The organism is Bacillus sp. ISO11, from assembly GCF_003458115.1.
GTDB classification, from domain to species: Bacteria; Bacillota; Bacilli; order Bacillales; family Bacillaceae_G; genus Bacillus_A; species Bacillus_A cereus.
On record NZ_QXCO01000011.1, the window covers coordinates 57672 to 115342 of the forward strand.

Consider the following 57671-nt stretch of genomic DNA (forward strand, 5'->3'; position numbering starts at 1 on the left):
AATAGTATAGATTTAAAGGTAGAAAGATTGATTCAGCCCTCATTATAGATAAGTAGGGCCGATGAACGAGGTGTTCATCATGAGATTTTTTAAAGGCTGTTTTTGGGGGTTGTTATTTGTAATCCCATTTTGGATCTTGATCATTTGGATCATAATAAAGGTTTGGAATGTGTAATCTTGGAATACATATCCATTTCTCGTTGACAAACGATTATTTTTCTGAAATAGTAGCCTAGAGGAATCCTTGTGAGAAAACAAGGATTTTTCTATTGAAAATGGTATATAAAAGAGATAAGATAACTTGCCAAAACTATAGTCGAGGCGTTATTCTATAATAGAAACATATGTTCTGATTTTGGATTAGGAAAGGGGCAAGGAGTTTGGCGAAGCATCAGTTCCAATATAATGAAGATGCGATTCAAGTGTTAGAAGGACTTGAAGCCGTTCGAAAACGCCCGGGTATGTATATCGGGAGCACGGACAGCCGTGGATTGCATCATTTAGTATATGAAATAGTAGATAACTCCGTTGACGAAGCGTTAGCGGGATTTGGCGACGAAATTTCAGTCGTAATACATAAAGATAATAGTATTAGCGTTATAGATAAAGGGCGAGGAATGCCTACGGGAATGCATAAACTTGGGAAACCTACACCTGAAGTTATTTTAACTGTACTTCATGCCGGTGGTAAGTTTGGTCAAGGTGGTTACAAAACGAGTGGTGGTTTGCACGGTGTTGGGGCATCGGTTGTAAATGCCTTATCAGAATGGTTAGTCGTAACGATTAAGCGTGACGGAAATATTTACGAACAACGCTTTGAAAATGGCGGTGTTCCTGTAACGACGCTTGAGAAAATCGGGAAGACGAAAGAGTCTGGTACTACGATGCATTTCAAACCAGATACAACGATTTTCAGCACAACAAATTATAATTATGAAACATTATGTGAGAGATTACGTGAATCTGCATTCTTATTAAAAGGAATGAAAATCTCGATAAAAGATGAGCGAAATGATTTAGAGGATGTATTTCATTATGAAACGGGAATTGAAGCTTTCGTTTCATATTTAAACGAAGAAAAAGATTCCATTCATCCAGTTGTATATTTCACTGGTGAACAAAATGGAATTGAAGCAGAACTAGCATTTCAATTTAACGATGGCTACTCAGAAAACATTTTATCGTTTGTAAATAACGTACGTACAAAAGATGGTGGAACACACGAAGCTGGATTTAAAACAGCGATGACGCGTGTGTTTAACGAGTATGCTCGTAAAGTAGCACTATTAAAAGAAAAAGATAAAAACTTAGAAGGCACAGATATTCGTGAAGGTGTAGCGGCTATCGTTTCGGTACGTGTACCAGAAGAAGTGCTTCAGTTTGAAGGGCAAACGAAAGGAAAACTAGGTACAAGTGAAGCGCGTTCTTCAATTGATGCCATTGTATCTGAGCATTTAGCATACTTTTTAGAAGAAAATCCTGATGTAGCTACACTTCTTGTGAGAAAAGCAATTAAAGCAGCACAAGCCCGTGAAGCAGCCCGTAAAGCAAGAGAAGAAGCGCGTAGTGGTAAGAAAAAGAAAAAATCAGAAGGTACGTTAAGCGGGAAATTAACACCTGCACAATCACGTAACCCGCAAAAAAATGAACTTTACCTAGTAGAGGGTGACTCTGCCGGCGGTTCTGCGAAACAAGGACGAGACCGACGTTTCCAGGCCGTATTACCGTTACGTGGTAAAGTAATTAATACAGAAAAAGCAAAGCTTGCTGATATCTTTAAAAATGAAGAGATTAATACAATCATTTATGCGATTGGCGGCGGTGTAGGAAATGAATTTGATGTTGAAGATATTAACTACGATAAAGTTGTAATTATGACCGATGCCGATACGGATGGGGCTCATATTCAAGTATTGTTATTAACGTTCTTCTACAGATATATGAAGCCACTTATCGAAGCTGGTAAAGTGTTTATCGCACTTCCTCCTTTATACAAAGTAAGTAAAGGAAAAGGTAAGAGTGAGGTAATTGAATACGCTTGGTCAGATGAGGAATTAGACGGTGTAACGAAAAAAGTTGGAAAAGGCTATATGTTACAACGTTATAAAGGACTTGGTGAAATGAATGCGGATCAATTATGGGAAACAACAATGAATCCTGAAACGCGTACATTAATTCGCGTGAAAATTGATGATGCAGCAAGAGCAGAGCGTCGCGTTACAACATTAATGGGCGATAAAGTAGAACCGCGCCGTAAATGGATTGAACGTAATGTACAGTTTGGTATGCAAGAAGAAGGAAATATTTTAGAAAATGAAATGATTATGGAGACGGAGGTGGAATAACATGCAAGCAGAGAAGTTTCATGACCTCCCGCTTGAAGACGTGTTAGGTGATCGCTTTGCACGTTATAGTAAATATATTATTCAAGATCGTGCACTTCCAGATGCACGTGATGGCTTAAAGCCAGTACAAAGACGTATTTTATATTCTATGTATGTAGAAGGTAATGTACATGATAAAGCGTTTCGTAAATCAGCTAAAACAGTAGGTAATGTTATCGGTAATTATCATCCACATGGAGATTCCTCTGTATATGAAGCAATGGTACGCTTAAGCCAAACTTGGAAAGTACGTAATGTTTTAGTTGAAATGCATGGTAATAACGGTAGTGTTGATGGGGACCCAGCGGCAGCGATGCGTTATACGGAAGCTCGTTTATCACCAATCGCATCTGAATTATTACGTGATCTTGATAAAGAAACAGTTGAATTCGTGTCAAACTTTGATGATACGAGTGAAGAACCGGTTGTATTACCAGCAGCGTTCCCGAATTTATTAGTGAACGGATCTACAGGGATTTCCGCTGGTTATGCAACAGAAATTCCTCCGCATCATCTTGGAGAAGTTATTGATGCTACAATGATGCGTATTGATAAGCCAAATAGTACTGTTGATGATTTATTAACAGTTATGAAAGGACCAGATTTCCCAACAGGCGGTATTATTCAGGGGATTGATGGTATTAAAAAGGCGTATGAAACAGGTAAAGGTAAAATTATTATTCGCGGAAAAGCAGAAGTTGAAACAGTGCGCGGTGGGAAACAACAAATTGTAATCACTGAAATTCCTTACGAAGTGAATAAGGCAAATCTTGTAAAGAAAATGGATGAATTACGTCTAGATAAAAAGTTAGATGGTATTGCTGAAGTGCGTGATGAGACAGATCGTACTGGTTTACGGATTGTTGTTGAATTAAAAAAAGAAGCAAATGCCGAAGGTATTTTAAATTATTTATATAAAAATACAGATTTGCAAATTCCATATAACTTTAATATGGTAGCGATCAATAATCGTCGTCCAACACTTATGACATTACCGAAAATTTTAGATGCTTATATTGGACATCAAAAAGAGGTTATTACGAGACGTTCGCAATATGAATTAAGAAAAGCAGAAAATCGTCAACATATTGTAGAAGGTTTAAAGAAAGCATTATCGATTTTAGACCAAGTAATTGAAACAATTCGAGCTTCAAAAGATAAACGTAACGCGAAAGATAATTTAAGTGCAAAATTTGGCTTTACAGAAGCACAGGCAGAAGCAATTGTTTCCTTGCAATTATATCGCTTAACGAATACAGACATTACGGCGTTACAAGAAGAAGCAGATGAGCTTAATAAGAAAATTATTGAGCTACAGGCAATTTTACAAAGTGAAAAAAGATTACTTCAAGTAATTAAAACAGATTTAAAGAGAGTTAAGAAAACATATAGTGATGATCGACGCGCGATTATTGAAGATCAAATCGAGGAAATTAAAATCGATGTAGAAGTTATGATCCCACAAGAAGATGTCATCGTTACTGTAACGAAAGAAGGATATGTGAAACGTACTGGATGGCGCTCACACAATGCCTCAAACGGCAAAGACTTCGGTATGAAAGAGGGTGACATCTTACTTGAACGATTCGATACGAATACGACAGAGACAGTCCTCTTATTTACGAATAAAGGAAACTATATATATCTGCCAGTATACGAAATGCCAGATATTCGTTGGAAAGATTTAGGTCAGCACGTTGCTAATATCGTTTCACTCGACCGGGATGAAACAATCATTTGGGCAACGGTTGTACAGAACTTTGAGGAAGAAAAACGATTTATCGTATTTGTAACAAGAAATGGTATGATAAAGAAAACAGAATTAAATCAATATAAAGTTCAGCGTTATTCAAGGGCATTCGTTGCTGTAAACTTGAAAAAAGATGATGAAGTTGTCGATATATTTGCGACAGATGGAACGAGTGATATCGTTCTTGCTACACACGGTGCATATGCACTTATTTTCCATGAAGATGAAGTAAGTCCAGTCGGTGTAAGAGCTGCTGGCGTGAAAGCAATTAATTTAAAAGAAGATGACTATGTCGCTTCTGGTAAACCGTTAAATGGTGACAAAGATCAACTTATTCTCGTAACACAGCGCGGTGCTGTAAAACGTCTAAAAGCATCAGAAATTGAAAAATCAACGAGGGCGAAACGAGGTCTTGTTATTTTCAAAGAATTAAAACGTAATCCGTACCGCATTGTCGGTATTGAAATTGTTCGGGACGATGAATTAGTTTACATGAAGACAGAGAAAAACATTGTAGAAGAGATTGATCCGAAAGCGTATCGAAATAAAGACCGGTATAGTAATGGTAGCCTAGTGCTAGATGTTAATGATACTGGTGAAGTAGTAGAAACGTGGACGAAGAAAAGACCAGAATAAAGAGGGCATCTTGCTATGAATAATAGCAAGATGCTTTTTTCTAGGCAATTTATTATGTAAATAATAATAATCTTGTTATAATAACTGAATGAAATCGTTCTCATAAAGTGAAACTTTAATCAATGGGGATTTTCTTTATCCACACTGATTATTAGTTGAACCAATCGGGCTTTAACAAGCAGTTGATTTCTCACCTAATTCCTTAGCTTTCGCTGAATTTTTGGTTAGGAATCTTACTGCCTGTTAAAGCGGGACAAATGGAGGGGCAACATGAAAAAAATAGGTGTAGGGATTGTAGGATTTGGTTTTTCTAGTACGACATTTCATATCCCACTATTGCAAACGATAGAAGAATATGATATTCGTGCTGTATTATCCTCAAAAGAAGAGGTAGTAAAAGAAACATTACCAAATGCTAATGTTGTTAGTACAATTGATGAATTGGTGAAGCGAGCTGATGTTGACTTAGTTGTTATTACATCACCTAATACAACTCATTTTCCATATGTAAAAGAAGCAATTTTAAACGGTAAGCATGTTGTTGTAGAAAAACCATTTGTTGTCTCAATTGAAGAAGGGGAAAAGCTTATTTCATTAGCAGAGCAGCATAATGTAATGTTAAGCGTATATCATAATCGTCGTTTTGATAATGATTTCTTAACAATTAAGAAATTGTTAGGAGAAAACAGAGTAGGGAATGTATACGCATATGAATCGAATTTTGATCGTTTCCGTCCACATGTACGTGATCGATGGAGAGAAAAAAATCTACCAGGCTCCGGTATATTATACGATTTAGGGTCGCATTTAATTGACCAAGCGTTATCAATATTCGGGAAACCAGATGCGATAAGTGCAGATGTAATAAAACAACGACCAGGTGCAGAGGTGGATGATTATTTCCACATAGTACTTCATTACGGAGTTAAACGTGTCATTTTACGTAGTAGCAGTTATGTGAAAAAAGCTGGACCGCATTTTATAGTGCATGGAGAGAAAGGTTCTATCGTGAAGTACGGTATGGATTCGCAGGAAGAGCAATTAAAAAATGGAATGAAGCCAGGTGATAACGGTTATGGAGTAGACGATGAAGAGAATTTTGCTACTTTAGAAACAGAAGAAAACTTAGAGCGTATTCCAACAGAAGTCGGTTGTTATGACAATTATTATAAAGGTGTGCGAGATAGTATATTAAATGGTGAGAAACTACCTGTAACAGCAAAAGAAGGTTTAGATGTTATTAAACTGATTCAATTAGCGATTGAAAGCAGTGAAAAAGGTAGAGTCATTTCTATAAAATAAAAAGACACGAAATTCGTGTCTTTTTTATTTTTGTGGAACAGAAAGACCATAGAAGAACATAGTGACTATATCTTGTATATGTTTTTCGCGATTTCCTTCAAGAAGTTGTGCCCCAAAATCATCACCTAATTTAGTAAACATTTGAATGTAAAGTAACATCATTTCTTTAGTAAGGTGTGGATTAATTTCGTTTTTGCGCTGAGCTCGTTCTAATATTTCTAAATACCAGGGCAAGATTTTTTCATTTTGATAACTATAAATAAACTTTCGGAGTTCTTCGTCCCTTTGCATCATTTGCAGTAACATATCAGGTTGAAATAACCCGCCAGTATTCATTTTTCTTACAATCATTTTTTGCATCATATCATGAAAAGGTAATTTTTCTTCTGCAAGATCTTTATAATATTGAAATTCAGATATGATAAATTCTTGTATAAGCTCCCTAAATAACGCATCTTTACTTCCGAAATGATTATAAATTGTAACTTGAGAAACGTTGGCTTCTTTTGCGATATGTTCTATTTTCACTTCATTAAATCCACGTTCTGAAAATAATACGAATGCTGCTTCTTTAATGGCACGTTTTTTCTTTTCTTTTACTCTTTCAAAGCCGTTCAATGCAATCACCTCACTTAAAATATACAAGAAAAAATAATGGAAAACAATAATTTTGAAATATGAACTAATAAATATTTCAAAAAGTTGTTGCGAATATGGAAGATGAGGAGTACAATAATTTTGAAATATCACGTATTAAATATTTCAAAAAATGAGGTGGAATTATGATTTCAGTTCAAGATGTCACAAAACAGTTTTCGAATGGAAAAGGTTTGTTTCATATTACATTTGATGTAAAAAAGGGAGAAGTATTTGGTTATTTAGGCCCAAATGGTGCTGGAAAATCAACGACGATTCGTAATTTAATGGGATTTATAAAACCGACAGCTGGTAAAGCGACAATTTTTGGATTAGATTGTTGGAATGAAGCAGCGAAAATTCAAAGGGAAGTTGGTTATCTACCGGGTGAAATTTCTTTTATTGAAGGAATGAACGGATTAGAGTTTTTAAAATTAATGCAAGGAATGCGTGGATTAAAGGATACAAAAAGACGAGATGAACTAATAGAGCGTCTGCAATTTGATGTGAAAACACAGATTCGCAAAATGTCTAAAGGAATGAAGCAAAAAGTAGGGATAGTCGCTGCATTTATGCACGATCCAGAGGTGTTAATTTTAGATGAGCCAACATCTGGGCTTGATCCACTTATGCAGCAAGTGTTTATAGATTTAATATTAGAGGAAAAGCAAAGAGGAAAAACAATTCTTATGTCTTCGCATATTTTCACTGAAATTGAGAGAACTTGTGACAGAGTAGCTATTATTAAAGATGGTCGACTCGTAACGGTTGAAAATATTCACGATTTACAAAGTATGAGAAGACAGGTGATAGATGTAACAGTATCATCACAAGAAGAGATTGAGTCTCTTACAAAGTGTAATTTGCAATTTGAAGCGGTAAAAGGCAGAGAGGCATCTATCATTGTACAAGGAAACTATCAAACTGTTTTACAAACACTTTCAAACTACAATGTAACGGCACTTCAAACGAGAGCGATGGATTTAGAACATTTATTTATGCATTATTACGATAAGAAAGAAGGGATAACGCATGAATAAGCAATTATTTTTAGCTAGTTTGAAAGAAACACAAAAAAGTATTTTGAGTTATGCGTCTGGTGCAGCTTTATATCTGTGGTTATTAATTTGGATATTCCCGTCAATGGTATCAGCAAAAGGGCTAAATGAATTAATAGGTGCCATGCCTGATAGTGTGAAAAAAATCGTTGGTATGGAAAGTCCGATTCAAAACGTAATGGATTTTCTAGCGGGCGAATACTATAGTCTATTGTTTATTATCATTTTAACAATTTTTTGCGTAACAGTTGCGACACATTTAATTGCTCGTCATGTAGATAAAGGAGCAATGGCTTACTTGCTAGCAACGCCTGTATCTAGAGTACGAATCGCAATTACGCAAGCGGCTATTCTTATATTAGGACTACTGATTATTGTAGCGGTTACGTATGTAGCGGGTATAGTAGGTGCTGAATGGTTTTTAGAGGATAATAACTTAAATAAAGAATTATTTTTGAAGATAAATGTAGTCGGAGGGCTCATATTTTTAGTCGTTAGTGCCTATTCATTTTTCTTTTCTTGTATATGTAATGACGAAAGAAAAGCACTAAGTTATTCAGCGAGTTTAACTATCTTATTTTTCGTATTGGATATGGTAGGGAAGTTAAGTGATAAGTTAGAATGGATGAAAAACCTATCATTATTCACGCTGTTTCGTCCGAAAGAAATTGCTGAAGGATCATATAATATATGGCCGGTAAGTATAAGTTTAACTGCTGTAGCGCTTTGTATTTTTATCGTAGCGATTGTAGTATTTAGGAAGAGGGATTTACCGTTATAGAGTAGAAAGTCCACTGAGAAAGTGGGCTTTTTTTATTTGTAAATTTAAACTAGTATGTTTATTGCATCCTTATAAAGGATATTTATCTTTTTAATTAAAAAAATATTCAAAAAAGTGAACCTTTTTCTAGGTTCATACGTCTAATATATGTAAAGTTAAATTGGAAGTGATGAAGTGAGGATGAAACAGGAGGAGCGATTGTGAAAGTAATCCCTTTATATAAAATGATTATAAAAGAAGAAACGGATGTTTCTTTAGCGAAAAAAGGTGATCATGAAGCCTTTATAGCGCTTATACATACAGAAAAAGTGAAGATGTATCGAATAGCAAAGGCGATGTTACGTGATGAGACAAATATAGAGGATGCGATACAGACAACAATTTTAAAAGCCTATGAAAATATAAAAAAATTAAAAAAAGAAGAATTTTTTCAAACTTGGTTAATTCGAATACTAATAAATGAGTGTAACAATATTATTAGAGCGTATAAAAATGTAATTGTGACAGAAGAGAATGATTACAATATGAGTGCGTGTGATCAGTATGAAGATATAGATTTGTGTAATGCGATTCAATCGTTACATGAAGAATTAAGAGCTGTTACGGTGCTTTATTACTATGAAGATATGAATCAAGAGAGTATAGCAAAGCTGTTAGAAATACCGAAAGGAACAGTGAAATCAAGATTATCACGCGCGAGGGAACAACTACAAAAACGATTAAAGATGGAATAGGGGGTGTAAAGGATGGATAATGAAAAATTATTTGATGAGAAATTAAAAAAGAGAATAAAAGATGAAAATGTTATAGTACCTCCAGAGTTAAATGAAAAAATTAATGGCACGCTACATAATCTTCAGGTAAAAAAGAAGAGTTACAAAATTCATATGATGATAATTAGTGCAGCGGTTTGTATACTTTCAGTGGTATCTATGTCTGAGTTTTCTATACAAAGTTTTGCGCAAAATGGTGGAGTATTTGAATATGTAAAGAAAAAAGCGTTTTCTGATTATGAAAATGAAGAAGAAATAAAATCGAATGTACATTATCCAGATAAAGAAAAGATTCATCAAAAAATGCTAGATTCTATTGATTATTTTAAAAATATTTCAGGACAATTTGAGGAATATTCTAGCTCATCAAGAATTGCTACAACATATAAGTATGCGATTGATACGGAGAAACAAAGAGGTATCTCTTCGAAAGAAGATAAACTAGCCAAAAAACGAACAATTATATATAACGAGGGCAAGAAAAAAGAGTTTGATGATGAGAAGTATACCTATAAAGAGACAAAATGGAACCCGAAAGAAAGAAACAATGAACTATTAAAATTAAATCCTACGGAAAGGTTAGTGAGAAAATCAGATGAGAAAAAGAGATATGATGATGAATATGTAGGGCTAGCTAAATATAGTATTCAATCAGAATTCGCAGATTTATTAATTCGATATAAAGATTGGAATTATAAAGAAACGAAATATCTTGGATTAGATTGTTACAAAATTGAAGGAGTTATAAACATAGAGATGCCTGTTAGCACCTCTGAAGATTTAAGAGGGAAATTCGAAATGGTTGTGGAGAAAAATACAGGGATTATGTTGAAATTTCTTAGTTTTCAAGAAGGCTTGATTCAATATTCAGTTACGACTGAATGGATACAAATAGATAAGGGATTGAAAGAAAGTATGTTTCAAAAGGATAGCGCTAAATATGAAAAAATGAAAAACATATTGGATCAATAGAAACAGGAGGAGAGTAAATGGGGAATCATTCATCTTTAAGAGAAGAGAAAAATAAGCAAAAATATAAAAAGAAAAAGATAATAAGTTTACTACTGGCGGTATTACTATTTGGTGGAATTGGCTATGGAGCCTATGTATATATGAAAACTTCTAGTCTTGTACAAAAATCTAATTTGAATTTAGCACGAGGTGAAAAATCCAATTTACGTGAGAAATCTGTAAAGCCAATTGCAAATCATGTTTCACTTTTAATTATGGGAATTGATGAAAATCAAGAACGACAAAAGGAATATAATGGTGCATTTCATACAGATGCATTATTGTTAGCGACTTTTAATAAAGACGATAAAACAGTGAAATTAACGAGCATACCGCGTGATACATATACATATGTTCCAGTTGAAAAGAAAAAAGATAAAATAACCCATGCATATGGAAGTGGTTTCGTTAAAAATGGTAAAGATGGAGGACCGCAAGCTTCTGTGGAAGCGGTAGAAAAATTGTTACAGGTGCCTGTTGATTATTTTGTGAAATTTAATTTTGGTTCCTTTACTAAAATTGTTGATGGGTTAGATGGTATTGAAGTGGATGTCCCAGTTGAATTTACGGAGCAAAATAGTAAAGATGAACCTGATGCGATTCATTTGAAAAAAGGATTACAAAAATTAAATGGGGAAGAAGCACTTGCACTAGCAAGAACGCGCCATATTGATAGTGATGCAATGAGAGGACAACGCCAACAACTTATTATTGAAGCGATTTTAAGTAAATTAAAAAGTGTAGGATCGATTACGAAGTTAGAAAAAATAGTTGAGGCGGTTGATGGTGATTTTAAAACAAATTTAGTAATGGATGATATTTTATCTTTTTATAAATACGGTTTAAACGGTTCAGTTGAAAAAATACAATTAGCTGGTGATGATTTATACTTACCTAATGGCCCAAACGGGCAACGTGTATATTATTATAATCCTAATAAAAAAGATCTACAGAGTTTGAGTAATACTCTTAGAACACATCTAGGATTAAGTGAAAAGCAAATTGAGGAGAATTAAAGCAGACGAAATGTCTGCTTTTTTATTTTTGTAGAAAAGATGTTTTTAGATATATGCATTATTTATTAGCAATAATTAACAAGTATTCAAGCGGTAAATGAGATCGAAGTGATTAAAACAACGAATGTGTATGAATGCAAAATAAGGTTTGAACAACATATGGAATTTTTATGAATATTACTGTAAAAAAATAATTTTTTAAAAATTTTCAATAATAATACTTTACAAAAATTAAAAAATTAGTAGAATAAGAATTAGTAAGAATCGTCTGATAAATATATAGAGAAAAACAGAATTATCAGAAAATTCTTTAATAGCTATCGTTAAGAATTAGGGAGGGTACAAAATGAAAAAGAAACAAATGAAAAAACTAACAGCAGTTGTAGCACCGGTTTTAGCAATGAGCATGGCGTTAACAGCATGTTCTACATCAGGTGGAGATAAGAAGACAAGCACAAATTCTAACTCTAGTGGAGATAGTAAGTCAGGGGAAAAATTAGCAGCAAAACAAGTGCTAAACCGCACAGAAACAAATGAGATCCCAACAATGGATACTTCAAAAAATACAGATAATTTAGGTTCTCAAATTTTAGGAAACACAATGGAAGGTTTATATCGATTAGATAAAGATAATAAACCAATCCCAGCTGCAGCAGAATCTAGTACGAAAAGTGAAGATGGTAAAAAATATACATTTAAACTACGTAAAGATGCAAAATGGTCAAATGGTGATCCTGTAACAGCAAAAGACTTTGCTTATGCATGGCAACGATTATTAGATCCAAAAACAACTGCAGAATATGCGTTTATCGCATTCCCAATTAAAAATGCAGAGGCGATTAATAAAGGTGAAAAACCAGTAACTGAACTAGGAGTTAAGGCGGTAGATGACTATACATTAGAAGTTGAATTAGAACAAGCGGTACCATACTTCTTAAACTTAGTAGCGTTCCCATCGTACTATCCATTAAATGAGAAGTTCGTAAAAGAAAAAGGTGATAAATACGGTTTAGAGTCTGATACAACAGTATATAACGGACCATTCGTTCTTACTGATTGGAAGCATGAGCAAGGCTGGAAACTAAAGAAAAATGATCAATATTGGGATAAAAAGACTGTAAAATTAGATGAAATTAACTATAGTGTAGTAAAAGAAATAAATACAAGGGTAAACTTATTTGATACAGGTGCAATTGATTTCGCACTTCTATCAGGTGAATTCGTTGACAAATATAGAAATAACAAAGAGGAGTTTGGCACATACTCACAAGTAAGTACATTCTTCTTACGTATGAATCAAAAACGTGGTGGACAAGATACACCATTAAAGAGTCAGAAATTACGTGAAGCAATCGCGCTTTCTATCGATAAGAAAAATCTAGCAAACGTTATTTTAAATGACGGATCTAAACCAGCAGACTTCTTAGTACCGAAAGGGTTAGCGACTGGACCAGACGGAAAAGACTTCCAAGAAACATTTAAAAATGGTATCAAACCAGATGCGAAAAAAGCTGCTGCAGCCTGGGAAGAAGCGAAAAAAGAACTTGGAAAAGACCAAGTTACAATTGAGCTATTAAACTATGATACTGGTAATGCGAAAAAAGTTGGGGAATATGTAAAAGATCAAATTGAGAAGAACTTAAAAGGTGTAACTGTTAATATTAAACTTCAACCATTCAAACAAAAACTGAAATTAGAAACAGAGCAAGATTATGATTTATCATATGCTGGTTGGGGACCTGACTATGCTGACCCAATGACATTCTTAGATATGTTCCAGTCTAAACATTCTCATAACCAAATGAGCTTCGCTGATCCAAAGTATGATGATATGATCAAAAAAGCTGGCACTGAATTAATGGGTGACGCGAAGAAACGTTGGGAAGAGTTAGGGAAAGCTGAGAAATTACTTCTTGAGCAAGATGTAGCACTTGTACCTTTATACCAACGTGGTGATGCATATGTTCTAAAACAAAATATTAAAGGTATTGTAAAACATAATATCAGTCCGGAATATAGCTTTAAATGGGCGTATGTAACTGAAAAATAATAGAGTAAAAAAAGCATTTCAAAGTAGCTTAGCTACCTTGAAATGCTTTTTTGTATATTGCAAATTAAAATGTAAACTTGTAGTATAGCAAAATAAAGAAGAATAAGGAGCAAAGTATGCACATATGGTAGATGGGGGATAAGCTCTACCAAATTACAAAAAGTTAAAACCAGAATATTTAAAATAAAACTATTTACAAATACGAAAAAAAGAGTAGAATAACATTAGTTGTAATTTTCTGAAAAATAATTCTTTAGTAAGGGGTCTCTCAAGGGTTGGTAATGTACATATAATTAGGGAGGGTACAAAAATGAAGAGAAAAAAGATGAAAAAGTTAACGGCAGTTGTAGTACCAGTTTTAGCGATGAGTGTTGCATTGACAGCATGTTCTGGGTCAGGTGGGGAAAAGAAAACGACTACTACATCAAATAGTGGGGAAGAAAAAAAATCTGATATTAAATATGCAGCGAAACAAGTATTAAATCGTACGGAAAACCAAGAAATTCCGACGATGGATACTTCTAAATCTACTGATACATTAGGTTCGCAAATTTTAGGGAACACGATGGAAGGCCTATATCGCCTTGATAAAGATAATAAGCCAATTCCTGCTGCGGCAGAGTCTAGTACGAAAAGTGAAGATGGTAAAAAGTATACGTTTAAACTGCGAAAAGATGCAAAATGGTCAAATGGTGATCCTGTAACAGCGAAAGATTTCGTTTTTGCGTGGAAGCGCTTACTCGATAAGAATACTGCGGCAGAATATGCATTTATTGCTTACTATATTAAAAATGCAGAAGCGATTAACAAAGGAGAAAAACCTGTAACTGAATTAGGAGCGAAGGCGGTAGATGATTACACGCTAGAAGTAGAATTAGAAAAACCGGTACCGTATTTCTTAAATTTATTAGCATTCCCATCATACTATCCATTAAATGAAAAATTCGTAAAAGAAAAAGGTGATAAGTACGGTTTAGAAGCAGATACAACTGTGTATAACGGTCCATTCGTTATGTCTTCATGGAAACATGAACAAGGTTGGCAGCTAAAGAAAAATGATAAGTACTGGGATAAAAAGACTGTGAAATTAGAAGAAATTAACTACAGTGTAGTAAAAGAGGTTGCAACGAAAGTAAACTTATATGATACAGGATCAATTGATTTTACATTACTATCAGGAGAGTTTGTAGATAAATATAAATCGAACAAAGAAGAATATGGTGAGTATGCGGAATCAAGTACATTCTTCTTACGTTTAAATCAAAAACGTAACGGACAAGATACGCCTTTAAAGAGCAAAAAACTTCGTGAAGCAATTGCATTATCAGTTGATAAAAAAGGATTGGCGAATGTAATTTTAAATAATGGATCAAAAGCAACAGATCAATTGGTTCCAAAAGGACTTGCGACAGGGCCAGATGGTAAAGATTATCAAGATACATTTAAAAATGGTCTGAAATATAATCCGAAAAAAGGAGTAGCGGCGTGGGAAGAAGCGAAAAAAGAACTTGGAAAAGATCAAGTTACAATTGAATTGCTAAGCTATGATGATGGAACTGCGAAAAAGATTGCTGACTATGTAAAAGATCAAATTGAGAAAAATTTAAAAGGTGTAACGATTAATACGAAAATTCAGCCGTTCAAACAAAAATTAAAATTAGAAACTGCGCAAGATTATGAAATTTCTTATGCAGGTTGGAGTCCAGACTATGCGGATCCAATGACATTTATTGATATGTTTGAATCGAAGAGCCCGTACAATCAAATGAGTTATTCAAACCCAAAATACGATGAAATGGTAGGAAAAGCAGGTAATGAATTAATGAGTGATGCGAAAAAACGCTGGGAAACGTTAGGAAAAGCTGAAAAATTATTCCTTGAAGAAGATGCAGGGTTAGTACCTTTATATCAAACAGGAAGATCGTACGTAATGAAACCGAATGTAAAAGGAATTGTGAAACATAACATCAGTCCAGAATATAGCTTTAAATGGGCGTATGTAACTGAGGATGGCGGAAAAAAATAAAGTGAAAGCATTTCAAAAGTGGCTGAGCTGCTTTTGAAATGCTTTTTAGTATGTATAAGGGAATAAATCTCGTTAGTCTATTGAGAATCGGGTAGGTAATTAGGAAGGTTCTATCGGAGGAATTTAGAGAGGTCAGTAAGTAGTAAGACAGATGATAGTAAGAGACCTCATGCTAATAAGAAAAATATAGAACGTAGTAATAGAGTGGAATAAGGGGAGGGATGTTTACATATAGTAGACGGGGGATAATTCATATAGTAGTTAAAACAACAAGTTACTATAATAAAAAAATAAATATTTAGAAAATTTACAAAAATACTTTACAAAATTTAAAAAAACAGTAGAATATTAATTAATAAGAATTTTCTGATAACGAAAGTTAGTAGAGAATTTCTAAATGTTAATATCGTACATATAATTGGGGAGGGTACAAAAAAATGAAGAGAAAAAAGATGAAAAAATTGACAGCGGTCGTAGCACCAGTTTTAGTAATGAGTATGGCATTAACAGCTTGCTCTGGATCAGGAGATAAAGAGAAGGCAAGCACACCACCAAAAAGCGGTGAAAAAGAAGGTGGAAAGCTAGCGGCGAAGCAAGTGCTTAATTTAACAGAGTCTCAAGAGATTCCATCTATGGACTCTGCTAAAGCGACAGACCAAGTATCGTTTCTAGCTTTAAACAACGTAATGGAAGGTTTATATCGACTTGATAAAGATAATAAAGCAACACCAGGAGTTGCTGAATCATATAAAAAGAGTGATGATGGTAAAAAGTATACATTTACATTAAATAAAAATGCAAAATGGTCAAATGGAGAGCCTGTAACAGCGAAAGATTTCGTGTTTGCTTGGAAACGTGCGGTAGATAAAAATACAGCAGCAGAATATGCATACATTATGTTTGATTTGAAAAATGCACAAGCGATTAATGAAGGAAAAGCTGAACTAGATACGTTAGGAGTAAAAGCTGTAGATGACTATACGTTAGAAGTAGAATTAGAAAATCCAGTTCCTTACTTTGTAGAATTAACTTCATTTGGAACATTTTATCCATTAAACGAGAAATTTGTAAAAGAAAAAGGTGAAAAGTACGGTTTAGAATCAGATACGACGTTATACAACGGACCGTTTACATTGACAGACTGGAAACATGAAGAAGGTTGGAAGTTAAAGAAAAATGCACAATATTGGGATAATAAAACAGTTAAGTTAGATGAAATCAACTTTAACGTAGTAAAAGATAGCGGTACACGTGTTAACTTATATGAAAGTGGACAAATCGATCGTTCAGGACTTACATCTGAATTTGTTGACAAATATAAATCAAACCCCGACTTCTTTACACAAAAAACACCGTCAACGTACTTCTTACGCTTAAACCAAAAACGTGGTGGGCAAGATACGGTGTTAAAGAGCAAAGATCTACGTTTAGCGATTGCAAAAGCGTATGATAAAAAAGGCTTAACGAACGTTATTTTAAATGACGGATCTACACCGGCAGATTACTTAGTACCAAAAGAATTTGCTAAGAGCCCAGATGGAAAAGACTTCCGTAAAGAAAATGGAGATATTTTAAAAACAGATGTGAAAAAAGCAAAAGAGCATTGGGAAAAAGCGAAAAAAGAACTTGGAAAAGATGCAATTACAGTAGAACTATTAAACTATGATGGTGATGGTGCGAAAAAAGTAGGAGAATTCTTAAAAGGAGAACTTGAGAAAAACTTACCAGGTTTAACAGTGAATTTGAAAAACCAGCCATTTAAACAAAAGTTAAAGTTAGAATCAGATCTAGATTATGATTTATCTTACGCTGGTTGGGGACCTGACTACTTAGATCCAATGACATTCATTGATATGTTCGTTACAAATGGCCCTCATAACCAAACAGGATATTCAAATCCTAAATATGATGAAATTGTACAAAAAGGTAAAGGTGAGCTATTAACGAAAACGAAAGAGCGTTGGGATAGCTTACTGAAAGCGGAGAAAATGTTATTGGAAGATGCAGCAATTGCACCATTATATCAACGTGGTGATGCTATCGTTCAAAGACCTAAAGTAAAAGGTATTGTTCACCATCCAGTTGGTGGAGACTACAGCTATAAATGGGCATATATTACAGAGGATAAGTAAGATGAGGGGCGTACAATACGCCCCTTTTTCTATGCACTTTTCTTCCGTCCTCGAATATATAAAATAAAAAAGGGAGAATCCCATGAAGCGAAACACATACATCGATTTCCTAGCTTATTACGGAATAGGAAGTGCTCATCCTGGTGGTTTTACGTTAACAAAACAATTGTTAGCACAACTGCCTTTTAAATATGGAGCGAATGTCCTGGAGATAGGTTGCGGTACAGGGAAAACAGCGGCATATATGACAAGGGAATTTGGTTATAAAGTAACAGCGGTTGAAAAGAATGAAATTATGATTCAAAAGGCAAAAGATAGATGGTTGTTTGAAGGGTTAGATATACAATTAATTGAAGGGAATGTAGAGAATTTACCGTGTTTGAATAACTCATTTGAGTTCGTACTTGGAGAATCAATCATCGCTTTTACAGACAAAGAAAGGGTTATCTCGGAGTGTTATCGTGTATTACAGCAGGACGGTAAGCTTGTTGTCATTGAAATGATTATTGATAGGCACATTGATAAGGGTGAGGAAGAAAAAATCGCCCAATTATATGGTATGAAAGAACTATTAACTGAGAATGAGTGGGTACAATTATTTCAGAAAGCAAATTTTAAAAGAATTACAATTGCTGGTGGTGGCACGATTGCAGAAACAATCTCTGGCTATGTAGAAGAGCCAGAATGGAATGTATCCTCACATATTCCGAATGAGTTATATGAGGCGTGGGTACAGCATGAAAATGTCCGGCTTATGTACCAACACATTTTAGGGCATCGTATTTTTATATGTGAAAAATAAAGAAAAAGAGTTGGCTAAAGGTAGTCAACTCTTTACTATGTTAAATGAAAAACAATGCAGCTAATGTAATTCCGAAGATAAAACCAAATCCGAGTTCAACCCCCCAGCCATCGCAACCACAACTACTACAACCACGACCACCACATCCGCAGCTGCTAAATCCACCACCGCATCCAAATCCGCAACTATCACATCTGCTAAGGCCGCCGCAAAGGTCACAACCACCGTTTGCATAAGCGTCATAGTATCCGAATCCTGAATCAAAAGATGAGCGCTGTTGCACCGGTTCAATCCATACAGAGCTTTGTGTCACATCGATTATTTTCCCTAAATGTATACGGCCATCACGGTCTTCAATCCGAACAACTTTTCCGAAGTAACGTCGGCATGTATCATAACATTTTTGTCTATGCATGTTCTTTCCTCCTTCCCCATTACAGTAATACGATATGTAGAGGGGACAAGTGCGGCTTGTACGAATGCCCTATCTATCATAATTGTTGTAGGAAAGGGGAAATATAAGAAGAGGATATATAAGGAGGAAAAGGCATGAAATCTACAGATCAGTTTCAGACATACGAAGTACCATGGGAAGATTTTATTGAAGCGTTACGAGAGGAAATGAAGAAGCAAGTAGGAGCAGATATTATTGATACAGTAGTTTGCAATTTAGAAGATGGTTTTGAAGTGTACACATATGTGCAGGGGGATTTAGATTTTGAATATAAGGAAGCGCTTGAGAGAAAATACGGAAGTGATGCGAAGACACCTAATGTGTTAACGATAATGTTATTAGCTAGTATTTATAATACAGGTGAAGAGAATATACGCTTACATGCGGATCATAAAGAGAATCCGATTGTTGAAGTGTATGTAAAGCAATGAAACACGCTGTGGAAGGCGTGTTTTTTATTTGTCCCGCTATTTGTGGGCAGTAAGACCCCCACCTCAAAATTCAGCGGAAGCAAAGAAATTAGGTAGGGAATCTACTGACCGTAAATGCCCGGTTGGTGAAGGCTAATAATCAGTGGGGGATGAACAAAACCCCACTGATTCAAGTTTCACTTTATATGATAAAATATTAGAAAATTGAGAAAGAAGGTGAAGGATTGGGAATTAAACATCTTAATTTAACAGTTACAGATGTAACAGCAGCTAGAGAGTTTTTAGAGAAGTATTTTGGTCTAATTTGTAGTGGAACAAGGGGAAATGGCTTTGCAGTTATGCGTGATAATGATGGATTTATACTAACTTTAATGAAAGGAAAAGAAGTTCAGTATCCAAAAACATTTCACGTAGGATTTCCACAAGAAAGTGAAGAACAAGTAGATAAGATAAATCAAAGATTGAAGGAAGATGGATTTTTGGTCGAGCCTCCTAAGCATGTCCATGCGTATACGTTTTATGTTGAAGCACCTGGTGGATTTACAATAGAAGTGATGTGTTAAGTCAAAAATCAAACTTTTTGTTATGTGTTTTTAAAATAAAAAGTAGGAAAAGTCTGTTTTAAGTGTGGAGCTTAAACAGGCTTTTTTACTTATAGTATCGGATAGAAAACGCTAGAAGGAATAATATTCAGTTCTTATAACTGTTTACATAATAAAATTATGCTGGGTTCGTTGTCCTAAAATACAAGTCATATATCTTGTTTCCTCTCATAAATTTAAACATAGGAATTTGTCTACAAAGGTGGCGAAGCCTCATCATGAAAATCCGAATTTGTGCCACGTTCATGTTGTTTCTATTTATATGTTTACCTTTATCAGCTTTTGCAAAAGGAGAGGAGGCAAAGGAAAGGGTCGTTTCACTTGTATATGACGATTCGGGCAGCATGAGAAATAACGATCGCTGGAAATATGCCAATTATGCTTTGCAAAGTTTAGTTGCGCTATTGGATGAAAAAGATAAATTTTCTTACGTTCCAATGAGTAAGCCGAATGAGCCATTAAACATTTCGTTAACGAAGGATAAAAGGCAAACAGAAATTGAGGGAATTGGAGCATGGAAAACGTATTTAAATACTCCATTTAGCGCGGTAGAAACGGCGATGCAATCTATAAAAAAGGAAGCAGATATAGATGGAAAACGTGAATTTTGGCTTATTGTATTAACTGACGGGGCATTTAATGATTTAGAGAAAGATAAGGTTGGCGGAAAAGAACAAATTTTGCAGAAATTAGCCCAGTTTAAGAAAGAAATGGATGCAAAAAAGATATCGTTACATCCAGTCTTAATTACGATGGAAGAAGATTTAGGACAACAAGAAAAAGAACAACTAAATACGTTCAAGGAAATATGGAAGAAAGAGATAAATGGTGTTACGATGCCGTCAAACGGAGAAGATGGCATTGTAAAAAGTGTAAATCAAGTGGCAGCATTAGTTGCAAATCGTGATCCATTCTCCTCTGTTGAATCGATTGTAAAAACGAAAGTAGTGGGGAAAAGAGTAGAGATTACAACACCGTTTCCGTTAAAGCGTATGACGCTTGTACGACAATCGCCTTCTCTGCCCGATTATCAGGTCACACAAATTTCTAAACCATTACAATTACAATCTTCTTTTTCCATACATGCACCAGGAGAAGCAAAATTGTTCGGAAATATAGTTCATATAAGTACGGAAAATGAGGAAGTTATTAAACCAGGAACTTATACGATAGAAGTGGACCAGGACATTGAGAAAGAAGGACTACAAGTACTAGTTGAACCAGCGCTTAATTATACGGTTTCTACTTATGCCAAAGATGATAGTAGTCAAAAAAATGTAGAGAAAATGTATGAAGATGTTACTGCTGTTATTGAAGCAAAGCCTACGGAGTTGCCAGTTCAGTCTTCTTACTTTCAGGCAGAATTAGAAATAGAAGGAAAACAGTACCCGATGAAGTGGGACGATAAAAAACATGTATTTTACTACGAAATGAAGATTGCTAAAGGGCTAGTGCGTGGGAAAGTTCATATGAACATAAAGGGATTTTACAGACAGACGAAAGAATTTAAAATCGAAGTAACGGAAAAACCAAAATTATCACTACAAACGATTACGAAAGATTATGAAGAAAAAGTAACAAATTTAGAGAATAGTAAACCGTTTATTATACAACCACAGTTAGATGGTAAGCCGATGACAGAAGAGGCTGTAAAGAAACTATTAAAATCTACTGGTGTCACATCTAAACAATCAATCAACTATGAAATAAAGCAACATGGAAATCAAATCTATGTTTATCCTCGTCCCTATTACTCCGACACATTTAATTTTACAGATACCGGCACCGTAGAAGCTACCATCGTAATGCAGGATTCAAAGTTACAAGAAGTAAAGAAAAACATAACATTCCATATTCAAGATGCTCCGTTTTATGAAAAATATGCGCTTATTTTTAAGTTTGTCATTCCTATCACTTTATTACTACTAGTAGTAGGAATCATTGTTTTAGGATGGATTGTTCGGCCAAGATTTCACCGGAAAGCACTACTGTATTATGAATGGGATCAAGAGGTAGCGAAAGATTGGCTATATCAATCTGAACCAGAATTACTTCGAAATAAATGGTGGAACCATTATTTTGGTATCCCATTTAGAGCAGAAAGAAAAACAGTGCAATCCGTTACGTTTATAGCGAAGAAAGGTTCGAAATCTGTCTTTGTAGCGAAAGAATCACAAGTAGTTGGAATGATTATTGATGGGATGTTTATAACAAAGGATGAAGTAGGAATGGAACATAAGACACTATATCCAAATGAACTTTTACTAATTGATAGAGGATATGGTAAAGAGATTTACAAGTACGAATGTGAATAGTAGATAGGGAAAAGAAGGGGATGGAGTATTGATTCTCTTTCCCTTTTTTCAAACAAGCAAGAATAGGAAGGTGGTTCACATGACATTACAAGTTCCAACAATATTAATTGGTTTAGGTGGAATCGGTAGTACTGTGACGCATCAAATATATGAAAAATTACCTGAAGAGCGCCGGAAAAAGGTAGCAATGCACGTATTTGATACAGATGTGAATACATTGAGTAAATTTGATCATATTCGAAAGTTTAAGACACAAACGAGTTCTAGTAAAACGCCCAGGGAGTATATTGCAGGAGATCCAACAATCCCAGAGTGGTTTCCGATGGATCCGACTATACTTGATAAACCATTAACAGAAGGAGCAGGACAGTTACGCGTCATTTCACGTTTAGCGTTACGTGCTGCGATGAAAGAAGATAAATTAACGTCCTTTTGGCAAGAAATTGAGAAAATTTTTCCGGTTACAAGTGATCAAACAGAATATGGTGTGCGTGTCATTATAGTAACATCACTAGCAGGCGGAACAGGTTCGGGGATGTTTCTGCAAATTGCATTATATTTACGTGAAATGCTTCGGAAGAAATTGCAGCATCATAACATTTTAATACGCGGTGCGTTTTTAATGCCGGATGTTTTAGTAAAGACGAGAACAGTTAGTGGGAAAGAGTTTGAAACGGTGCAAGCGAACGGCTATGCATCGTTAAAAGAATTACATGCTATTACGCTCGGTTCTACTGGAGAATTATCAAAACGCGGCGGTGTAACAATTGAATTAGAGTATCGCCCTGATCAAGTAGATGAAGATGGAAGAACGAATCATACAATTAAACAACATCATTTACCGTACAATTATTGTTTCTTATACGATTATGAAAACCTACATGGACACCATTTACACAATTTATCAGATTATATGGAACAGATGGCAAATACAATTTATTTACAGTTATTTAGCCCGATGTCCACAAGTCATTTTGCACAAGAAGACAATCAAATTCAGCAATTAGCAGAATCAAGCGGAAAAGGACGATATTGCGGGGCAGGAACGGCAAAACTCATTTATCCGTATGAGCATGTGTTAAAATATTGTGCTTTAAAATGGGCTGTGCAAGGTTTAGATGAATCGTGGCTTCATTTAGATCAACTGTTTCAAGAGAAGAAGCAAAGATATGACCAAGATGTAAAACGTGGGATGCAGCGTGAAAAGCCGGAGAGAGGTAAAAGTTATTTAGAGGACTTGGAACATCTTGCTACCCGTCCAGAGCAAGCTCATATTTTCTATAGACAAATGTACAATGAAACACGTGAAGGAGCAGAGGGTGGTAAGCTCGGAGTTGCGAAATCAAAACTGTTTTTAGAAGCTGTAGAAAGTTATGTACAACGAACGGTGCAAAGAGATGAGGAATTAAATCGTTTGCAACATGAGTGTAAAATTTCAGCTGCGAAACTGAAAATGATGGAACAAATGAAAGGTGAAGTGGCAAGAGTGGATCATGCGGTTCGTTTATATGCGTATGCGATTCCGAGCCGTGTACATGAACATGTAACGACACTTTTATATGACATGATTGAATCAGACCGCTTTTCACCAAGTGGTTCTGAAGGGCAGTCCTATCAATTAAATACATGGTTTTTAAAGAAAACAGATCCAGTTCACCCAGTAGCAGCACGTTTTATGTTATATGAAATTCGAAAGCAGTTAGTGGAAAAAATGAATCGACTACATGAAAATAATGAACAAAAGCGTAATGTAATTCAAAACTACGATAAAAAATTTAATGTGGGTAATATCGATGGAACGGTAACGGCTGTACGCCGAGTAGAAATTGCTCAACAACAAGGCTGGTTTGGAAAAATGATTAATAATCAGCAACGTTTATTCAAAAGAGAATTTGAAGACATCATAACGCAATATGTACACAAATTAAATGAATATCGAAAAGAAATGCTATTAGAACTTGTATATCAATCGCTATATCAAGCAGTTAATAAAATGATTCAATATTGGGAAAGATTTTTTGATAATTTACATGAAACACGTGAAAATTTACTGTTTGAAATCCAAAAGCGCAGTAAGGAATTTGAAGGGAAAACAAACCCGACGAATGTATATGTATTAGCTGAGGAACAGCTGCAAGAAAAGATATGGCAAGATATGCAGCAACATTTAAATTTAGGTGTACTACCGAAAGATATATCAGCGGAAATTTATATGAGTTTGTACGGGGAATATTGTCGTGATGCGAAAACAGAAGAGATTCAGTCGAAAAAGGTAGAGGATTTCTATCGCGAACATATACTGAGCTATTGTTATGACGAACTGCAAGTACGCTATCGTGATAAATTAGAATTGAATATTATTGAAGCGTTGCGAAAAGAAGCAGATTATAAGAAACGTGATCGCGATGAATACGTGCGTGAAAAAATTGAAGACCTGTTCCATTTAGCAAGTCCGTTCATTCCGAAAGTTGCTCATCATAGGGAATTACAATATTGGGGTATACATCCTTCTTTAAAGAAAGAGCTGCAAGAGGAATTGATTCAAGAAATGTTTAAAGAAAAAGATACAGTACACGAAGCCTTTTCACCATTTGAAGTGATCTGTTATCGAGCACATTATGGCTTATCGCTGCAAGATTTTCCTAAATTATCATCAGGACATATTTCAAACGGATTTATGAATGATAAAGGTGACTATTTCCAATCGTATTATCGCCGTGTAAACAAATTAAATAGTAAAAAATCTAGTTTAACGCCGCATTTAGATAAGTATTGGCACTTACCAGCCTTTATGCCAGATTTGAATGCGACTCAAACAAAATTAGATTATGATAAATGTAATCGTGCATTACTATACGCATATATGTATCGCTGGATTAGTTTAGTTGCTGTTGATGGACAGTTTGTGTATCAATATAACGGTGTGGGACGTAGCTTTTTAATTCAGTCGATGGGAAAAAATATTTCAAGCGAAAGTTATAAATTACACAGAGCATTGCTTCATAATCCGTTTATTTATGAAAACATTTTGTCACGATTTGAAGAAGAGCAAGAAAAGGCGATGATACAAGGTGGACATTTATATACACATCCGTTCGTATTAGGAGCCCAAGATGTAAGATGGCTTAGAAAAGAACATGTCCACAATCTTTTAGACATGATTTTAATGTATGACCGTGAAGCGAAGTATGATCCGACATTAGAAGAAACATCAGATGAATTATTAAGACTATTCCTTGATGAAATCGAGTTGTATTTCCAGAACTATTACGGCACAGGTGCTGATATGGTTGCAAAGAAAGAGAAAGAAATGTTTATTAAACAATTGTGGGATCGCTCGCATGCGAAAGGATATGTAGATCCAAATAGCGCTCCGTATAAAAAATGGCAAAATTTATTAAGTATTCAAGATGAAGAAGAAACGCCAAAAACGAATGTATAGTGAATGAAAAGGGAATCCTTAAAAGTGGCAATACAACTTTAGAAAAGAGGGATTCTGATGCCGTTTTTAGGAAGTGTATATCAAATATTTGGGTTATATCCGGAACTTTATTATGGGATGATTTCAGCAGAGTTGCAAGAGGAAGCTCAGAAGGAGCATCTTGAAAATAGTAGTGCAGAAGCTGAAGTGGAAGAATAAAAAAAGTGCAGATGAAAATCTGCACTTTTTTGTTAGTATTAAAATGGTGAAATAACCTCAAATGAATTATTATTTTTGAATAATAATTCATTTGAGGTTATTATGATTTTCATTACATTGTATGTAATGAAAATTGTATGAAAATCAATGTAATAAAATGCATATGAATATTAAGGTGGAAAACAACAATGTTTTTGAGAAAATAATTATGTATAAAAATAACATTTGATACATAATCAGCCGATTATTTTTGAGTGATTTATTATTGACAATATAATTAATTGTATGATAAATTCAATCAGCATTCTTAATGGTTTTTTGGTATGGTTAATATTTTGAAAATTCAATACGGTATAAAGAGATTGATTTTTCTGTTTTTATTGAGACGGGTTACTAAGTCTATAGGGGAAGTGAACTATGTATATTTTTATTTTTAAAATAGAACAGTAATAAAGAATGTAACAAGTAAGAGATAAACTTGAAAAAGAGGTTTCAAAGAATGAGTCTTTTCATAAAGAAAGCAATGGATGAAGAAAAGAAAAAAGTATTGAATCAAACTTTAGGAGCGATTGATTTAACTCTTTTAGGTATTGGAGCAATTATTGGTACAGGTATTTTCGTATTAACTGGTATTGTAGCAGCGAAACATGCTGGTCCGGCGATTGTATTATCTTTTGTATTAGCGGCAATTATATGTGCATGTGTAGCTTTCTGTTATGCTGAATTTGCATCTACAGTTCCAGTTTCGGGAAGTGTATATTCATATACATATATGACACTAGGTGAGATTTTTGCATTTATAGTTGGCTGGTGTGTTATGCTGGAGTATTTATTAGCGACTTCTGCGGTTGCAGCAGGCTGGTCAGCATATTTTCAGTCATTGCTACTAGGTTTTAATATTCACATTCCTACGGTTTTTGCTTCGGCACCAGGAATGGGGAAGGGTGGAATCATTGATTTACCAGCAGTTCTTATTATTTTAGTTGTTACATTTTTATTAAGCCGTGGTGCAAAAGAAAGTGCACGAATTAATAATATAATGGTTATTATTAAACTGGCTGTTATTGTAGGATTTATTGTGGTAGGGACACAATATGTAAGACCAGAGAATTGGCAACCATTTCTACCGTTTGGTTTTCACGGTGTGGTAGGGGGCGCTGCTACTGTATTTTTTGCTTTTTTAGGATTTGATGCAGTTGCAACAGCCGCAGAGGAAGTGAAGCGTCCACAACGTAACGTGCCAATTGGGCTACTTGTTTCCTTGTTCATTTGTACAGTTCTATATGTAGGTGTTTCATTCGTGCTAACTGGAATGGTTCCGTTTACGGAATTAAATGTTGCTGATCCGGTTGCATATGCGTTGCGCACTGTAGGAGAAGATAGAATTGCTGGGTTGTTATCGGTGGGAGCGATAGCAGGGCTAACAACAGTTCTGTTAGTAGCTATGTTTGCATTTGTTCGTGTATCTTACTCGATGAGTCGAGATGGACTGTTACCAAAAAGACTTTCAAGTGTCCATAAACGTTTACAAACTCCATTTTTTAATACGTGGGTTACAGGTATACTAGCAGCTTTATTAGCGGGATTAGTGGATTTGAATTTATTAGCTAATTTAGTGAATATGGGAACGATAACAGCATTTGTGTTTGTATCTATAGCTGTCATTGTATTAAGAAAGACACATCCTAATATGAAGAGGCCATTCCGTGCCCCTCTAGTACCTTTTTTACCTATCGTTTCAATAGTAAGTTGTATATATTTGGCATTGAACCTTTCTAAGCTTACTTTAATTAGTTTTGTGGCATGGATTATAATAGGGGTTTTCATATATTTTGTATATGCTAAAAAACATAGTAATGTTAGAAATAGAAATAAAGTATAGTCCATTGAAATAATACTTGTAATGGAAATGAAAACACGCTACTTATTCATATAAGAACAAGTAGCGTGTTTTTTCTATTTAATAATCCCATTTTCTAAAATTTTAATAGTTGGTGCCACTTTCACATTAGCTTTTGAAAAGGCACTCGGCCAATCATCTTCGACTTGTTTCCATTCTTTATATTGAAACGCTCTCGCATAATCACCAAATCCGAATGGATCAAGTTGCTGTTTTTGAATGTTGTGGATTAAATCGTTCAAATCTTTGTTTAGTTGTTTTGTAATAAGAGAAGTTAATTTCTTTCTATCTTTGTCTATATCCATATTGAATGTAAGTTCAGAGACAGCAATTTTCAAATCCATTTTAACATGAAATTTGAAGTGGTTATCGCTATAATCTGTATGGATATCACGATCCATGCTAAGAACATTTATTGTTACGAAATCGCCGCCATCGGTATCTTTTAAATCACTATTACTTTCAACTGAAGTAGAAGGGATTTTCAAAGTAAGCGAAACCGGTGTATTCGCTTTCTTTTGTAACAAAAGAAGAAGGGCGCTTTCATAACGATTTAATGACATTTTATAAATTCCGCGAGAAGTTAATAGCGCGGAACCGGTAACGATAACATCCTTTTTACCTTTTTTTATTTCTGAAATAGCAGGTGTTATACCTTTATTAAACGTTTGCCTGTGAAATTCATGGAATGTCGTAAAAACGGTCCGATTGTACAGTTTGTTCGTATTAATTAAATCTGTTAAATACTCGGGAAGGGCAGGCTTATCTTTAAAGTTATTATATATAACTGAAGAAATTGGACCGTCTACTGCAACCATGCGCATGTTTCCAGTGTTTTTAGGATCACGATACCAAACATCAAGGTAAGGCATAGCCCCTTCTTGTTTTAAAAAATTTGTGCTAAATAAAATGAGCTGTAACTTTTCTGTAGATACTAAACCGCCACTTGAACTATTAAACGTTGCTTTTGCTTCTCGAGGTGTACGTACTTTCGCTTCATGTGTTTCGTACTTTTTTTCTACGTCTTCATTAAAAATAGGATTTACGTGGTACACAATTAATTTTCCTTTTGCTTTTGCGTCAAAGCCGTAAATTAATGAAATTGATTGTTTTTCTAAGTCGAGTCGATCTCCACAGCCTGTTAAAAAGGTTATGAGAAAGTAAAGTATAGTGAAATGAATAAAGCGCCTCATTTAAACTCTTCTCCTTTTCCAATGCTGATAAAGTGTCATGTATAAGAGAAATACGACTGGGAATAGAAAAACGATAAAATAACTTGCAGTTCCCCAAAATTCTCGCAACGCACTTATTTGATAAGAGGAAGGGATATAAAAGAACAGAATGAAAGTACAACCGAATAATAAAAACCAAATAGGTAATGAACTCCCTTTTTTGTTAAGTAATTGATTGATTCCATCTGAAGCAGTAAAAATATAAGGAATGCAAGAATCAAAAATGATAAAGAGATAAAATGACAAAAAGATAATTTCAAATCGTTCCAGAAAAGAAAAGTGAAATGGTGTAACGAGAGAAAGGGTAGGCCATAAAAACTTAGTTATACCATCTGGGCTAAAATAAAGGAAAGAAACGAACGTCACTTGCAGGTAAACGAATAAAGTAATCATATTTGCAATAACAATCCCTTTTTTTGCAGATGATTTATTACTGAGATAAGGATAAAGGACGAATGCAAACTCAAATCCGAGAAAGGCAATAATAGTTGATTTTACTGTGTTGAAAACTGGTATCCATCCTTCTTTAAGGAGAGGAAGAAGATAGATCCAATGCCCATCTTTAAGTGGGATAAATAATAGTAATGGCATCCAGAGTGTAAATAAGACAGTAAAAACAGCATAGCGGCTAATAATAAGAACACCTTTACATGCGAGCATTACCATTGGAATAGATAATAGCATCATGATTAAAAACATTGGAGATCTAGGCAAAATCCAAATGTTAATAACGTATAAGAGGGAAAAAATTAAAGAAACCGCTGCAAGAACAGCATATAAAATCCAAAAAATCATTCCTACTCTTCCTAACCATTTTCCAAGATAACGAGTTAGCACATCAAGTAAATGGTAACCAGGATGCTTCTCCATGATTTTTACAATACATAGACTGACTAAAGTAGTGATAGCGCATCCTATAATAATAGACATCCAGCCATCTGTATTCGCCCCTTGGGCCACTTCACGTGGCAGTGTAAGTACACCGAATCCTACTTGAACACCACTAATCGTTAAAATGTATTGAAATAAACTAATCTCCCTCTTTACACGCTTTGTCACTTATCTTCCTCCTTTTCTTCTATATCCGGTTGTCGATTTTCTTGTTTTAAGTTAAGGGATAGTGGTCGTTTCTTCATTAGTTTCCATGGCAAACGCACAAGAACGTCTTTTAAATCCGTAGCAAATGATGGAGAAAAAGGACTACCGTAAGGAACACCAAGTGAGTCCATAGAAAGAATATGGATGATGATAACTGACATTCCAACCATAATTCCAATGACTCCGAATAAAGAAGCGATTATCATCATTGGAAAGCGAAGAATCCGAACTCCTGCTGACATTTCCAGATTGGGAATGATAAAAGAAGCGACTGCGGTAATAGATACGACGATAACCATAACATTACTTACGATTCCTGCTTGAACTGCAGCTTGTCCAATGACAATCCCTCCTACGACGCCAATTGTTTGTCCGACGGGACCGGGAAGTCGAACTGCAGCTTCGCGTAGCATTTCAAGTACTAATTCCATCAAAAGTGCTTCTAATATAGGCGGAAAAGGAATTTTGGCTCGAGATTCTCCAATTGTTAACAATAATTTAAGTGGAATTACTTCATAATGAAAGGAAATCATAGCAATATAAAGAGCAGGAGCAAATATTGCAATAAATAGTCCAGTGAAACGAAGGAGTCGTATAAAAGATGGAATCATAGGTCTGAAGCTGTAATCATCTATCGTCTGGAAAAAGGATGAAAAGGTCATAGGTCCTATTAATACGCCTGGTGAGCGATCTACAATAACGGCAATTCGCCCATCTAGAATATGATGTGCTGTTGTGTCAGGGCGTTCAGTTATTGATAATTGCGGAAAGAGAGTAAAGGAATTATCTTCAACAAACCCCTCTAATTCACCAGTAGTAAGAATCGCATCAACTTTTACTGACTCGATACGGGATGCCATTTCTTTTACGACATTTTCGTTCGCAACATCTGCTAGATAAAGCAAAAAAACCTTTGAAGTAGCTCGTTCACCAACAGTGAATTCCTTCACTTTCAATTCGCGATTTGGAATATATCGACGAATAAGTGCAAGGCTATCGCTCGCTACTTCATTAAATCCTTCGTGTGAGCTTTTTATGGAGCTTTCTGTTGTAGGTTCTTCAATACTCCTTTTTGGTGCCGCTTGCGTATCAAGCTCTAAAGCGGATAGTTGCCCGTTTATAAATAAAATACTTTTGCCGTGTAAAAGAGATTGTTCAATGTCTGTCCACTGTTGAACTTTTTTTATATTTCCGATAGAAACAGAAGCTTCCCAAAAATCGTCTTCATTCCACTCTTTAAATAAGAGAGGACGAAGAATGTTTACGTTAATAACAGTTTTGTCTACAAGTCCTTCCATATATATAAGTGCAGCTTCCTGTCCGTTTTTTAATGGAAAAGTGCGTGTTATTAATTCTGGAATACCGCTAAACAGTTTGGACAAGTGCTTTAAATTAAGGGAAAGGGAAGAAGAGATAGATTTATTTAATGCGTAATCAGCTTGCTCTTGGGTAGAAAAAGATTTTTCACCACGCATCCATTTATTAAAAGACCCCATTTGTTCGCTTACTCCTTGTTATGTTTTATATGGGTTATTATGGATAGTTACAAGCTGACATATGCGTAGTTTAAATTTTATATTGTATATTTTTAACTTTAACGCTATAATTATAGTGTTAAAGATGGAATCGTGATATGACCTGTTATGACTCTATCGTTTTATTTATGAATAAATGGATTGGTATTTTAGCAAGATGTGCTAATAAACTACTCCACCATGATAATAACGTGCCGAAATATGGTGCGTATATTTTCGTGGTGGAGTTTTTTTATTCTCAAAAAGGGGGAAAGACCATGAATAACAACATGGTTCATATTACAATTGACGGAAAAAAGTATACAGCGGAGCCCGGTTCAACGATATTGGGTGTTATTAATGAGAACGGGATTGAACATCCGCAAATTTGTTATGTGCCAGAAGTAGATCCTATTCAAACATGTGACACTTGTATTGTAGAAGTTGACGGAAAGTTAATGCGTTCTTGTTCGACGATAGCAACGGAAGGTATGAGCATTGAACGTGCTTCTGTTCGCGCAAAAGAAGCACAAACAGAGGCGATGGATCGGTTACTAGAAAATCATTTATTATACTGTACAGTATGTGACAACAACAATGGGAACTGTAAACTGCATAATACAGCAGAATTAATGGAAATTGAACATCAAAAATATCCGTATGAACCGAAAGTAGATGTAAGTGAAGTTGATATGACGCATCCGTTTTATCGCTATGATCCTAATCAATGTATTGCATGCGGTCAATGCGTTGAGGTGTGTCAAAACTTACAAGTAAATGAAACGTTATCGATAGACTGGGAAGCGGAACGCCCACGAGTTATTTGGGATGAAGGAGTAAATATTAATGATTCTTCATGCGTTAGCTGTGGTCAATGTGTAACGATTTGTCCTTGTAACGCTTTAATGGAGAAAACGATGCTCGGTGAAGCTGGATTTATGACGGGATTGAAACCAGATATTCTTGAACCGATGGTAGATTTAATTAAAGAAGTTGAGCCTGGATATAGCGGTATTTTTGCAGTATCAGAAGTGGAAGCGGCCATGCGTGATACTCGTACGAAGAAAACGAAAACAGTATGTACATTTTGTGGTGTAGGTTGTTCGTTTGAAGTGTGGACGAAGGGGCGTAAAATCCTTAAAGTACAGCCATCTTCAGATGCACCAGTTAACGCAATTTCCACTTGTGTAAAAGGGAAATTTGGTTGGGATTTCGTAAATTCTAAAGAACGAATAACAAAACCTTTAATTCGTAAAAATGGAACGTTTGTTGAATCTACATGGGAAGAAGCACTGAATGTAGTTGCAAATAAATTAGGTACTATTAAAGAAGAGTACGGTAAAGGTTCTATCGGATTTATTTCTTCCTCTAAAATTACAAATGAAGATAATTATGTAATTCAAAAATTAGCTCGACAAGTATTTGGAACGAATAATATTGATAACTGCTCACGTTATTGCCAATCACCAGCAACGGATGGTTTGTTCCGTACAATTGGTATGGGCGGTGATGCAGGAACGATTAAAGATATTGCGCAATCTGGTCTTGTTATTATTGTAGGATGTAATCCGACAGAAGGTCATCCTGTTCTAGCTACACGTATTAAACGTGCACATAAATTACACGGACAAAAGTTAATTGTAGCTGATCTTCGTAAAACAGAAATGGCAGAGCGATCAGATGTCTTTATTAGTCCAAAACAAGGAACAGATCAAGTTTGGTTAATGGCTGTTACAAAATATATGATTGATCAAGGTTGGCATGATCAGGAATTTATTAATGAGAATGTAAACTTCTTTGAAGATTTCAAAGAAAGTCTAGAAGAATATACACTTGCATATGCAGAAGAAGTAACAGGTATTTCAAAAGAAACACTTATTCAAATGGCTGAAATGATTCGTGATGCAGATGGTACATGTATCCTTTGGGGTATGGGGGTAACGCAAAATACAGGTGGTTCTGATACTTCCGCTGCAATTTCAAACTTACTTCTTGCAACAGGGAACTATCGTCGTCCAGGAGCAGGTGCATACCCACTTCGAGGTCACAATAACGTACAAGGTGCTTGTGATATGGGTACTTTACCAGGATGGCTTCCAGGATATCAGCACGTTACTAACGAAATGGAACGTGCGAAATTTGAAACTGCTTACGGAGTGAAAATTGATAGTGAACCAGGTCTTAATAATATTGAAATGCTTCATGCAATTGACGAAGGAAAAATGAAAGCAATGTATCTTGTCGGAGAAGATATGGCTCTTGTAGATTCTAATGCAAATCATGTACATGAAGTGTTGTCGAGCCTTGATTTCTTCGTTGTGCAAGATGTTTTCCTTTCTAAAACTGCTCAATATGCAGATGTTGTATTACCAGCAGCGCCATCTCTTGAGAAAGAAGGTACTTTCACAAATACAGAGCGCCGTGTCCAAAGATTATATCAAGTTCTTCCTACGCTAGGAGATGCGAAACCAGACTGGTGGATCGTCCAGGAGGTTGCGAATAAACTAGGGGCAAACTGGAATTATAGCCACCCAAGTGAAATCTTTGCTGAAATGGCAAGTTTATCACCATTATTCTCGCAAGCGAACTATGAAGTTCTTGAAGGATGGAACAGTTTCCATTGGGGAAGTTTTGATGGAACAAATACACCACTTCTGTTCCAAGATGGATTTAACTTCCCAGATAAAAAAGCTCGTTTTGCGATTGCTGACTGGGTACGTCCAGCTGAATTTCCAGCCGAGTTTGACCTTCACATTAACAACGGTCGTATGCTTGAGCATTTCCATGAAGGGAATATGACAAATAAATCAACAGGTATTCAAACGAAAGTACCTGGTGTTTTCGTTGAAATCTCTCCAGACCTTGCAAAAGAACGTGGCGTAAAAACAGGTTCGTTAGTTCGTCTTGTCTCTCCTTTTGGAGCATTAAAATTACGTGCACTCGTTACGGATCGTGTAAAAGCGAATGAGTTATATTTACCGATGAACTCTACAGATAACGAAACGGCAATTAATTTCTTAACAGGCCCCGCTGTGGACGTACGTACGAATACACCTGCGTATAAACAAACGAAAGTACGTATGGAAGTGTTAGAAGTTGATGGCGAAAATCCGATGCCAAAAGCGAACCCACGCAATAAAAAACGTCACCCTCAAGCTGGAATTGAGGTACATCGTAAGTGGGCACGTCCAGGGTATGTGCATTTAACGGATAAGTAGGAGGAGAAAACTATGGCTGCACCTATAAAAATGATTCAAAAACAAGAATTAACTGAGGAAGAAATAAAACAGCAAAAATTAGATGATTTAAAGGAGCTTTTAACTAATAATGAAGAAGCTCTAAATCAGATGTTTAATATAGTAGGGGAATTAAATGACATTGGAATGCTAGAAGCTGCAAATTCTATGCTGAAAGCGAAAGAACCAATTGCAAAGATCGTTCTAGGTCAAGTAACTCGTGAGCCTGTTACAAATTTAATTAATAATATGATGGGTGCTGCAGGGGCGTTAACTGAACTTGACCCAGAACTTACGAAAAAGCTTATAGGTAGTTTATTAGTCGGGCTAGAAGAAGGTAATGAACATCTAGAAAGTAATAAAAAAGTAGGGGTATTCGATCTTATGAAAGTATTGAAAGACCCAGATATTAACCGTGCTATCGGGTTTGGGCTTCATTTCTTAAAAGGTATGGGGAAAGGGTTAAAAGACGAATAAACTTCATGAAGTGAACCTTTCCGCCTAAATATTTGTACGAAATAGTTTGGGCGGAAGGCTCATTTTGGTAAAATATATAATAAAGTAAAATGAGGCTTTTGGGAGGTATAATTGTATGTCAAAAAAAGTACATGAATTTAATGATATGATACGAAAACTTCGAAAAGAACTTTTCGGAAAAGGACCAGAACGAATTCATACTGTTTTTGCAGAAAATATGGCTATAGCGACTCTTTATGGAAACTTAACACCTACTGAAAAATTTATTTCAAGTACGATGGACGGTGCGGAAATGGTCCATATGGCTAGAACGAAAATGATTCAAGAGGTGTATGCTGCGAATTCCCGTGAACATTTGGAGGAACTTGTTGGAGCAAAATTAGTGAATTTGTTTTCAGATATGAAAGTAGAAGAAGATATTGCAGTTTCGGTATTTGTTTTCGATAAAAATATAACGTGAGAGAAGGATACTGATCGTGAAACCGATACAGGTAGAAAGAGAAATCTTTCGTTATGAACAAGGGGCGTTTAAGCATATAGAGGACAGCATTGTAACAGAGTTTCCTGTCACCATTAAAATGAACGGACAGGAGTTTGTTACAATGGTTAGTACTCCAGAATATATAGAAGATATGGTAATAGGATTCTTAGCGTCTGAAGGAGTCATTCGAAAGTATGAAGATATTGATAGTGTATGGGTGCAGGAGAAAGAAGGATTTGTACATGTAACAACGACAAAAGTAAATCCGTATTATGAACAAATGCAAAATAAACGATATATTACGTCTTGTTGCGGTATGAGTAGGCAAGGGTTTGTTTTTGCCAATGATGCACTAAGTGCAAAAAAAATGCAGGGTGTCCATGTACAGGTTGCGGCAGAGGATTGTTTTCGGTTAATGAAAGAAATGCAGCAATCTGCGGATACGTTTCATCATACTGGTGGGGTTCATAATGCAGCTTTATGTGATGTGAATGGTATTATTTTAAGCCGAATGGATATTGGTAGGCATAATGCACTAGACAAAATTTACGGTTATTGTTTAAGAAACGATATTTCTATAAAAGATAAAATCATTGTTTTTAGTGGTCGTATTTCTTCGGAAATATTATTGAAAGTTGCAAAAATCGGTTGTGAAATTATACTATCAAAATCAGCTCCAACTGAGTTAGCTTTGCAACTAGCGGAATATTTAGGTATTACGACAATAGGATTTATTCGTAATCACTCCTTAAATGTGTATACCCATCCAGAACGTGTTTTAAATATAAAATAAAAGTGAGGCAATGAAGATGAAATCAGTTACATTAGACAAGTTGCAACGTCCGTTAAAGGATTTACGTATTTCAGTTACTGATCGCTGTAATTTTCGCTGTCGATATTGTATGCCAGAAGAAATATTTGGTCCTGATTACTCGTTTTTGTCTAATGATAAAATTTTATCTTTTGATGAAATTGAAAGGATAACACGTATTTTCGTTTCTTTAGGTGTGAGAAAATTACGGATTACAGGCGGAGAACCGTTACTTCGAAGAGGGCTTCCAAAGCTTATTGAGCGCCTTAATAAAATTGATGGTGTAGAAGATATCGGTTTAACAACCAATGGATCGTTACTTAAAAAGTTTGCTCCTGATTTATATAAGGCGGGTTTATCACGTGTGACAGTTAGTTTAGATTCCTTAGAAGAAGAGCGGTTTTTCTATTTAAATGGTAATAGGAGCAAAGTGCAAAGGGTTCTGGAAGGAATACAGGCTGCAGCTGAAGTTGGAATGAAAATTAAAATAAACATGGTCGTTCAAAAGGGAAAAAACGAACAGGACATTTTGCAGATGGCGCAATACTTTAAGGAAAATAAGCATATTCTTCGTTTTATTGAGTATATGGACGTTGGAAATTATAATGGTTGGGATTTAAAAGAAGTCATTTCTAAACAAGAAATAGTAGATACGATTCATCAAGTTATGCCGTTAGAACGGATAGAAGCAAATTATTCTGGTGAAGTGGCTACTAGGTATCGTTATATAGGAAGTGATGAGGAAATAGGTATTATTTCATCAGTAACAGATTCTTTTTGCTCATCATGTACGAGAGCTCGTATTTCTGCAGAAGGAAAATTATATACTTGCTTATTTGCTTCTAAAGGAAATGATTTAAGAGAATTGCTTCGTTCTGAACATACAGATGAGGACATTACAGATGTAGTACGCGATATATGGAATAATAGGGAAGATCGTTATTCAGATGAACGCTTAAATCATACAAATAAGAAAACAATACCTAAAATTGAAATGTCACATATCGGTGGTTAATATATATAGCTAGCTTCATAGTGAAAAAATGGAAAATTTACAAGAGTTGTGGATTTTCTATTTTATAGTAAAAGTGATGATTGATATCTCTGTAAAAGATGTGCAGAGAAATTAAGCAGCATTCAAAAACCTTTATTTTGAGGAGGTTTTTTGAAGCTGCTTTTTTATTTGGAGAAAATGGAGGAATGGGTAATGGCATTTCATAAGCCGGAACAAATTGCTGAGCTTGTCATTGAGGCCGGTGTTCAAAAAGTAAGACAGACATTGCCAGCGATGCTTATTCTCGGTTTTTTAGGAGGAGCGTTTATTGCGATAGGTTTTTTACTTAACATTCGAGTTTTAGGGAATTTACCTGAGCGCTGGGGAAGTCTAGTGAATGTTTTAGGAGGAGCAGTATTTCCTGTTGGACTCATGCTCGTAGTATTAGCAGGAGGAGAATTAATTACGGGAAATATGATGTCACTGTCTATGGCGCTTTATGCAAAGAAAATTACATTGATAAGTGTACTGAATAACTGGGTTTGGATTACTCTCATGAATTTTATTGGGGCAATTTTCGTTGCGTATTGCTTTGGACATCTTGGCGGATTAACAGAGGGAGAGTATTTAAATAAAACGGTAGCGATAGCGGAAGGGAAGTTACATGAATCATTTGGGAGAACTTTAATTTTAGCAATTGGTTGTAATTGGCTCGTCTGTCTTGCTCTTTGGCTCGCTTACGGGACGAGTGATTTTGTCGGAAAAATCATCGGAATTTGGATTCCAATTATGGCATTTGTAGTGATTGGATTTCAGCAAGTAGTAGCAAATATGTTTGTCATTTCCGCTGTTATTTTTGCTGGTCATCTAACGTGGATGGATTTGGCTAAAAATTTTGTTCCTGTTTTTATCGGAAATGTAATTGGAGGAGCTGGGTTTGTTGGTTTTGCTTACTTTGCTTGTTATCAGAAACAACATTCTAATATGAAATAGAGTTCTTGAGAGGAAGGGTATGTAATGGCTGATCGGTATTCACGACAACAGTTGTTCAAACCAATTGGGAGTAAAGGACAAGAAAAAATTCGAAATAAACATGTGTTAATTGTAGGGGCAGGCGCATTAGGAAGTGCAAGTGCCGAAAGTTTCGTACGTGCAGGTGTTGGCAAGTTGACGATTATTGATCGTGACTACGTTGAATGGAGTAATTTACAAAGGCAACAATTGTACTCTGAACAAAATGCGAGAGAGAAAATGCCGAAAGCAATTGCTGCAAAAAATCGGTTAGAACAAATTAATTCGGAAGTACAAATACATGCTTTCGTAATGGATGCAACTTCAGAAAATATGGAAGGTCTATTAAAAAATGTAGATGTAATCATTGATGCAACAGATAATTTTGATATTCGATTTGTAATAAATGATTTATCACAAAAACATAATATTCCTTGGGTATATGGTTCTTGCGTTGGATCGTATGGTATGAGTTATACAATTATTCCGCAAGAGACACCGTGTTTACATTGTATGCTGAAAAATATTCCTGTTACAGGTGTGACATGTGATACCGCTGGAATTATTAGCCCGACTGTTCAAATCGTCGCAGCATATCAAGTGGCAGAAGCACTCAAAATTTTAGTGAAAGATTTCTCAGCAATTAGAAAAACATTTTTCATGTTTGATATATGGAGTAATCAAAATCATTTTATAAAATTAGGGAAAATAAAAACAGACGCTTGTCTCTCATGCGGTTTGAATCGAACTTATCCTTATTTATCATACGAAAATCAAACGAAAGCAGCTGTTTTATGCGGAAGAAATACAGTTCAAATTAGAACAGTAGACAATAGGAAATACAATTTTGATGATATAGAAAAAGTATTACAAAAACTGGGGAAAGTAGATCGGAATCCGTATTTACTATCTTGCCAATTCGATGATTACCGCGTGGTTGTTTTTCGAGATGGTCGTGTTTTTATTCATGGTACAAATGATATTTCGAAAGCGAAACAACTATATTATCGCGTATTCGGTTAATAGAGAGGGTGTCAACAATGGAAAGAAGAGTGCCAATTACGGTTGAAGAAGCTGTTCGTAAAGTGATGGGATTTGCTGATAAAGGCTTAAAGGAGCTATTACCAATTGAATTAGCTTATGGACGTATATTAGCAGAGGATTTAGTAGCTGACCATGATGTACCGTCATTTAATCGTTCACCATATGACGGATTTGCTATTCGAGCAGAAGATACTAATTTAGCAAGTTATGAAACGCCAATTGTATTTGAAGTAGTGGGTGAAATTGGTGCAGGATCGCTATTCCATGAGAAAGTAGCTCCGTTTCAAGCAGTTCGAATTATGACGGGAGCACAAATTCCGAATGGGTGTGATGCGGTTGTTATGTTAGAGCTGACTCGTCAATATGAGAAGAATGGCAACAATTATATGGAAGTGAAGCGATCATTCAAAAAGGGCGACAATATTTCTTTTCAAGGTGAAGATGCTCGTAAAGGAACGGTTCTTGCAAAGAAAGGATCGTACATTAATCCAGGTATTTCAGCTCTTCTTGCTACATTCGGTTATAGTGAAGTACCAGTTGCGAGAAAGCCTGTAATTGGACTGTTAGCGACTGGGAGTGAATTACTGGATGTCAATGATTCATTACAGCCAGGGAAAATCCGAAACAGTAATACGTACATGATATTGGCTCAAATTCGAAGAGCGGGCGGAAGAGTAAAATATTTTGGGAAGTTTAGTGATGATTTTAATACGTGTTTTACAGCTGTGAAAGAAGCGCTTGGCCAAGTAGATATGTTAATTACAACGGGCGGTGTATCAGTAGGAGATTATGATTATTTACCAGCTATTTACGAAAAGTTAGGTGCATCTGTTCTTTTTAATAAAGTTGCAATGCGACCAGGAAGTGTTACGACTGTAGCACAATTAAATGGCAAGTTATTATTTGGTTTATCAGGAAATCCATCAGCTTGTTATGTAGGGTTTGAATTATTCGTAAGACCGTGTATTCGGACGTATATGTTTAGTGAAAAAGTACATTTAAAAAGAGAAAAAACGTTATTAGGAGAAGATTTTCTAAAACCGAATCCATTTACAAGATTTGTACGAGCAAAATTGCAATATGATGAGGGGAAATTAATCGCTTATCCATCAGGGTTTGATAAATCTAGCTCAGTTTCTTCATTGGCAGAATCCAACGCGTTTATCGTATTGCCGGGCGGGACAAGAGGATATAAAAAAGATATGTTTGTCGATGTTCTTTTATTAGAAGATAACGAAGGTAGTGAATGGCCTTGGACATTTCATAAAGTGAGAGGTGGTTTTAATGGAACAAGTGCTATTTGAGATTGTAGATAATCCGATTTTAGTTGAAGAAGTAACGAATAAAGTCGCAAGAAGAGAAGCAGGTGCGATTACAACATTTATTGGTACGGTGAGAGAATTAACAAAAGGAAAACGAACGCTACATTTAGAGTATGAAGCATATAAACCGATGGCAGTAAAACAACTTATGAGAATTGGAGAAGAAATTTGTGAAAGATGGCCGGATACAAAAGTAGCAATTACGCACCGTGTAGGGCGGCTAGAAATAATGGATATTGCGGTAGTCATTGCAGTGTCATCACCGCATCGTAAAGTAGCTTATGAAGCGAATGAGTACGCGATTGAACGTATAAAACGAATTGTTCCAATTTGGAAAAAAGAATTTTGGGAAGATGGAACGATGTGGATTGGAGATCAACTTGAAAATACACCATATCCAGAAGGAAAACCAAAGAAGGAAGAATGAGAAAATGATTATAATTTTATTGTTTGCAAATTTGCGTGAGGAAGTTGAATCGGATCGATTAGTGATTTCAGAAAAGCAAGAAATGACAGTGCAACAATTAAAAGAATGGCTCAAAGCCAGCTATTGTTTACAATCGTTGGAGAAAGTGATGGTCGCTGTTAACGAAGAGTTTGTAATGAATGAAGAGATGATAAAAGCTGGAGATATAGTCGCATTAATCCCGCCTGTTAGCGGTGGATGATAAGCTTTTTCACCAGATGAAGCGCCAAGAAAATGTTGTATATAAATTAGAATAAGAGAAGGGATGAGTTCTATGCTTACTCAAGAACAAATAATGAATGCATTAAAACATGTAGAGGATCCAGAGTTACACAAAAGTGTTGTAGAATTAAATATGGTTAGAAATATACAAATGAACGGAACAGAGGTTAAACTTGAAGTAGTACTAACAATCCAAGGTTGTCCGTTAAAAGCAAAAATTCAACAAGATATTGAAGAATCACTTCACGCAATTGGTGCCTCTAAAGTGGAGGTAACATTTGGTTCTATGACACAAGAAGAACGTACAGCTTTAACAGAGAAATTAAAGAAAAATACTAGAACAGAAACTGGTATGCCGAGCATGCTTCGCCCGGATTCAGGAGTACGTTTTATTACTGTAACGAGCGGAAAAGGCGGAGTTGGAAAGTCAACGGTGACAATTAATCTTGCAACTGCACTAGCGCGTATGGGCAAAAAAGTGGGGATATTAGATGCAGATATATATGGTTTTAGTATTCCAGCTATGATGGAAACGAATAAGAAACCAACGATGATTGATCAAACGGCAATTCCAGTCATTAGTCACGGTGTTAAAATCATGTCGATGGGATTTTTTACAGAAGGAAATAACCCAGTTATGTGGCGCGGACCGATGCTAAATAAATGGATTCAAAGTTTTCTTACGAATACGCACTGGGGAGAATTAGATTATTTATTACTTGATTTACCACCAGGTACAGGAGATGTTGCGATCGATGTTGCGGCGATGATTCCGCAAGCGAAAGAAATAATTGTTACAACTCCGCACAATGTAGCTTCATTCGTTGCTTCAAGAGTCGGTGTAATGGCAAAACATACGAAGCATGAGATTTTAGGTATTGTGGAAAATATGGCTTATTATGAAGAACAAGATGGATCGAAAAATTATCTCTTCGGAAAAGGCGGCGGCGAAATGCTTGCAGAACAATTGCAAACAGAAGTAATTGCCCAAATACCTTTTGCGAAACGTGAAGAAAATAATGGTTCATCTGTATATGATGAAGATTCTCTTGTTGGAGAAGTGTTTACATCGTTAGCTGAGGATATTATTTATAGAGGATAGAGGGGGAAGTTTAGTATGGCATGTAACATTGATCATTCTATTGAAGATGTGATGAATAAGCTTGAAAGTCAAAAGAATTTTTTATCAGAAGAGATTTTTAAAGGGTTAAAAAATTTTTTACAAGGTAATCATTCACAAGAAATATTAAATGATGTATTTCATCTTTTAAAAAAGTATGACTTAGTAAGTGAAGAAGAAAGAGAGACGAGAAATAATCAATTATTGTTGATTATAAAATAAGTATACTTTGGCTTTTGTTTTGTAACAGGAGGGGTAAATGGAATGGATATGAAAAAGATGATTGAAATGATAGAAGCAACAAAAGTGACTAAAGAAGAATTATCAATTTCTACTTTACATCAAGAGCTTGTGAAGTTATATAGTCAAAAAAATGTTGCTCATTATACCGAGTTATTAAAGTATATTTTATCATTATCCGTGCAGCTCAACCTACATCTTGTATTGAAATATTTTGGCGTGCGACCGGTTGTTGCGACAGATGAGCGTATGCAATTTCAAGAGATATTTAAATGCTTAGCTAAGAAAGATGAGAATGGGGAATGGTTTCTAAATTTTGTTTCTTTATATGTAGGGCTAATTGTAGTTCTTCGTTTTGATGAGAAAGTGATTGAGAGCAATTTTTTTGATGATATGGTAGTGGATGAATGTAATGAAATATAGGATTCTGCTCATAACATTTTTCTATATTAAATGCTTTAACTGCGATTTTAGTTGGTTATGTAAATATGAAGGTAACTAATTAAGAAAAAGGAATGAAACTAGTTGGATAAAAAGAGTTCTTCAGTTGTTTCCGTCGTTTTTTCGTGTTACCATTAAGCGAATTTTTCATAAGGAGAGAAAGCGATGAAATGGATTTATTTTCTTATTATTAACATTATAGCTTTTAGCCTTATGGGGCTTGATAAACGAAAAGCGAAGAAGAAACAGTGGAGAACGCCAGAAAGTACGTTGTTTTTATCAGCGGCAGCTGGGGGAGCAGTTGGAGCTTGGATTGGCATGTATATGTTTCATCATAAAACTCATAAAAAGAAATTTGTTTTCGGCATACCGTTACTTGTTGTAATAACGGTATGTTTATTATTCGTTGTATGAGAAATGTCGAAAGAAATGCAGATTGATTATTGGTAAAGTGAGCATGTGAGACCGTATAATGGAGAAAAAATGAGAAGAGGAGAAAAAGGAAGATGGGGAGTCAATCAGCAGAGCAAAAAAAAGGGATACTATATGCGGCTGGTGCTTATACGATGTGGGGAATACTACCAATCTATTGGAAATGGGTTGAGGAAGTTCCAGCAGATGAAATATTAGCACACCGCATCGTTTGGGCGTTTGTTTTTATGTTACTCGTATTAGGTGTTACGAAGAGGTTTCGCCAGTTTATTGGGGAATTTGTGAATCTTTTTAAACGACCTAAATTATTAATGTCATTAACAATAGCTTCAGTCTTGATTAGTGGAAACTGGTTTGTTTACATATGGGCCGTTAATCATAATCATGTTATTGAAGCGAGTCTTGGCTATTATATTAATCCGCTTATTAGTATTTTACTTGGTACAGTCGTTTTAAAGGAAAAGTTAAACTTCTGGCAATATGTTGCAGTTGGTTTAGCTGGAGTGGGGGTTATCATTTTAACAGTACGTTTCGGGGCTATCCCGTGGGTTTCTTTATCACTTGCCCTTTCATTTGGATTATACGGATTAACGAAAAAATTGTTAAACTATGATGCGACAATTGGACTTACGATGGAAACGATGTTAGTAACGCCGTTTGCGATTATTTATCTAGTAATGACAGGAGTACATGGTTTCGGCTCATTTGGCTCTATCTCAATGTTATCGACATTACTATTAATAGGAGCGGGTATTGTTACAGCTCTACCACTTTTTTATTTTGCAAAAGGAGCCCAACTTATTCCGCTTTATATGGTAGGTTTTTTACAATATATTGCACCAACAATTAGCTTAATTTTAGGTGTATTCGTATTTGGTGAACATTTCACATCTACTCATATGATTGCATTTTTCTGTATATGGGTTGCATTATTTGTATTCTCGGTAGCGAAGACTAAGTTTTTAGTGCAGAAACAACCGAAATTTATAAAAAATAAATCAGCAAAAGTATCATAATGCGTAGTATTTTCTACGCATTTTTCTTTATACTGATACTATATAGGATTTCCATTATAGCTAGTAAGGAGCTGAGAACATGGAAACAATTTTACATAATGATCCGCTTATGGCAGCTGTAATTTCATGGTTTTTAGCACAATTAACGAAAGTAGTCTTTAAATTAGTTAAAACAGGTGAATTTGATTTTGCAAAGTTTTTTGCTTCAGGTGGGATGCCAAGTTCTCATGCTTCAACAGTTACAGCGCTTGCTACAGGAGTTGGAGTAGTGGAAGGTGTGGAAAGCTCGATGTTTGCGGTTGCTACTATTTTTGCCATTATTGTTATGTATGATGCTTCAGGAGTAAGGCTTGCAGTAAGTAAACAAGCAAAAATATTGAATGACTTTTTTCACGGTAGAGAAACAGAATATAAGAAGTTAAATGAACTTGTTGGGCATACACCGTATGAGGTAGTAGTCGGTGCTTTATTAGGAATTATTGTCGGAGTAGGGTATTGTTTATGAGCAGAACATTTTATATGTTCTGCTTTTCTTTGTTTTTATACATATTCAGCTACCTTTTTGAATATCGTTATACGGATTTCGAAAGGGTGGGTGAGTAACTTGTTATTATATGAAAAAGTGCATGAAGAAATAGCGAGAAGAACAACTGCACTTCAAACAATGCAACGGCAAGATGGTACGTGGCGGTTTTGTTTTGAAGGAGCTCCATTAACAGATTGCCATATGATTTTTTTATTAAAATTATTAGGTAGAGATAAAGAGATAGAACCGTTTGTGAAAAGATTAGCATCACTTCAAACAAATGAAGGAACATGGAAATTGTATGAAGATGAGGTGGGAGGTAATTTATCAGCTACCATTCAATCTTATGCCGCCTTACTTGTATCGGAAAAATATACAAAAGAAGATGCGAATATGAAGCGAGCGGAAATGTTTATAAATGAGCGCGGTGGGGTAGCACGTGCTCATTTTATGACGAAGTTTTTATTAGCGATTCATGGAGAATATGAATATCCTTCTCTTTTTCATTTGCCAACACCAATTATGTTTCTGCAGAATGATTCCCCTCTCAGTATATTTGAATTGAGTAGCTCAGCACGTATTCATTTAATTCCAATGATGTTGTGTTTAAATAAAAGGTTTCGAGTAGGGAAAAAGTTATTGCCAAATTTAAATCACATTGCAGGCGGGGGCGGAGAATGGTTTCGAGAGGATCGGTCTCCAGTTTTTCAAACGTTAGTAAGTGACGTGAAGAAAATTATAACGTATCCACTTTCTTTGCATCATAAAGGATATGAGGAAGTAGAACGTTTTATGAAAGAGCGTATTGATGAAAATGGAACATTATATAGCTACGCAACTGCCTCGTTTTATATGATTTATGCTTTACTTGCATTAGGACATTCTATTCAATCACCAATTATTGAGAAGGCTATAATGGGAATTACATCTTATATATGGAAGATGGAGAGAGGGAGCCATTTGCAAAACTCTCCATCAACTATATGGGATACAGCTTTACTCAGTTATGCTTTGCAAGAAGCTCAAGTTCCGAAAGCAAGTAAAGTGATTCACAATGCATCAGCATATTTACTAAGAAAACAGCAAACGAAGAAAGTAGATTGGAGTGTACATGCACCGGATCTCTTCCCGGGTGGTTGGGGCTTTTCGGATGTGAATACGACGATTCCAGATATTGATGATACAACTGCTGTGTTAAGAGCATTGGCGCGAAGTAGAGGGAACGAAAATGTAGATAATGCTTGGAAGCGAGCGGTTAATTGGGTTAAAGGATTGCAAAATAATGATGGTGGTTGGGGGGCTTTTGAAAAAGGGGTAACGAGCCGTATATTAGCAAATTTACCAATCGAAAATGCAAGTGATATGATTACAGACCCTTCTACACCAGATATTACAGGAAGAGTGTTAGAATTTTTCGGAACGTATACGCAAAATGAATTGCCCGAGAAACAAAAACAAAGTGCGATAAATTGGTTAATGAATATACAAGAGGAAAATGGATCGTGGTATGGGAAATGGGGAATTTGTTATATATATGGTACGTGGGCAGTGTTGACTGGTTTACGGTCACTAGGAATACCATCTAGCGATCCATCATTGAAACGAGCAGCTTTATGGCTTGAACATATACAGCATGAAGATGGTGGCTGGGGAGAATCTTGCCAAAGTAGTGTAGAAAAAAGATTTGTTACTTTGCCATTTAGTACACCATCCCAAACAGCATGGGCGTTAGATGCCCTCATTTCTTACTATGATAAAGAAACGTCAGTTATTCGAAAAGGTATTTCATATTTGCTCTCCAACCCTTATATAAATGAAAAATATCCTACTGGAACAGGTTTACCAGGTGGGTTTTATATTCGTTATCATAGTTATGCTCATATATATCCGTTGCTTACTTTGGCTCATTATGCAAAAAAATATAGAAAATAAACCGAGAGATGTCTCTCGGTTTATTTTGTTGGGTAGTAGGTCCCTTTTGAAAAGAATAAGGTTGTGATGTACCTTATTTTTCGGTTGGTTGGCGCTTTTGACGTGCATCAGCGGCATTTGCACGTGCGTTTGCTTCTAAGTCATTGTGGTCAGCGAGTTCGCGAGAGAACTCAACATCAATGCCATCCGTTGCTTTGCTTTGTTTGAAATTCTTTTTATTCATTCGACACAATCTCCTTGCACTTTATCCCGCATAACGGGTAGTAAAACTCCAACCTTAAAACTCAGATGGAACAAAGAAGCTAGGTGGGAGATTAACTGCCCGTAAATGCCCGATTGGTGAGGGCTGATAATCAGTGGGGGATGAACAAACTTCCCACTAATTAAAGTTTCACTTTATGCGACGTTGCAAAGTTAGTTTGACACAAATAGACTTTTTTATACAAAGAGGAATTGAAAAGCAAAAAGCCGAAATATACAGTATAAGTAATAGAAATGGGGGATAGGAATGGAGTTTTTAAATGGGAAAACAGCTGTTGTAACAGGAGCTGCACAGGGAATTGGAAAAGAGATTGCAAGGGTTTATGCAAAACTAGGGGCGAAAGTATTAATTAGCGATGTAAATGAAGAGAATCTACAAAAAACGACACGTGAGTTATCAGATGAAGGATATGAAGTGTGCTCATATCGATGTGATGTGAGTAATCAAAATGAAGCGAAGTCGTTAATTGAATATGCGGTTCAAAAATTCGGTACATTACATATTTTGGTGAATAACGCCGGAATTACAAGAGATGCAATGTTACATAAAATGGAGAAGTCTGCTTGGGAACAAGTATTACAAGTGAACTTAACTGGTGTTTTTTATTGTATGCAACCAGCGCTTCTTTACATGAGACAACAAGGGTATGGACGCATTATTAATATATCTTCAATTAGTAGAGAAGGAAACATAGGTCAAGCAAATTATGCGGCTACAAAGGCAGGAGTTGTCGGTTTAACGAAAACAGCAGCGAAAGAAGTTGGAAGCTTCGGTATTACTTGTAATGCGATTTGTCCGGGTTTTATGGATACAGATATGACAAAAACGATACCAGATAAAGTGAAAGAAAAGATGGTTGGCGCTATTCCAGTTGGTAGAATTGGAACGCCAGAAGATATTGCGAACGCAGCAGCTTTTTTAGCATCAGAATACGCATCTTATATTACAGGTGAAGTATTAAATGTGAGCGGAGGACTGCAAGTTTAAAGGAATACATAATGAAAAGAACCTGACCGGATAGGTCAGGTTCTTTCTCATTAATTTAAGTTAAGCCAAACGCTCTTTACTTCTGTATAGTTATTTAATGCATAAGATCCCATTTCACGGCCAAGACCAGATTGTTTAAATCCTCCAAATGGAGATGCTGCATCAAACACGTTATAACAGTTTACCCACACTGTACCTGCACGTACTTTACTTGCAACATAGTGTGCTGTTTTAACATTTTCTGTCCACACACCAGCCGCTAAGCCGAATTGTGATTTATTTGCACGTTCAATTACTTCATCAATATCGTTAAATGGTATTGCAGAAATAACTGGACCGAAAATTTCTTCTTTTGCGATCGTCATTTCATCATTTACGTCAGCGAATACTGTAGGAGAAACGAAGTAGCCTTGATCGAATGGATTACTTCCTCCGCAAAGTACTTCAGCGCCTTCTTCAATCCCTTTTTCAATGTAGCCCATTACACGTTTTTGTTGTTCTTCAGAAACGAGAGGACCAATTGTTGTTTCAGGGTTAAGACCGACACCTTGATTTAGTTTTTTAGAATAGAGGACGAGATCAGCCATGACATTATCATACATTTTCTTCGGAACAAATAAGCGTGATCCAGCAGAGCATACTTGTCCTTGGTTAAACATAACACCAGAAAGTGCACCAGGAATCGCGCGAGATAAATCAGCATCCGGCAAGATGATATTTGGTGATTTACCGCCTAACTCAAGTGTAACGCGTTTTAATGATTCGGATGCTTGTCGCATAATTTGTTTACCGACAGGAGTAGAACCGGTAAATGCAATTTTATCAACGAGTGGATGATTAACGAGAGCTTGTCCAGCTGATTCACCGAATCCAGGTACGATATTAATAACACCTTTCGGGAATCCAGCTTCTTCAATTAATTCAGCTAAGTATAAAGCAGATAGTGGAGTTTGTTCTGCAGGTTTTAAAACGATTGTACATCCTGTAGCAAGCGCTGCTCCCATTTTCCACATTGCCATAAGAAGCGGGAAGTTCCAAGGAATAATTTGACCAACGACACCAACAGCTTCATGGCGTGTATAGTTAAAGTAATCACCGGAAACAGGAATTGTTTGACCAACGATTTTCGTAGCCCAGCCAGCGTAATAGCGCATATGCTCAATTGCAAGTGGGATGTCTGCTGCCATTGTTTCACGGATTGGCTTTCCGTTATCTAATGTTTCGAGCTGTGCAAGCTCTTCTTTATGTTCTTCCATTAAATCAGCTAACTTGTACATGAGACGGCTTCGCTCAGCAGTGCTCATACGAGACCAAGGACCTTCGTCAAAAGCCATACGAGCTGCGACTACAGCTTTATGAATATCTTCGCGACCAGCTTCAGAAACGACGGCAAGTGTTTCGCCAGTTGCTGGGTTAGGTGTTTTAAATGTTTTACCGGAAGCGCTTTCAATGAAAGATCCATTCACATATAACTTTTTTGTACCTTGAAGAAACTTCGCTACCTTTTCATGAAGATTTACAGCTAGTTGACTCATTGTATAACCCCCTTGAAAATATAATGTAAACGCAGTACGAGACGGCGCTTATTCCGAAATCAAGGATGTGGAAACTAGATGGAAAGCCTCTAATTAAAATCATAATTAATAAATACTGAAAATTCAAATTTCATTTGTGTTACAATTGTAAAAAATATGTAATGTAAGAGAAGCTTCTATATGATTATAAAAAATCCTGCTTGTTTTTGCTTTCTAGTAGGAAAAACTAGAAGAACAATGGTACAATAATACATCGTGAGAGGAGGGGGAAAAATGAAAGATTATCATGATGATCCACGCTTTCGAATAGCCCATAGAGAAGCGTTAATTGGTCTTGGACTTGCTATTATTAATTTTATAATTTGGTATGGATTTGCTTATGGGCTTGGTAGTAAAAATCCGAATGAATATACATATGTATTAGGTTTTCCCGCATGGTTTTTTTATAGCTGTATCGTTGGATTTATCGTTATGGTTATTTTACTTAGTTTAGTTGTTCGTTTTGTATTTCAAGATATTTCACTCGATGAGGAAGAAAAAAGTGAGGAATAATAGATGAATTGGTATGTAATCATTCCAATGATAATTTCGTTTATCGTTGTATTTTTAATTGGTGTATATGCTTCAAGACGCGTGCAAGCAACTGCTCATAATAAATTTTTGCAAGAATATTTTCTTGGTGGGCGTGAGCTAGGCGGTTTATTATTAGCGATGACAATGATTGCTACGTACGGTAGTGCAAGTAGCTTTATTGGTGGCCCTGGTATTGCTTACAATATGGGTCTTGGATGGGTACTGTTATCTGCGATTCAAGTTGTAACAGGGTATATCGTTTTAACGGTTATCGGTAAAAAGTTTGCAATTATCGCTAGGAAGATGGAAGCAATTACTCTTATCGATTATTTAAAAGGGAGATACAATAATAAAGCAGTTGTTATACTTTCTGCGTTATGTATTATTATCTTTTTATTTTCAGCGACAGTAGCCCAGTGGGTCGGTGGTGGACGATTAATCGAGTCACTAACGGGGCTATCGTATACAACAGCACTATTTTTATTTACTTTTTCTGTACTTGTGTACGTATTAATTGGTGGATTTCGTGCAGTTGCTCTATCAGATACATTATTAGGAATCATTATGTTAGTTGGAACAACAATCATTTTAATTGCTACTGTCATTGCTGGTGGTGGAATTGAAAAGATTATGCAGGAACTTGTTCAAATTAATCCAAAGTTAATTACACCATTCGGAGCAGATGGCAGTTTAACGAAATCATATGTTACATCATTTTGGATTTTAATTGGAATTGGCGTTGTTGGTTTGCCGCAAATTAGCGTGCGTGCCATGTCTTATAAAAATTCAAAAGCGATGCATCAAGCGTTAATAATTGGGACGATTGTTGTAGGTACAATTATGATCGGTATGCATTTAACGGGTGTATTTGCAAGAGTAGTACTTCCAGGTATAACGGTACCAGATAAAGTAATGCCGCTACTTGCGATGGAAGTGTTGCCACCTTGGTTAGCTGGAGTTTTCTTAGCTGCACCGATGGCAGCGATTATGTCTACAGTAAATTCTTTATTATTACTTGTAAGCTCGTCAATTATTAAAGATATATACGTAAATTACATAAATAAAGATGCAGCAGACAGTACGATAAAAAAAGGAAGTTTGTGGATTACTGGTATTGTAGGACTACTCGTTTATGCAGCGGCAATTAAACCACCAGATTTTTTAATATGGCTAAATTTATTTTCTTTCGGTGGATTAGAAGCTGCATTCATTTGGCCAATCGTATTAGGGTTATATTGGAGGAAAGGAAATGCTACAGGAGCGCTTGCGTCTATTTTAGTTGGGGTAGGCTCATATATGTGTATTCATCTTTTCTATCCAAATCCGTTCGGTATACATACAGTTGTCTTCCCGATTTGTTTTGCGTTTATCGCTTACATCATTGGAAGTATGAGTGCTGTAAAAAAAACAGTATAGGTTAGCTGAAGAACGTAGTCCTTATAAGACTGCGTTTTTTTGTGTGAATTTGTTCATTTTTTATTCTGTATATCCACGGTTATTCATAAATTAATAACAACTGAGGGGATGGAGTTGAGGTCGATGAAAAAAGTATTATTTTTAGGAGACCCAGGAATTGATGACTCTTTAGCAATTATGTATGGATTGTTGCATCCTGATATTGATATTGTTGGTGTAGTTACAGGATATGGAAATGTAACGCAAGAAAAGGCGACAAGTAATGCGGCATATTTATTACAGTTAGCAGGTAGGGAAGATATACCTGTTATTAATGGTGCGAAAATCCCTTTATCTGGAGATATTACAACGTATTATCCAGAAATTCATGGGGCGGAAGGCTTAGGACCAATTCGACCACCGAAAAATCTTTCTCCAAATATAAAGCCTTTTTGTGAGTTTTTTGACATTCTTGAAAAATATAAAGGGGAATTAATAATAGTCGATGCTGGTAGATCAACAACATTAGCGACAGCATTTATTTTAGAAAAGCCAATGATGAAGTATGTAAAAGAATATTATATAATGGGGGGTGCTTTCTTAATGCCAGGCAATGTTACACCAGTCGCAGAGGCGAATTTTCATGGTGATCCGATTGCGTCGCAATTAGTCATGCAAAATGCCAAGAATGTGACACTGGTGCCGCTCAATGTTACATCTGAAGCTATTATTACGCCGGAAATGGTAAAGTATATTACGAAACATTCTAAAACAAGTTTTAATAAATTAATTGAACCGATTTTTACGTATTATTATAAAGCTTATAGAAAATTAAATCCGAAAATAAAAGGAAGTCCAGTACATGACGTCGTTACAATGATGGTTGCCGCAAATCCTTCAATATTGGATTATGTGTATCGCCGTGTCGATGTAGATACAGTGGGAATAGCAAAAGGAGAAAGTATTGCAGATTTCCGTCCTCAACCTGATGCAAAAGCATTAAAAAATTGGGTGCGAATTGGTTGGTCATTACATTATAAAAAATTCCTTGAGGATTTTGTGAAAATCATGACGTAGACATAATAGGAGTATACAAGTTAAAATAATGGAGATGGTTATTTAAATAACCATCTCCATTATTTTGTTTTTTAAAGATAGAGAGAAGAGTTACACAATAGGAGAGGAATTTTACTTGAAAAAAACTATAGTATGCGCAGTGGTTGTGGGTATTTTCGTTTTGCTAATATCGGGTAACTTTTTAGTGAAAAAAGTGTGGAGTTCAAATAATGATGATGCACAGTATATTGCATCTTTTATTGAAGAACATAAAGATGAAAAAAATAGTGCGCTTCTAGTAAAGAGAAATGATAAAGTTGTCTATTCTGTAAACCCAAATGTTGTATTGCCAGTTGCTAGTACGATGAAATTAATTGTGGCGCTTGAATATACGAAACAAGTTACTGAAGGGAAAATTGATTCGTCTAGTTTCGTATCGATTAATGATGTGAATCGCTATTATGTACCGAATACAGATGGTGGTGCACAAGATAGATGGCAAAGGTATTTGGAGAAGACGGGCAAGATAACTGAAGGAGCGGTTTCTTTAGAAGAAGTGGCAAAAGGAATGGTTAAGTTTAGTTCGAATGCAAATGCTGAATACTTAATGGAATTGTTAGGATTAGATAACATCAATCGAAATTTACAAAGTTTATCACTTCCTGCACATCAACCACTATTTCCAATCGTTTCATCTTTGTATATTCCGGGATATTTGCATAAAGAATTACATGTTCCAAAATATAAAATAGAGAAAAAGTTAAAAGAAATGTCTCAAGAGCAATATCGTGAATATGCGATGGTTATTCATGAACGCTTAAAGAAGAAGGGACCATTATTACAGAAGGAAATTCCGCTTTATTTAGAGGAACGTTACGACAAAATTTGGTCAGATAGATTACCAGCAGCTTCTGCAAATGATTATATGGTATTACTTCAAAAGGCAAACCATAAAGGTGGCTTGACAGAGGCTGAAGAAAAAGTGTGGGCAAATATCGTTGAAACAGACATGAGTGCCAAAAAATACCGTAAAACATTCAGACATGCTGGGCAAAAGAATGGTTACACACCTTGGACGGTTACAAAAGCAGTTTACGCTATGGATAAACGTGGAAACTGTACGGAGATTGTGTTTTTGGCGAATAATTTAAATGAAGACGATAGTGCAGAAATACGGAAACATTTAGCAAACTTACATTTCCAAGTGTTGCAAAGTGATAAGTATGATGCGACTTTTATTAAATAAACTCGGTGCAGAGAGCACCGAGTTTATTTTTATGTACAAGCACTTTTTTTCTATCTCTGGGTATGATGGGTAGTAATACTTAGGTGAGAGGGGAAAAGGTGATGAAACAGAGTAAAGAAGAGTTTATAAAGAGTGAAGGCGCTGATTTCCCTGGAAAAACATATGTGGATTGTGTATTACAACATGTATTTAATTTTCAACGAAATTACTTATTGAAAGATATGTTTCAAGTGCATAAAGCACATATTGCGATGCTGACGGAAGAAAATTTAATGAAAAAGGAAGAAGCTAAAGTTATATTACACGCATTAAAAAAGGTAGAGGGAATTCCAGAAGAGCAATTGCTCTATACAGAGCAGCATGAAGATCTCTTTTTTTTAGTCGAACATTTAATTTCTCAAGAAGCGAAATGCGATTTTGTAAGTAATATGCATATTGGTAGAAGTAGAAATGATATGGGTGTAACGATGTATCGCATGAGTTTAAGGCGATATGTATTACGATTAATGGAACATCATTTGTTATTGCAAGAAAGTGTACTACAACTTGCTGCTGATTATAAGGAAACAATCATGCCAGCTTATACACATACACAACCGGCACAGCCAACAACATTTGGTCATTATACGTTAGCAATTTATGATACGATGCAAAGAGATTTAGAACGAATGAAAAAAACGTACCAGCTTTTAAATCAGTCTCCAATGGGGGCGGCTGCACTCTCTACAACAGGTTTCCCGATTAAACGAGAACGAGTTGCTCATCTACTTGGATTTGCAAATGTAATTGAGAACTCATATGATGCTGTTGCTGGAGCGGATTATTTATTAGAAGTTAGCTCGCTACTTATGGTAATGATGACGAATACGAGTAGATGGATTCATGACTTTTTGTTGTTAGCAACGAAAGAATATGACGGTATTACTGTTGCAAAGCCATATGTACAAATCAGTAGTATTATGCCGCAAAAACGAAATCCGGTTTCAATTGAGCACGCTCGTGCAATTACGAGTAGTGCTTTAGGAGAAGCATTTACAGTATTTCAAATGATTCATAATACACCATTTGGTGATATTGTCGATACGGAAGATGACTTGCAGCCATATTTATATAAAGGGATTGAAAAGGCAATTCGTGTTTTTTGTATGATGAATGCAGTGATCCGAACGATGAAAGTAGAAGAAGAAACGTTAAAAAGTCGTTCATATAAACATGCAATAACGATAACGGATTTCGCCGATGTTTTAACAAAAAACTATGAAATTCCATTTCGGCACGCTCATCATGCAGCAAGTGCTATTGCAAATATGTCATTGGAACAGAAAAAAGAACTACATGAATTACACTTCAAAGAGGTAAATATGTACTTGCAAGAACATTTTAAAATAAATTTATTAGAAAAAGAGTGGAAAGAAATTATATCGCCAGAAGCTTTTATTCAAAAAAGAAATGTATACGGTGGACCGAGTAAAAAAGAAATGAATCGTATGATTCAAAATCGAAAAGAGTCATTTCGAAAAGAAGAAGATGTATTTGAAAAGGAAAAACAGAGGATTTTACAAACTGAAAATGATTTGAATATATTAGTTTCTAATATTATAGAATTGTAAAAGAAGGATTTAATGAATTAATCGCCAATATTTAATTAAAATATAAATAGAGAGAAGAGATTGTCGATGATTCAATTACATGTATATGAAGAGATTCTTCATTTTAAAGAAGATGTTACACTATTTCTAGAAAAGAATGAGCAGGAAAACAATCTCATATTAGGTGTATTACAAATGGTCCAAGAACCGATATTTATGGGGATAGCGAAACAAGGAGAAGAAATTGCGGTTGTATTTCTACAAACAGAAGAGAAGAAACAAATCATTGTTGCAACTTCTGAAATTTCGGGAGTAGCTATTGAGGAACTTGCAAAAGAGTTAACGAAAGTATACCCGGATATTCCTGGATTGATCGGTAATAAGAAAATTGTACAGAAATTAGCGGAAGAGATTGCGGTATTAGAAAATAAGAAAACGAATATTACAATGGAACAAGGTGTGTATGAGCTCAACAGAGTAAAGAAGAAGTGTAATGCGGATGGACTTTTCCGGGCGGTAAATAATGATGAATTACCGTTAATAGAACAGTGGATATATCAATTTTGTGAAGACGTAAAGCTTCCTAATACGAAAGAAGAAGCAAAACAAACTGCGTATACATTAATAACTACAAATCGACTGTTTGGTTTGGAAGTGGATGGGAAACTCGTTTCTGTAGCTGCAAAAACGAGACCAACTAAAAATAATATAACAGTCAATTTCGTATATACGCCGAAAGAAGCAAGGAAAAAAGGGTATGCATCTCATTGTGTAGCAGCACTTAGTCAACGTATGTTAGATGAAGGCTACCAGACGACTACGTTATATACTGATTTAGCGAATCCGACATCTAATAAAATTTATCAAGAAATTGGTTATGAACAAATTGCGGAATCTGTGATCATATTTTTAGAGAAGTAAAACAAAAAGGCGTGCTATTTTAGCACGCCTTTTTGTTATTCATCAATTCTAATAACCTCGCCTTGAGGGAATTCCTCAGTTTCTAGTAAGTTACGAATAGCTTTCGCAACATATTCAGGTGATAATAGCTTTCCTTCTTCTTTTAATGCAATGAAGCGGTCTAAATTTGTGAAGTCTTCTTTATTTGTTTCACGAATTTGTGCTTGCATATTTGTATCAACAACACCGGGGGCAAAAGCGACGATTTTTACTGGATACTCTTTTTCCACTTCTTCAGTTGCTACGCATTGTGTAAACATATTTACACCAGCTTTCGTCGTACAATAAGCGCCCCATCCGAAATAAGGATTTTTTCCTGCACCAGATGAAATATTTATAACGCGTTTATCTACTTTCCATTCTTTCGTATGTTTCATAAACGTAGATGTAAGAATCATAGGTGCAAGTAAATTAATGTGAACGTTCGTAATGAATTGTTCACTTTCTGCTTTTTCAATCGGCTTCATAGGTGCAACTGTACCTGCATTATTAATTAAATGAATAGAGGATACATTGTCTTCTTTAATGGATGAAATGATTTCTTTAAAGTTAGTTTCTAAGTTATGTACATCTTGAAGATCTAAGGAATGAAAAATGCAATTGCTGTTATATTGCTCTGCAAGTTTAGTAAGTTCTCTATTTTCTCTTCTAGAAATAGAGATGACAGTTGTACTTTCTTCTAACAATTGAGTGGCAATAGCCTCACCTAAACCTTGTGAAGTTCCTGTTATGATAACGTAGCGCATAGTTTTAT

51 protein-coding genes (1 of these 51 only partly in view) are annotated in these 57671 nt (G+C 35.6%); 43 read left to right on the top strand and 8 right to left on the bottom strand.

The features are described from left to right. The 4 genes from D1166_RS14175 to D1166_RS14190 all read left to right on the top strand — a co-directional run. Positions 1–5 carry the 3' portion of a CoA-binding protein gene (locus D1166_RS14175; RefSeq protein ID WP_000151387.1) on the top strand. It extends 409 nt beyond the left edge of the window, so the window shows 5 of its 414 coding nt (coding positions 410–414); its start codon lies off the left edge, out of view; the stop codon is at positions 3–5. 375 nt (positions 6–380) lie between these two features. Further along, on the top strand, positions 381–2345 hold the full coding sequence (gene parE / locus D1166_RS14180; protein ID WP_001062202.1) for a DNA topoisomerase IV subunit B: 1965 nt from the start codon (positions 381–383) through the stop codon (positions 2343–2345). A gap of 1 nt (position 2346) precedes the next feature. After that, positions 2347–4770: a DNA topoisomerase IV subunit A gene (parC, locus tag D1166_RS14185; protein WP_001147465.1), complete on the top strand. Its 2424-nt coding sequence runs from the start codon at positions 2347–2349 to the stop codon at positions 4768–4770. A gap of 270 nt (positions 4771–5040) precedes the next feature. Further along, a complete protein-coding gene (locus D1166_RS14190) occupies positions 5041–6072 on the top strand; it encodes an oxidoreductase (protein ID WP_000719773.1) in 1032 nt (343 codons plus the stop codon). A 24-nt stretch (positions 6073–6096) separates the two neighbouring features. Here D1166_RS14190 and D1166_RS14195 read toward each other — a convergent pair whose 3' ends face one another. Beyond that, positions 6097–6699, bottom strand: coding sequence for a TetR/AcrR family transcriptional regulator (locus D1166_RS14195; RefSeq protein WP_118043338.1), 603 nt, complete (start codon positions 6697–6699; stop codon positions 6097–6099). A gap of 155 nt (positions 6700–6854) precedes the next feature. Between D1166_RS14195 and D1166_RS14200 the strand changes: the two genes are divergently transcribed. The 9 genes from D1166_RS14200 (at position 6855) to D1166_RS14240 (ending at position 18357) form a co-directional block, all read left to right on the top strand. After that, positions 6855–7748, top strand: coding sequence for an ABC transporter ATP-binding protein (locus D1166_RS14200; protein ID WP_000626582.1), 894 nt, complete (start codon positions 6855–6857; stop codon positions 7746–7748). Beyond that, positions 7741–8547, top strand: a complete 807-nt coding sequence (locus tag D1166_RS14205) for an ABC transporter permease subunit (RefSeq protein WP_001041436.1) — start codon at positions 7741–7743, stop codon at positions 8545–8547. Before D1166_RS14200 ends, D1166_RS14205 begins: the two co-directional genes overlap by 8 nt. A 200-nt stretch (positions 8548–8747) precedes the next feature. Then, positions 8748–9281 carry an RNA polymerase sigma factor gene (locus D1166_RS14210; RefSeq protein ID WP_000864723.1) on the top strand — a complete coding sequence of 178 codons (534 nt, stop codon included), beginning with the start codon at positions 8748–8750 and terminating at the stop codon, positions 9279–9281. Between the two features lie 12 nt (positions 9282–9293). After that, positions 9294–10292: a hypothetical protein gene (locus D1166_RS14215; protein ID WP_000368246.1), complete on the top strand. Its 999-nt coding sequence runs from the start codon at positions 9294–9296 to the stop codon at positions 10290–10292. A gap of 17 nt (positions 10293–10309) precedes the next feature. Next, positions 10310–11347, top strand: a complete 1038-nt coding sequence (locus D1166_RS14220; RefSeq protein ID WP_000526724.1) for an LCP family protein — start codon at positions 10310–10312, stop codon at positions 11345–11347. 346 nt (positions 11348–11693) lie between these two features. Then, positions 11694–13397 carry a peptide ABC transporter substrate-binding protein gene (locus tag D1166_RS14225; RefSeq protein WP_000730149.1) on the top strand — a complete coding sequence of 568 codons (1704 nt, stop codon included), beginning with the start codon at positions 11694–11696 and terminating at the stop codon, positions 13395–13397. 310 nt (positions 13398–13707) lie between these two features. Further along, the gene (locus D1166_RS14230; RefSeq protein WP_000823474.1) at positions 13708–15423 is read left to right on the top strand and encodes a peptide ABC transporter substrate-binding protein; all 1716 of its coding nucleotides are present in this window, start codon (positions 13708–13710) and stop codon (positions 15421–15423) included. 437 nt (positions 15424–15860) lie between these two features. Beyond that, a complete protein-coding gene (locus D1166_RS14235) occupies positions 15861–17555 on the top strand; it encodes a peptide ABC transporter substrate-binding protein (RefSeq protein WP_000823437.1) in 1695 nt (564 codons plus the stop codon). 82 nt (positions 17556–17637) lie between these two features. Further along, complete coding sequence (locus D1166_RS14240; RefSeq protein WP_000828242.1) at positions 17638–18357, top strand: class I SAM-dependent methyltransferase; 720 nt, start codon at positions 17638–17640, stop codon at positions 18355–18357. Positions 18358–18397: 40 nt separating this feature from the next. Here D1166_RS14240 and D1166_RS14245 read toward each other — a convergent pair whose 3' ends face one another. Then, positions 18398–18772, bottom strand: coding sequence for a hypothetical protein (locus tag D1166_RS14245; RefSeq protein WP_000554996.1), 375 nt, complete (start codon positions 18770–18772; stop codon positions 18398–18400). Between the two features lie 134 nt (positions 18773–18906). On the opposite strand from D1166_RS14245, the gene D1166_RS14250 reads away from it, so the two are divergent. The 6 genes from D1166_RS14250 (at position 18907) to D1166_RS14275 (ending at position 27681) form a co-directional block, all read left to right on the top strand. Continuing rightward, positions 18907–19242 carry a hypothetical protein gene (locus D1166_RS14250; RefSeq protein WP_000842883.1) on the top strand — a complete coding sequence of 112 codons (336 nt, stop codon included), beginning with the start codon at positions 18907–18909 and terminating at the stop codon, positions 19240–19242. 224 nt (positions 19243–19466) lie between these two features. Then, on the top strand, positions 19467–19805 hold the full coding sequence (locus D1166_RS14255; protein ID WP_000511520.1) for a VOC family protein: 339 nt from the start codon (positions 19467–19469) through the stop codon (positions 19803–19805). A gap of 257 nt (positions 19806–20062) precedes the next feature. Next, complete coding sequence (locus D1166_RS14260) at positions 20063–22159, top strand: vWA domain-containing protein (RefSeq protein WP_000702074.1); 2097 nt, start codon at positions 20063–20065, stop codon at positions 22157–22159. A 79-nt stretch (positions 22160–22238) separates the two neighbouring features. Then, on the top strand, positions 22239–25601 hold the full coding sequence (locus D1166_RS14265) for a tubulin-like doman-containing protein (protein WP_000175129.1): 3363 nt from the start codon (positions 22239–22241) through the stop codon (positions 25599–25601). A 57-nt stretch (positions 25602–25658) separates the two neighbouring features. After that, a complete protein-coding gene (locus D1166_RS14270) occupies positions 25659–25799 on the top strand; it encodes a hypothetical protein (RefSeq protein WP_001116193.1) in 141 nt (46 codons plus the stop codon). Positions 25800–26298: 499 nt separating this feature from the next. Continuing rightward, the gene (locus tag D1166_RS14275) at positions 26299–27681 is read left to right on the top strand and encodes an APC family permease (protein ID WP_000051665.1); all 1383 of its coding nucleotides are present in this window, start codon (positions 26299–26301) and stop codon (positions 27679–27681) included. Positions 27682–27755: 74 nt separating this feature from the next. Here the strand turns inward: D1166_RS14275 and gerSC are convergent, their stop codons facing one another. The 3 genes from gerSC to D1166_RS14290 are packed head-to-tail and all read right to left on the bottom strand — an operon-like array spanning position 27756 to position 31525. After that, positions 27756–28892 carry a spore germination protein GerSC gene (gene gerSC / locus D1166_RS14280; protein WP_001252211.1) on the bottom strand — a complete coding sequence of 379 codons (1137 nt, stop codon included), beginning with the start codon at positions 28890–28892 and terminating at the stop codon, positions 27756–27758. After that, entirely contained in the window at positions 28893–29990 is a 1098-nt protein-coding gene (locus D1166_RS14285) for an endospore germination permease (RefSeq protein WP_000167070.1), read from the bottom strand. Beyond that, positions 29987–31525, bottom strand: a complete 1539-nt coding sequence (locus tag D1166_RS14290) for a spore germination protein (RefSeq protein WP_000534528.1) — start codon at positions 31523–31525, stop codon at positions 29987–29989. The genes D1166_RS14285 and D1166_RS14290 overlap by 4 nt, the downstream gene beginning before the upstream one ends. A 296-nt stretch (positions 31526–31821) precedes the next feature. Here D1166_RS14290 and fdhF point away from each other — a divergent pair, with 296 nt between their 5' ends. From fdhF to D1166_RS14375, 17 genes are all read left to right on the top strand, one after another. Beyond that, on the top strand, positions 31822–34761 hold the full coding sequence (gene fdhF / locus D1166_RS14295) for a formate dehydrogenase subunit alpha (protein ID WP_001063642.1): 2940 nt from the start codon (positions 31822–31824) through the stop codon (positions 34759–34761). Between the two features lie 12 nt (positions 34762–34773). Then, on the top strand, positions 34774–35256 hold the full coding sequence (locus D1166_RS14300; RefSeq protein WP_000729897.1) for a helical membrane plugin domain-containing protein: 483 nt from the start codon (positions 34774–34776) through the stop codon (positions 35254–35256). Between the two features lie 115 nt (positions 35257–35371). Then, on the top strand, positions 35372–35716 hold the full coding sequence (locus D1166_RS14305) for a Na-translocating system protein MpsC family protein (protein ID WP_000039582.1): 345 nt from the start codon (positions 35372–35374) through the stop codon (positions 35714–35716). Between the two features lie 16 nt (positions 35717–35732). Next, positions 35733–36530: a formate dehydrogenase accessory sulfurtransferase FdhD gene (fdhD, locus tag D1166_RS14310; protein ID WP_000802691.1), complete on the top strand. Its 798-nt coding sequence runs from the start codon at positions 35733–35735 to the stop codon at positions 36528–36530. Between the two features lie 16 nt (positions 36531–36546). Further along, on the top strand, positions 36547–37563 hold the full coding sequence (gene moaA, locus D1166_RS14315; RefSeq protein ID WP_000844120.1) for a GTP 3',8-cyclase MoaA: 1017 nt from the start codon (positions 36547–36549) through the stop codon (positions 37561–37563). 192 nt (positions 37564–37755) lie between these two features. Further along, on the top strand, positions 37756–38535 hold the full coding sequence (locus D1166_RS14320; protein WP_000863998.1) for a formate channel: 780 nt from the start codon (positions 37756–37758) through the stop codon (positions 38533–38535). A 24-nt stretch (positions 38536–38559) separates the two neighbouring features. Further along, positions 38560–39576 carry a molybdopterin-synthase adenylyltransferase MoeB gene (locus D1166_RS14325; RefSeq protein WP_000785271.1) on the top strand — a complete coding sequence of 339 codons (1017 nt, stop codon included), beginning with the start codon at positions 38560–38562 and terminating at the stop codon, positions 39574–39576. A 17-nt stretch (positions 39577–39593) separates the two neighbouring features. Beyond that, positions 39594–40901: a molybdopterin molybdotransferase MoeA gene (locus D1166_RS14330; protein ID WP_000442195.1), complete on the top strand. Its 1308-nt coding sequence runs from the start codon at positions 39594–39596 to the stop codon at positions 40899–40901. Next, on the top strand, positions 40882–41346 hold the full coding sequence (gene moaE / locus D1166_RS14335) for a molybdopterin synthase catalytic subunit MoaE (protein WP_000438664.1): 465 nt from the start codon (positions 40882–40884) through the stop codon (positions 41344–41346). Before D1166_RS14330 ends, moaE begins: the two co-directional genes overlap by 20 nt. 4 nt (positions 41347–41350) lie before the next feature. Next, positions 41351–41587 (top strand): molybdopterin converting factor subunit 1, encoded by a 237-nt coding sequence (moaD, locus tag D1166_RS14340; RefSeq protein ID WP_000583942.1) that lies wholly within the window; start codon positions 41351–41353, stop codon positions 41585–41587. 72 nt (positions 41588–41659) lie between these two features. Beyond that, positions 41660–42709, top strand: coding sequence for a P-loop NTPase (locus tag D1166_RS14345; protein ID WP_000957511.1), 1050 nt, complete (start codon positions 41660–41662; stop codon positions 42707–42709). Between the two features lie 15 nt (positions 42710–42724). Further along, a complete protein-coding gene (locus D1166_RS14350) occupies positions 42725–42949 on the top strand; it encodes a hypothetical protein (RefSeq protein ID WP_000752377.1) in 225 nt (74 codons plus the stop codon). 42 nt (positions 42950–42991) lie between these two features. Further along, positions 42992–43390 carry a hypothetical protein gene (locus tag D1166_RS14355; RefSeq protein ID WP_000367289.1) on the top strand — a complete coding sequence of 133 codons (399 nt, stop codon included), beginning with the start codon at positions 42992–42994 and terminating at the stop codon, positions 43388–43390. A gap of 183 nt (positions 43391–43573) precedes the next feature. Then, positions 43574–43822, top strand: a complete 249-nt coding sequence (locus tag D1166_RS14360; RefSeq protein ID WP_000871346.1) for a DUF1294 domain-containing protein — start codon at positions 43574–43576, stop codon at positions 43820–43822. 92 nt (positions 43823–43914) lie between these two features. Beyond that, complete coding sequence (rarD, locus tag D1166_RS14365) at positions 43915–44856, top strand: EamA family transporter RarD (RefSeq protein ID WP_000535537.1); 942 nt, start codon at positions 43915–43917, stop codon at positions 44854–44856. Between the two features lie 79 nt (positions 44857–44935). Continuing rightward, positions 44936–45361 carry a divergent PAP2 family protein gene (locus D1166_RS14370; RefSeq protein WP_000447820.1) on the top strand — a complete coding sequence of 142 codons (426 nt, stop codon included), beginning with the start codon at positions 44936–44938 and terminating at the stop codon, positions 45359–45361. A gap of 99 nt (positions 45362–45460) precedes the next feature. Further along, a complete protein-coding gene (locus D1166_RS14375) occupies positions 45461–47314 on the top strand; it encodes a terpene cyclase/mutase family protein (protein ID WP_097855723.1) in 1854 nt (617 codons plus the stop codon). Between the two features lie 73 nt (positions 47315–47387). On the opposite strand, the gene D1166_RS14380 is transcribed toward D1166_RS14375, so the two are convergent. Continuing rightward, positions 47388–47537, bottom strand: coding sequence for a YfhD family protein (locus D1166_RS14380; RefSeq protein WP_001035813.1), 150 nt, complete (start codon positions 47535–47537; stop codon positions 47388–47390). A 285-nt stretch (positions 47538–47822) separates the two neighbouring features. Between D1166_RS14380 and fabG the strand changes: the two genes are divergently transcribed. After that, positions 47823–48563 (top strand): 3-oxoacyl-ACP reductase FabG, encoded by a 741-nt coding sequence (gene fabG, locus D1166_RS14385; RefSeq protein ID WP_000395038.1) that lies wholly within the window; start codon positions 47823–47825, stop codon positions 48561–48563. Between the two features lie 50 nt (positions 48564–48613). Here fabG and dhaS read toward each other — a convergent pair whose 3' ends face one another. Further along, complete coding sequence (gene dhaS / locus D1166_RS14390; RefSeq protein WP_000080265.1) at positions 48614–50098, bottom strand: aldehyde dehydrogenase DhaS; 1485 nt, start codon at positions 50096–50098, stop codon at positions 48614–48616. 273 nt (positions 50099–50371) lie between these two features. Here dhaS and D1166_RS14395 point away from each other — a divergent pair, with 273 nt between their 5' ends. The 6 genes from D1166_RS14395 to D1166_RS14420 all read left to right on the top strand — a co-directional run bounded on the left by D1166_RS14395 (position 50372) and on the right by D1166_RS14420 (position 56878). After that, positions 50372–50650: a YhdT family protein gene (locus D1166_RS14395; RefSeq protein ID WP_000656239.1), complete on the top strand. Its 279-nt coding sequence runs from the start codon at positions 50372–50374 to the stop codon at positions 50648–50650. A 3-nt stretch (positions 50651–50653) separates the two neighbouring features. Then, a complete protein-coding gene (panF, locus tag D1166_RS14400; protein WP_001104815.1) occupies positions 50654–52087 on the top strand; it encodes a sodium/pantothenate symporter in 1434 nt (477 codons plus the stop codon). Positions 52088–52195: 108 nt separating this feature from the next. After that, entirely contained in the window at positions 52196–53143 is a 948-nt protein-coding gene (locus tag D1166_RS14405; protein ID WP_080451403.1) for a nucleoside hydrolase, read from the top strand. A 115-nt stretch (positions 53144–53258) separates the two neighbouring features. Beyond that, positions 53259–54368 (top strand): serine hydrolase, encoded by a 1110-nt coding sequence (locus D1166_RS14410; protein ID WP_000751377.1) that lies wholly within the window; start codon positions 53259–53261, stop codon positions 54366–54368. 101 nt (positions 54369–54469) lie between these two features. Continuing rightward, positions 54470–55978 (top strand): argininosuccinate lyase, encoded by a 1509-nt coding sequence (gene argH / locus D1166_RS14415; RefSeq protein ID WP_000813991.1) that lies wholly within the window; start codon positions 54470–54472, stop codon positions 55976–55978. A 66-nt stretch (positions 55979–56044) separates the two neighbouring features. Beyond that, entirely contained in the window at positions 56045–56878 is an 834-nt protein-coding gene (locus D1166_RS14420) for a GNAT family N-acetyltransferase (RefSeq protein ID WP_000615387.1), read from the top strand. A gap of 35 nt (positions 56879–56913) precedes the next feature. Here D1166_RS14420 and D1166_RS14425 read toward each other — a convergent pair whose 3' ends face one another. Next, a complete protein-coding gene (locus tag D1166_RS14425; protein ID WP_001271050.1) occupies positions 56914–57663 on the bottom strand; it encodes a (S)-benzoin forming benzil reductase in 750 nt (249 codons plus the stop codon). Between the last annotated feature and the right edge of the window lie 8 nt (positions 57664–57671).

What these genes read in the sequence shown, in the direction of transcription:
- parC (WP_001147465.1), top strand. Translation starts at nt 2,347, where the DNA reads ATGCAAGCAGAGAAGTTTCATGACCTCCCGCTTGAAGACGTGTTAGGT.
- D1166_RS14190 (WP_000719773.1), top strand. Translation starts at nt 5,041, where the DNA reads ATGAAAAAAATAGGTGTAGGGATTGTAGGATTTGGTTTTTCTAGTACG.
- D1166_RS14200 (WP_000626582.1), top strand. Translation starts at nt 6,855, where the DNA reads ATGATTTCAGTTCAAGATGTCACAAAACAGTTTTCGAATGGAAAAGGT.
- D1166_RS14205 (WP_001041436.1), top strand. Translation starts at nt 7,741, where the DNA reads ATGAATAAGCAATTATTTTTAGCTAGTTTGAAAGAAACACAAAAAAGT.
- D1166_RS14215 (WP_000368246.1), top strand. Translation starts at nt 9,294, where the DNA reads ATGGATAATGAAAAATTATTTGATGAGAAATTAAAAAAGAGAATAAAA.
- D1166_RS14220 (WP_000526724.1), top strand. Translation starts at nt 10,310, where the DNA reads ATGGGGAATCATTCATCTTTAAGAGAAGAGAAAAATAAGCAAAAATAT.
- D1166_RS14225 (WP_000730149.1), top strand. Translation starts at nt 11,694, where the DNA reads ATGAAAAAGAAACAAATGAAAAAACTAACAGCAGTTGTAGCACCGGTT.
- D1166_RS14230 (WP_000823474.1), top strand. Translation starts at nt 13,708, where the DNA reads ATGAAGAGAAAAAAGATGAAAAAGTTAACGGCAGTTGTAGTACCAGTT.
- D1166_RS14235 (WP_000823437.1), top strand. Translation starts at nt 15,861, where the DNA reads ATGAAGAGAAAAAAGATGAAAAAATTGACAGCGGTCGTAGCACCAGTT.
- D1166_RS14240 (WP_000828242.1), top strand. Translation starts at nt 17,638, where the DNA reads ATGAAGCGAAACACATACATCGATTTCCTAGCTTATTACGGAATAGGA.
- D1166_RS14245 (WP_000554996.1), bottom strand. Translation starts at nt 18,772, where the DNA reads ATGCATAGACAAAAATGTTATGATACATGCCGACGTTACTTCGGAAAA.
- D1166_RS14250 (WP_000842883.1), top strand. Translation starts at nt 18,907, where the DNA reads ATGAAATCTACAGATCAGTTTCAGACATACGAAGTACCATGGGAAGAT.
- D1166_RS14260 (WP_000702074.1), top strand. Translation starts at nt 20,063, where the DNA reads ATGAAAATCCGAATTTGTGCCACGTTCATGTTGTTTCTATTTATATGT.
- D1166_RS14265 (WP_000175129.1), top strand. Translation starts at nt 22,239, where the DNA reads ATGACATTACAAGTTCCAACAATATTAATTGGTTTAGGTGGAATCGGT.
- D1166_RS14270 (WP_001116193.1), top strand. Translation starts at nt 25,659, where the DNA reads ATGCCGTTTTTAGGAAGTGTATATCAAATATTTGGGTTATATCCGGAA.
- D1166_RS14275 (WP_000051665.1), top strand. Translation starts at nt 26,299, where the DNA reads ATGAGTCTTTTCATAAAGAAAGCAATGGATGAAGAAAAGAAAAAAGTA.
- gerSC (WP_001252211.1), bottom strand. Translation starts at nt 28,892, where the DNA reads ATGAGGCGCTTTATTCATTTCACTATACTTTACTTTCTCATAACCTTT.
- D1166_RS14290 (WP_000534528.1), bottom strand. Translation starts at nt 31,525, where the DNA reads ATGGGGTCTTTTAATAAATGGATGCGTGGTGAAAAATCTTTTTCTACC.
- fdhF (WP_001063642.1), top strand. Translation starts at nt 31,822, where the DNA reads ATGAATAACAACATGGTTCATATTACAATTGACGGAAAAAAGTATACA.
- D1166_RS14300 (WP_000729897.1), top strand. Translation starts at nt 34,774, where the DNA reads ATGGCTGCACCTATAAAAATGATTCAAAAACAAGAATTAACTGAGGAA.
- D1166_RS14305 (WP_000039582.1), top strand. Translation starts at nt 35,372, where the DNA reads ATGTCAAAAAAAGTACATGAATTTAATGATATGATACGAAAACTTCGA.
- moaA (WP_000844120.1), top strand. Translation starts at nt 36,547, where the DNA reads ATGAAATCAGTTACATTAGACAAGTTGCAACGTCCGTTAAAGGATTTA.
- D1166_RS14320 (WP_000863998.1), top strand. Translation starts at nt 37,756, where the DNA reads ATGGCATTTCATAAGCCGGAACAAATTGCTGAGCTTGTCATTGAGGCC.
- D1166_RS14325 (WP_000785271.1), top strand. Translation starts at nt 38,560, where the DNA reads ATGGCTGATCGGTATTCACGACAACAGTTGTTCAAACCAATTGGGAGT.
- D1166_RS14330 (WP_000442195.1), top strand. Translation starts at nt 39,594, where the DNA reads ATGGAAAGAAGAGTGCCAATTACGGTTGAAGAAGCTGTTCGTAAAGTG.
- moaE (WP_000438664.1), top strand. Translation starts at nt 40,882, where the DNA reads ATGGAACAAGTGCTATTTGAGATTGTAGATAATCCGATTTTAGTTGAA.
- moaD (WP_000583942.1), top strand. Translation starts at nt 41,351, where the DNA reads ATGATTATAATTTTATTGTTTGCAAATTTGCGTGAGGAAGTTGAATCG.
- D1166_RS14345 (WP_000957511.1), top strand. Translation starts at nt 41,660, where the DNA reads ATGCTTACTCAAGAACAAATAATGAATGCATTAAAACATGTAGAGGAT.
- D1166_RS14350 (WP_000752377.1), top strand. Translation starts at nt 42,725, where the DNA reads ATGGCATGTAACATTGATCATTCTATTGAAGATGTGATGAATAAGCTT.
- D1166_RS14355 (WP_000367289.1), top strand. Translation starts at nt 42,992, where the DNA reads ATGGATATGAAAAAGATGATTGAAATGATAGAAGCAACAAAAGTGACT.
- D1166_RS14360 (WP_000871346.1), top strand. Translation starts at nt 43,574, where the DNA reads ATGAAATGGATTTATTTTCTTATTATTAACATTATAGCTTTTAGCCTT.
- rarD (WP_000535537.1), top strand. Translation starts at nt 43,915, where the DNA reads ATGGGGAGTCAATCAGCAGAGCAAAAAAAAGGGATACTATATGCGGCT.
- D1166_RS14370 (WP_000447820.1), top strand. Translation starts at nt 44,936, where the DNA reads ATGGAAACAATTTTACATAATGATCCGCTTATGGCAGCTGTAATTTCA.
- D1166_RS14380 (WP_001035813.1), bottom strand. Translation starts at nt 47,537, where the DNA reads ATGAATAAAAAGAATTTCAAACAAAGCAAAGCAACGGATGGCATTGAT.
- fabG (WP_000395038.1), top strand. Translation starts at nt 47,823, where the DNA reads ATGGAGTTTTTAAATGGGAAAACAGCTGTTGTAACAGGAGCTGCACAG.
- dhaS (WP_000080265.1), bottom strand. Translation starts at nt 50,098, where the DNA reads ATGAGTCAACTAGCTGTAAATCTTCATGAAAAGGTAGCGAAGTTTCTT.
- D1166_RS14395 (WP_000656239.1), top strand. Translation starts at nt 50,372, where the DNA reads ATGAAAGATTATCATGATGATCCACGCTTTCGAATAGCCCATAGAGAA.
- panF (WP_001104815.1), top strand. Translation starts at nt 50,654, where the DNA reads ATGAATTGGTATGTAATCATTCCAATGATAATTTCGTTTATCGTTGTA.
- D1166_RS14405 (WP_080451403.1), top strand. Translation starts at nt 52,196, where the DNA reads ATGGAGTTGAGGTCGATGAAAAAAGTATTATTTTTAGGAGACCCAGGA.
- argH (WP_000813991.1), top strand. Translation starts at nt 54,470, where the DNA reads ATGAAACAGAGTAAAGAAGAGTTTATAAAGAGTGAAGGCGCTGATTTC.
- D1166_RS14420 (WP_000615387.1), top strand. Translation starts at nt 56,045, where the DNA reads ATGATTCAATTACATGTATATGAAGAGATTCTTCATTTTAAAGAAGAT.
- D1166_RS14425 (WP_001271050.1), bottom strand. Translation starts at nt 57,663, where the DNA reads ATGCGCTACGTTATCATAACAGGAACTTCACAAGGTTTAGGTGAGGCT.